Origin of the sequence: Leptospira yasudae, from assembly GCF_003545925.1 — a bacterium.
GTDB lineage: Bacteria > Spirochaetota > Leptospiria > Leptospirales > Leptospiraceae > Leptospira > Leptospira yasudae.
The window spans coordinates 115,344-173,014 of the sequence record NZ_QHCU01000002.1; the positions used below are offsets into that span (position 1 = coordinate 115,344).

Below are 57,671 nucleotides of genomic sequence, written 5' to 3' on the forward strand. Positions count from 1 at the left end.
GATTTCGGAGAAGAATTCGGTCTTGTTCTATTTAGAAAACATCTCGTGAAATATTTATCCGGTCTTGAATTCGATCCGTCCTGGAAATCCGAATTACTGGAACTTAGGGAATGGAATCGTTTCGAAGACGTTCTACTTTCCGACAAAAGACGCAACGTTGTAGCCGCGATCTAACTTCTTCCATTATTTCTTGACTAAATTCTCCGCGAGCTTAAAAACTTCGAGAAACGGAGAAACACTGTATGAAACACATAAAGTTATTCTTAATTCTTTCTTTTGCTTTGCTGATCATGATCGGATGTAAAAAGGAAGAAAAGAAGCAGGAAGCGCAAATCTTAGGGACCCGATTTGCGAATTTCGATCAATGGATTTATAAAGTCCCTGGTTCGGATAAAAAAGAAGATCAAGTCAGTCTTGTTTACGGAATGGAAGAAGTAACCGGTTTGGAAACCGTCGATGCGGAAGTCGCAACGAAGAAAGGAACGTCCACCGTATCATTCATCAAAGTTAAAACCGTAGAAAACAAAGAAGGGTATGCGCCCGCTAAGAATTTCTCTGAAAACGTTTATTTCGTTTTGAACGACTCGGATGACGCATTCGTAAAACCGACCATCACGGCCAATACGAAAGGCAAGTTGAAACGGGGAATGTATTGTTTGGAACAGGAAGTCATCGGAGAATTCTCCAAAGTGACTTGTTACGATTCCATTTTAACGGAAGATAAGTTGAACAACTATTACGACGTTTGGATCAAAACGGTATCGGCTTCTTTAAGCAAGGACGCTCTTCTGGGAGAAACGGTTAAACTGTTGAAGAAATCCAGCCAAGAGCTTTCCAGATACAATTCGGTTTCAGACGAGGAAAAGAATAAGATCATTCAAGTTGCGACGGAATCTTTGAAAAAGGCGGCGTCTAAGCAGGATGAATTCAACGCGGACATAAATACTCTTGCCGCAAAGTTCGGCATCGTTCTTCAATAATCCAAAAGGAAATAAAAAACCCCGCTGTTGAAGGCGGGGTCTGTAAGCAAAATAAGCTTTTTATAACTCAGCTTATTATTGTTTGTTGGAAACCTCTTGAGCTTTCGCAACGAGAGCGTCTTTTCCACCAGGAAATTTTGCGTAAATTACGCACTGACATTCTTCCCAGTTGTCTTTAGAGATGTCTTTTGGATCGGAACCGGAACCGGTTGCTTTACACTCGTAAACCCCAACTCCTTTTACAACACCTTGAGATTGAGAAACGATTACGGATGCAGTTGCTTCACCGTCGGATACTCCGGATGCTGCTTCTACAGTTTCACCAACCATCTTTTTCACAACGTCAGACGCACCTTGAAGTCTAGAAGCTTCGCGGCAAGTCGATTGCATCATAGCTTGGCTTTTCTTAGCTACTGCTTTAGCGGATGCTCTGGAGGAAAATTTAATATAGTACCAGTCTTTTGGATTAGTATCTCTTGGTGTTTTTCCGTCGTTTCTTTGCTCTGGAGGTCCACCCCATCCTTCGAATGTCCAACCGCCATCACCTACAGATGTTGCGTCTTTTTGTCCGGTGTCAGTGCTGGAGCAAGCTGCAAAAATCATCGTTGCTACAGATAGAGCGATAAGTCTATTGATCATTATTTTCTCCTTGATCTACTAAATGAAAAAAACTAATACTTCACGGAGTTTATGCAACTCATTTTTTAATGAGTTGCTTTGAATCGAGGAATTCTCATATTAAATTATAAAACCGATTTGCGTCGCACTAAGTCATCCATGTTCAGAAATTTATTTTTTTTTCTATGTTTCGTGACTCATCCACTCTTCTCCACGAGTATAATTTTCCTTCCGGGTAAGGTGGATGGAAATCTGCCGGCGACTTTGGAAAGAATCGACGACAGATCGCAAGAAATTTCCAAATTTGGCGCGTTTTACGCAAACTTGCTTTTGAGAGCCAAGGTTGATACGACCGAAAGGATTCCCGACAAAGAAATTTTCAGCAAATTCCGAAACGCTCGTTTTGGAAAAGAGGACTTCTCCAGGGTTTGTTCCGAAATCCGCGCGGACTTTTTAGTTCGAGATGAAATTGGCTTCCAAAACAATGTATCTTTGGACCGCATCGTCTACAATTGCGCGCAAAAGCAATTGGATGAATTTCATCTTACGGAAAAAAACGATCTTTTCTATTTAATGCGATCCATGACGGAACGCTCCTTTCCCTGGATTCCCGCTAAAAAACGGCAAATTTCGAATTCTTCATCTAAACAAGTCCCGAAAGAATTTATTTTCGTAATTGATCTTTCCCCTTCGTTTCAAAGAGAAAGAGAGGAACTGATCCAGTTTATAAAAAACGCGTCTTGGGATTCTATGACAGGAATTCGGATCGTTACGTTCGGAGAAGGGAAGGTTTCGATTCTCCCTAAAGCGACATCGTTGAACGAACTTCGCTCTCAAATTGCGGGTTTAAAGTCATACGGAAAAACCAGTTTGGAAGACGTATCCGAAGCGCTTTTGAGTGTGCGAAGAACTTTAATGCAGTCGGGAAATAAATTCCAAGGCATTCACGACATAATCATTCTAACGAATGCAAAAGGAAAAATTCCGAATCCGACATTGTCGTCCGCAATGCAAGACTTACAATCCGCTGGTTATGGAATCAAAGTATTCACCTCCCCGTATTTTTCGGTTATGCAAACTCAGTTTTACAAAGGAATTCTTTCGAAAGGAAGTTTCTTTGATATTACGTACTTCCGACGCGTCAGCACCGCGAAGGATTCCAAAACCCTCTTGTTCCGAGGAAGACAAATCTACTTCACTTACGCAGACGTGACTCCGAGCCAAACGGTCGCAGAATCTTCTTTGAATAAGGTTTCGTATTCGGGCAAATATGCGGAATCCGAATCGATCAACCCTTTGAATTTTACCGAAATCTATTCCGATTTGACCGGAGACAAGATTCTCACGGCTGAACCGTTGCAGGACAATCTTTCCTTTTTACTTTCCCAAGCCGTGTTTAAGGATGAATTTAAGAGTGATGGCGGCGCCGAAGTTTTGGTAAAATCGGGGGAAAAAGCGTTTTGGATTTCGTTGCCGGTCGGGTTAAAGGCGCCGCAGGTCGACGAACAGATCGCTTATCTAACGACTTATGTTCCATCAGGAGGTTCCGTGGACGGAGTTTCGAACGTTGCGAATTTAACCGAAACGTATAAGACTTCTCCTTCTCAAATTCTGGAATGTACGCCGATTCAAGTAAGAAATTATTTTCAGAATACGAATAAAAGTTCTTTCGATTGTATTGTCCGAGGTAAAGTTCTCCAGGTCAAAGGATTATAAACTTTTTGTAGGGTCATGGATTCCGAAGAAAACATTTTTATCAGCAATGCTTCGAATTCGATTAAGATCTTGAATCGACTCAAGTCGTTGTCTCAGAATAAGATGCCCCTCTTTGTCACGGGAGGTCCGGGCAGCGGTAAAACGTTTGTTTCTTCTTTGATCGCGAATTTATCCGGTGAAAATCCCAAAGTCGTCGTATTAGATTACAATAGCGCGGAAACGGAAACGGCGTTGAATTCGATTCTTTCCGACGATCAAAACACCTACTTCGTTTTAAAAGACTTCCACGATTTCCCGAAAGAACTTCAGGCCTTTTTGTTAAAGCGACTTCGCGAAAACCGATCCAATTCGCGCTTCATCTTTCTCTCCGGTAAAGAATGGAAACAGAAACTGGATGCGGGACAAATCCTGGAATCCCTCTACTTTGAAATTTCCAATTTTCGTTTGGATCTTCCCGATCTTCGAGAGAGAAAAGAGGACATTCCCCTTTTGATTAAACACTTCCTCGAAACTCTTTCCGAAAAATACAAACGGAAGGAAGTTCGTCTCAGCGAAAAATTATATCAGCTTTTGCTAAACTACGATTTTCCGGGAAACGTTCGCCAGTTGAAGAATCTTCTGGAAAGTATGGTTTCCCTGTTTGCGGTCCGGGTTCTGGACGTAAAACATCTTCCGCCGCAAATGTTCGAAACGTCGTACGTTTATCCCGAATTTATCGAAGTGAAAACGGGAATTCCATTGAGGGATTACGAACGGGAAATCATCAAAAAGAACCTTATCCTTGTGAACGGAAACCGTGAAAAGGCCGCAAGAATTCTCGGGATTTCGGAAAGGACGATTTACAGAAAAATTATAGAATTCGGTCTTTCCGGCGAAGCTGAAGGAAAAAATCCTCCATCCGTCGATTGAAATAAAATTCCGCCCCTTCCTTTTCCGCACCGGTCTTGATTCGGATATTCATCTCTATCATAAAATCGTAAAGTTCTCCGATGATCTTATCGGAAAAGAAAGTCGCTTCTTTTCGAAGACGATTCCGCACGAAATTCTTTCTTGCGGGACTGTAGGATTGTATATCGAGGTATTCGTAAAATTCCTCGTCCGAAAGAGTCGCTTCGTACTTTTTCGAAATGATTTTGTATTTGCGGAGCTGATCGATTCTTTCCTTTAAGATCATAAAAAACAACAGCAGCGAATCTCTTCCGCTTTGATATTTTCTCAATTCTTTGAAAAAACGAATCCGATCGGATTCCATAAAAAAATCCACAAGACCGGAAGAATTGAATTCTCCGCTGAATAATAAAACGTCTTCCACGTCCTGTTTGGTGAACGTTTTTTTTACGAGATAGAGTTTGAGTTTGGAAAGTGATTGGAGATAGGCGCCCATGGAAGGAGGAATTTTATGAAGAAACTCGTCCATCGCGTCTTCGTCGAGTTGAACTCCGATTTCCTTACAGGCCTGTAATAGGCCGCCTCGCGTTTCGTTCGGATAAAAGTTTTTCGTTTTAATGAGGTTCGCTTTTCCGCCGAAAATCTGCAGAACCTTGCTCGGAACTTCCCAGTGATTGTAATGAACCAAAAGTTGGATCGAATCCGGAAAGTTCGAAAATTGTTTTTGAAGCGATTCGTTGTTCTTTCCCTTTCCGCCGGAGATCGGTTTAAAAAATTCCAATCCCGATTTGATGATGAATAATTTCCGGTTCGAAAACATATCCAAGTTGAACGCTTCGGACTGAAATCGTTCAAAGTCGCCCGGCTCGGATACGAAGATTACGATCTCGAACGGTTCGCCGGTTTTACGGATCGATTCCTTATATTTCTCCGCAAGAATTTCGAACTCATAGGATTCTTTGGCTGCAACGAAGACGATCTGCGGTAAATTCTTACTCCAATCGGCAAGGAATTCTATGGAATTTTTATATTCTTTGGTTTTGGTCGCCATTCTATGAAAGCCGTAAATCGGTTCGGTTCTCTAAAAAATCCGAAGAATCGATTAAGCTGTCGGATCGATTCTCCGAAGATTAGAATATGAATATCAGTTCCGGAGTCCAGAGGATTTCTTTTCCGAACGAGGCTTTGACGTATGTCAGCCCGGTCCGTATGGGCGGAAAAGTGCAAGCCGTGGAACCGGTGCGTCGAGAGGATTTCGTAGCGGACCGCAGTTTTCCGGGAAAGAATCTCGCTTCTCCTCCGAAAGGCGATTTGCCCACAACCCGCGGAAGTCTGATCGACTTTTACGCGTGATTTCCTTTTAAATACTTCTTCCAAAGTTCGTGGTATTGAAAGAACATCCGGATCGGAAATCCGAGGATGTTCGTATACGATCCTTCAAAACCGAAAACCGGTCCTTCCTTATCCTGAACCCCGTAACTACCGGCCTTATCAAACGGAGAATACGTTTCGATGTATTTTCGGATTTGATCGTTGTTCCAAGTATGAAACTGGACTCGGGAAGAATCGAATGCGAATTGTTCGAGTCCTTGATCGTAAATTCCTAAGCCGGAATAAACCAGATGTGATTTGCCGGAAAGTTTTCCGAGCATTTCCATCGCTTCGGAAACGGTTTCGGGTTTCTGTAGAATGCGATTGTCCAGAACGACGATCGTGTCGCAGGAAATCAAAAGCTCGTCTTTGGAACGAGTTCCTAACTTTGCCAATGAAATTCGTTTGAGATATTCGAGAGGACTTTCACCCGGAAACGCGGTTTCGTCCACCTCTTCCGGTTCGACCCTAAAATCGAGATCCAAAGATTCCATGACGTATTTTCTACGCGGGGACCTGGATCTGAGAACGATCATAGATCCACAGTTTGAGAAAAGCCTTGCTTTGCACCCGTTTTCCTGTCGATATTGGTAAGGATGAAAAAGAATCGGCTTATTTCCCGGATGAAACTCGGATTCGTAATTTTTCTAACCGTTCTTACCTGCAACGTTTCGATTTTTGCGCAAACCGCTTCGAATGAAACGAAAGATCCGAAAGACAAACAAAAGATTCAATCCGATCGTGAATTGATCGAAACGGGAAAACTCGAATCGATCCGTAAAAAAGCGTATCTCGGTTTGAAAGGAATCCGGGTTTCTCTTTTGAATTTCGGTAAGAAGCAGGATCTTGATAAACTCGCTTCCGACTACGGTCAGGCAGAAACTTTGTATATCAAAGCGGAATATGGAAATGCTAGCACAGCGTTTGAAAACATCTTTAAAACGATCGTTCCTTTGGAAGAAACCATTCGCAAGGATTACGAAAACAGAACGATTCAACTCGGTCAGGAGTTGGCCCCTCAAATCGTGGCGATCCGGTTGGACGGAAAAAACAAAAACCGTGCGATTCTTCCCGTATTAGAAAAATATTATGTACGTTTCGGGGAAACTTCCAAGACCTCTACAAAAGAGTTGGAAAAAGGAGAACGAACCTCCGCGCTTTATTATCAAAGACAATCGCTTCTGGCGTTATATCAGGCTAAGATTCTTTTGGGAAAGAGCGAGGATTCTACGCTTTCACTTTCCGATAAGATTTCCAAAAACAGGATTCTCGATACGGATTATCTCAAATCGGAAGAATTGATTTACTGGGACGACGTGGAAGGACGATTGAATTCCGAAGCGGAAGAAGAAAGAAAAAAAGACAGAGTAAAAACCCTTAAATCCTACGAATGGAGATTGGGTATTTCCGCCGGAAAACTGCAAAAGGACGGAGAATCGAAAAATCCCGATTCTTCTCAAACCCCTGCGGCACCGAACAAAACAAAACCTTAATATTGAAACGGCCATGATGATTCTTTCCCGCTCTAATAAAATTCCGATCCTTCTTTTGATTCTTTTTACGTTCTCTTCCTGCAGAAGAGGAAGTTTTGATCGAGTCAAAGAATCCACGTTTCAATATTTCTGTAAGGAATATCTAATGTTCTGCGATAAGATCGTAACGAAGATCGACATGTTCGACTGCGATCCTTTGCACAACACGTATGAAAGCGACGGAGCGCATTATATCAACCGGGACGTTCTTGTGGATGACCTTACGATTGAAAAAGAGGAAAAAGGAACGGAAATCTTCGATCCTTATTCCGAAAAAAAACCTAAAAAAGAAAAAACAAAGGACACAAGTTCGGACTTCGGAAAAAACATTCGAATCGATTCGCGTAAACTCATCCGTACGTTCGATACGGAACGAGGAAAAAAACCATCGATTGAAAACGGCGGCGAATCCATCGAAGAAATCCGGCCTTGTTATCCGGTAAAACCAAACTACAATCAGGAGTGATCCATTGAGTGATTTATTCAACGTTAAAGGCAAAACGGTTCTCGTAACCGGATCCACTCGCGGGATCGGAAGACATTTCGCGGAAGGTTTTAAAAATGCGGGAGCGATCGTTTACGGAACCGGTTCTTCGGAAGAATCCATCAAAAAATTCGAAGGATCTGGAATCAAAGGGTTTGCGGCCGACATTCGTCAACCGGATGTGATGGCTCCGATCATCGAATCGATCGTAAAAGAACACGGTAAACTCGACGTGTTGGTGAACAACGCAGGAATCGCATCCAATAAACCCGCAGCTTTTTTAAAAGAAGACGAGATCGAATCCATCATTCAAACCAACTTTACCGGCGTATTCCGAGCTTGTGCGGCCTATTACAAAATTCATAAAAAGAAAGGCGGGAATATTATCAATATTGCATCTATTCTCGGGATGAGAGGGACCAAATTCGCTTCGGTGTATTCCGGAACGAAAGGCGCCGTGATCAATATGACTCGCGCGCTTGCGGTCGAGTGGATCGGCTCCGGTTATCGTGTGAACGCGATTTGTCCGGGTTTTATCGACACGGATATGACCGAGATGATTAAAGAAAAGCCCGATGTGATGGAACAAATGCTGAACGCGATTCCGATGGGAAGGCTCGGAAAACCGGAGGATTTGGTCGGAGCTGCGATTTATTTCGCGAGCGACGCTTCCGCGTATGTTACCGGACAAACGATCGTCGTCGACGGAGGAATCACCGCCGGGCTCTGAAGCAGTCTAATATTCATGATTCTTTCCCTGCACCCGATCAATCCGGAAAAAAGAAAACTCCAACAGATTTCAGACAAATTGTTGGAGGGAAAGGTTTATATCTTCCCGACCGATACGGTTTACGCGCTCGTCGCAGATTCCCAATCCAAAACGGGCGTCGAAAAATTATACGATCTGAAGAATATTCCGAAAAACCAACCCCTCTCTTTGATTTGTCCGAACATTTCCGTAGCTTCGAATTACATCGAATATTTGCCGAATGACGCTTTCCGTTTGATGAAAAAAATCACGCCCGGTCCGTTTACGTTTATCACGCGCGCAAACAAACATCTTCCCCGTGTTTCCTTTTCCAATCAGAAGGAAAAACAAATCGGAATTCGGATTCCGGATGCGATCTATTTGCAAGAATTGATGAAGATTCATCCGAATCCTTTGACTTCAACGTCCGTTTTCGCAAATGACGAGTTTATCATCGAAGTGGAATCGCTCGAGGAGATTTACGGGTCCCGCGTGGAAGGGATTATCGACGGTGGAATCGTGGAAGTAGAATTATCGACGATCTTGGACGTCACCGGAGACGAAATGACGATCGTCCGCGAAGGCAAAGGCGCCGAACTTCTGTAATCCGGTTTGCCTCGCCGACAAACCCATCCTTCATACAACCCCGTTCTACGAAAAAAATTCTTTCTGAAATAATTTTCCTAAAAATCGAAAAGTGAAAAAAGTATAGAAAGTCGGAAGAGTTTCGTCTGTTTTTAATACGACATCCGATACTATGGATGAATCAATTTTGATGGGCGCATTTTTATGAACCGATTTTTTTACCTTCTCTGCGCCCTTCCGTTTTTCTATCACTGCGCCGTAAAATCCATGGAGAACGTATGCGATATCAGCGGTTCTCTCTTTTATAAAACCTTGTTTTTGAATGCGGTCGTTTCCGGGAACGCAAACGTATGCGGAGCCCAGATCGGTTTGCCTCAACCGAAAATTTTGAACCTAAGTTCCAAAGCTCTTTTGAACACGGGATTCTTGGTCGGAGAAATGGATGCGAGTATGTCCGGTGTGCAGGTTTCTTTGGACGGCGGTCCGTTTTTAGACGCGCAGATTTCCGGAACGCAATGGAAATTTCAACTGCCCGCGGCCGGAGTTCCGTCCACCATTCCTTCTACGGGAGTTTGGAAAGATTGGAGTTTGCATACGATCTCTGCTCGTTCGGTTTTAGGTTCGAACACTTCTTTGCCGGTTTCCATTTCGGTTCAAAAAGGAAACAATAAAGATATCGATGGGGATGGTTATCCGGACGCGTTGATCGGTTCGCAGGCTGCAAACAGAGTACGGGCTTATCTTTCGCTCGGAAAAAGCCGCGGTTTAAGTTCCGCAGTTACTACCATCAACGGCGCGAGCGGTCTCGGTTATTCCGTCGCGCTCGGTGATTTTGACGGAGACGGATATGCGGATGCCGCAGCTGCAGGCGCCGGTTCGAACTTTGCATTGTATCTTTCTAAAGGCGCATCCGCCCCGGGTCTTTCGACTACAACCACCAGTCCAACGACGGTTGGAAACGGAATTCTTAATTTAACGGTCGGCGATATCAATGGAGACGGCTTTTCCGATTTGGTTGTCGGTTCACCGTATAACGCGGGAAATATCGGAAACGTTTATACTTTCTTATCCAACGGGATCATCGGACAAGGGGTTTCCTTTCAACAGCAATTGAACAATCCGGCCGTTGCAGGAAGCACGCAATTTTACGGTTATGCGGTCGCGCTCGGCGATGTGGACGGTGATGGTCGATCGGATGCGATGATCGCTGCAGTCGGCTCGTCGCAGCTTGGGGCCAGCTTCGTATATCTTTCCCAAGGGAATAATTATACAACGTACTCTCAAACATTTCCGGGAACCACATCGAATCAGTGGTACGCGAATTCCATCTTTGCAACGGATATCAATCGAGACGGTCTTTCCGATATGATTGTCGGTGCCTATCAAGAACCGAGTTTTGCGGGTTCGCCGGGGAGGATTTATGTTTATAGCTCCACTGCAGGAATTCTCTCCAACGTGGTAAACAGCCCCGTTGTCGGAGTTGCCGCTTCCGCAACGGGAACATCGGTAGGGACCGGTGACATCAACGGCGATGGATTCTTGGATCTCTTCGGAGGCGGTTATACATATACAGGCGCTTTTCCCAATCAAGGGGTTGTTTTGACTTTTTTATCTATGAGCAGCGGCGGAATCAGTTCGACTTCCCTAAATCTTTTAACGAATCCCGTGAACATGGGCGAAATGGGAATGTCTATTGGATCGGCGGACATAGACGGGGACGGTTTTAGCGATGCCTTGCTCGGTGCGCCGAGTTCCGTTGGAGGAACGAACATCGGAAACGTATATCTCTATTTTTCCGAGGGTGCGACCGGATATACGAGCGTTCCTCAAACGATGACCGATCCGGATGGCACGGGAACATTCGGAAGTTCGGTGGACTTATAACTATTTAATTTGTTTTTTCCATTCTTCTTCTTTAAAACCCACAAAACCGAAACCGTCTCCAAGCACGAAAGGACGTTTTACTAAGTTTCCATTTTTGGAAAGAAGTTCCAATTGTTCATCGACGGACATGGACCCGAGTTTGTCTTTGAGTCCCATTTCTTTGTAATCTCCGCCGGAAGTGTTGAAGAGTTTTTTCGATTCGTTTCCTACGTACTTCAACATCGTTTTGAGTTCGGTTTTTTTCGGAGGGGTTTCGCGAATCGGAAGAACTTCCAATTCCACTTTTTTCCCGGAAAGAAATTTGAGAGCGTTGCGGCAAGTGCTGCAGTTCTGATACTGATAAACTTTGAGTTTCAAGATGTTTCTCCGTAATCGAGCCTCTTCGATCGCATGCGGAGGTCAAGTTTTCCCGAGGATTTTTATGGGAAAGGGAGAATCTCGTTTTGCCGTAAAGCACGGGTTTGTCCGAAAGCGATTTCCGACCGAAGTGATCTCCTTCTTTAATGGAACGGATTCGGCTTTTTAACGCGTAAAATTCTTCCTTTCGTCGAAAAATCTTTTCGTTGAAATGCTCGATTTTAACCGATAGGATTCTTACAGGTAGACTCGGGCGTGCTGAATAAAAAGACAAACCTTACCGGAAGACAAAAGGCGGCGATCTTTTTGATCGCGGTCGGAAGCGAAGTATCTTCCGAGATTTTCAAACACCTCCGAGAAGACGAAATCGAACAGATCACGTTCGAAATCGCGCGACTTGATAAGATCACTCCGGAAGACAAAGAAAAGGTCTTAGTAGAATTCAACGAGCTGATGATGGCTCAGGAATTCATCTCGAACGGAGGTATCGACTTTGCGAGAGGTCTTTTGGAAAAGGCCCTTGGAAATCAGAAAGCGATCGATATCATCAACCGACTTACTTCTTCCCTGCAAGTAAGACCGTTCGACTTTATTCGTAGAACGGACCCACAGCACTTATTAAACTTTATCCAGAATGAACACCCTCAGACGATCGCCTTGATTCTTTCCTATTTGGACCCGCAAAAGGCATCGAACATTCTTTCGAATCTGCCGCACACGATTCAGGCAGAAGTCGCAAAACGGATCGCGACGATGGACCGGGTCAGTCCGGACGTACTTCGAGAAGTGGAACGGGTTCTTGAAAGAAAACTTTCCACTTTGGCTTCCGAAGATTATACCTCCGCCGGTGGTATCGATTCAGTCGTCGAGATTTTGAACCTGGTCGACCGGGGAACGGAAAAGACGATCATAGAAGCTTTGGAAGAAGAAGATCCCGAACTTGCGGAAGAGATCAAGAAACGGATGTTCGTATTCGAAGATATCGTTCTTTTGGATGACCGAGCGATTCAGAAAGTCATGCGGGAAGTGGACAACTCCGATCTTGCAAAAGCGTTGAAATCGGTCGATACCGAAGTTCAGGAAAAAATCTTCAAGAACATGTCCAAACGTGCGGCCAACTTGCTTCGAGAGGATATGGACTTTATGGGTCCAATTCGTATCAAAGACGTGGAAGACGCGCAGCAGAAGATCGTAAACATCATCCGTAAACTGGAAGATGCGGGTGAAATCGTCGTCGCTCGTGCCGGTGAAGACGAACTCGTCATGTGATCTAATTTTCCGTTTTGGAAAGAAATTTCCTTCTCTTCTGAATCTTTTGGATGGAATTTTGATTGCATGATCCGGATCCTAAAACTCATTTTAACTACATCGATTATATCGATTTGTATTTCCTGCGCGACCGATCCTGATCCGGAGATTTTGGATCTCACGCAAGCGGAATGGAAAGCGAGCCTCGGCAATCATCTCAAAACTAAATTAGAAAAATCGAATTTTTCCGGTTCCAATTCCCAAACGAAACGAAAGAACAAAGAACGTGAGTTAAGCGCCTCCGAGGATTGGAAAACGATTTCCGGTTTTCCGGCCGGTTTAAATTCCCTGTTTGGAATTCCAGAACAATCCGGTTTTCACGATGCAACCGTTACGATCGACTTTTCCATTCGTCCCGGATCGCAGTATTTAAAACTTCCGGCTGCGATTTATTTTCCCGATATCGGAGAAAATTGGGAGTTATATTTGAACGGAGTTTTGATCCGAAAGGAACGATTTCCGGAAGCCCCTGAACAAACGGCGGATTTGACGCCGGTAATTCGAAGATCCTTAAAATCGGTGACTTTGCCGATTCCATCCGGAACCTTGAAGGAAGGAAAGAATACGATTCTCATCTATCTCATCGGGGAATCGAATCTCACGCCTTACATTCAAAACGACCATTTCGGTTTTTATCATGCGAGCGGATATCGAATTTCCTCGTTTCAGCAAATCTACGAATCCACTTCCGAATATTTCGAAGTGTTTTTATACGGAATCTATTTTATATTCGGAATATATCATATACTCTTCTATATAACCCGAAGACAGGATTTGTATTATCTGTATTTCGGATTGTTTTCGTTCGCTTCCTCCGTGTATTTCTTTTCTTCCTCGAACTTGATCTTTCAAAAATTCGTAAATTCGAATTCCAATATAGACAGTTCGTTGTTCTTTCGGGCGGAATACTCTTCTTTGACGTTGATTCTTCCCTCTTTTTATTACTTTCTAAAGGAATATTTTTATCCGAAAGAAAAGGCCGGGATCGTTCCTCTTACGTTCGTGGGACTTTCCATCGGATTGTTTTTAGGAGTTTTGGCTTCTCCGTTTTCGTGGACTCATATCGCGTTGAAGGTCTGTCAGGTTTCGATGATCTTCTTTTTGTTTTATATTCTCTACTTTTCGATTCAAACCGTAAGAAGAAAGAAACAGGACGCGAAGAAGATGTTGGCGGGAATTGCAGCTTGTATCGTTTTTGCGGTTTGGGATTTGCTCGATTCGATCTTTAAGATCATAGGGCTTCATTATCCTTTCTTTAAGATCGCCTACTCCCTTTTTATCATCACGATCATCAGCATTCTTGTTTCGCGATACATTCAGCTGTATAAGGACGCGCAGCTTCTCAACAAAGAGTTATCGAATCAAAAGGATGCGTTCTATCGATTCGTTCCAGCTGATTTCATCCGTATTCTCGATAAGGAATCGCCCGTCTCGATTGCGATTGGAGACAACAAAGAAAAGTCGATGACCGTTTTGTTTTCGGATATTCGAAATTTTACGAGCATCTCCGAAGCGATTCAACCAAGTCAAACAATCGCATTCTTAAATTCGTATCTTTCCGAAATGGAAGATCTAGTTTATCAAACCGCCGGCTTTGTGGACAAATATGTGGGCGACGCAGTTCTCGCGCTCTTTGCAGATTACAACGAACGAGTGGAAAAGGAGAATTTCAATTCCGCGGACAACGCGGTCGAGTCAGCGATCAAGATGGTCAATGCGGTTCAATCGGGAAGAATGCAGGAAATTTTTTCGATTCCTTCTCCTTGGAATTTGGAAATCGGAGTCGGTATCAATACCGGTTCTTTGATTTTAGGAACGGTGGGAAGCGAACGTAGAATCGATACGACCGTGATCGGGGACGCGGTTAATCTTGCGTCCAGACTTCAATCTCTTACGTCCTTATATCAAAGCAGAATTCTCATTTCTCATCACACGTATTTGCAGCTTCACCGGATGAGCGAGGTCGGAATTCGGATGATCGACACGGTTTTTGTAAAGGGAAGAAATCAGCCCGTCGATATTTACGAAGTATTTGAATCCGACCCCGATGATATCAAGAAATTCAAACTGAAAACGTCCGAACTTTTATCACAGGGAATTTCGGAATACAAGTCCGGTAACTTCGACGACGCTTCGAAAATATTTAAACAACTCTATCGAGAAGAAGCAAGAGACAATCTTTCTAAGATTTATCTAAAACGTTGTAAGCTGTATTCTTCCAAACCGCCGGAAGAAAATTGGGATGGAATCTTTCGATTTCAGACAAAGTGATTTTTGATCCGTAATGCGTTCCGCCGGTTTCATTCTTATTTTGCTTTTCAATCTGTGGAGTTTGAACGCTTCGGATCTCCCCGAATTTCGACTTAGGGATCAAAAAGGCGAAGTTCTGGAATCCAAAAAGCTCAAAGGAAAAATCGTTTTCCTTTTGGGCTGTTCCTATACGGATATCGTCCTTTGCAGAAAACATGGTCGAAAGATTTACTGGAGAATGCAAAACCTCATCGATGAAAGCAAGGATCGAGTCGAGTTTATAGCATTCATCGATCTTCAAAACGCACCGAACGAAGTGCAAACTTATATCGATCAAAATAAGTCGAAGAATTACGAATCGATCTTTTTGGATGAAAAAGGAGCGATTTCCTCCGGAATTCGCCGTAATTTTTCGTGGTTACGCATTTTTTCGGGGAACAAGAAATTAATTTTTGAATCTTATTACAAAGATGTGGATGATCGTACCGTAGACTCGCTTTATGAAATCATTCGAAAATAAAGGAAATAGACTCGGCTTTCTGGTTTGTATCGTTCTCTTTATTTCCGTTTCGAATTGTATTCAAAAAAAGCCTCAACAAGCGGCATACTGGACGGAATATCTCGCGTATCAAAAGAACATCTTGAAGGAATATCCAACGGGCGGAATTCGAAACGCCCTTTTCGGAAATTTAACTTCCGCGGACGAATCGATTCTTCAGGAAAAAAACGGATCTCTTTCGATCGATTTTTACATCCGTAAAACGGACCGTGGATTGCAAAATATTTTGACCACGGAAAAAATTCCGGATCACGTTCCGTATCAAATTCATGCGGAATATTTTCCCACTTCCTTTAAAGATCAAAAGACGTATCGAATGAAACGGAGAACTGTTTCGATTCTTCCCGCATACAGCTATCATGATTTCTTTCAACACGTGGATCAGCTCCAGCATTTTCTTCGAAATCCGTCCAATGATTCGTCAAAGTTCTCTTCGATTTCAAAAGCGCATCGGTTTCTTTGCGGGGTCTCTCATTGCGATACGGGTAGAGCAGAGAATTCTTCCTGGCTTTTGTACGAGTTGAACGACGCCACGGAGAATACGTATCCGCAATTTTATAAACGGTTTCATAAAATCTTAAACCAAGTTTCCTATCGAATTACGATTTTCAAGTCCGGAGAATTTTTAAACGGAATCGAACTCTACAACGATGGAACGAAAACCTTCTTGAAAGTCCCCGATACGGAAAACGGCTATTGGAAAAACCCGGAAGCGCTTCACGTACGGGTTTCGGTATTCATACAAGTTTACGGACTCAAAATCGATATTAGAAGTTTAGGATATAAGCTTCGTTTTTTCTCATCCAAGAATTACGAAAAAATCACCGGGGAATTTTCAAAACTTCCGGAAAAGAAAATCAGCGGACGGTTTCTTCAGATTTTTCCGCCGGGCGTCGTGAATTGGTTCATTCCCGGAGATATGGAAGAATATTTCGATCAGCTCTTTCTTCTTCTTGTACAAGGAAGCGAAGGCAACGGTGGAAACAAGTTCGAATCCGAATCCTTTCGAAGCGGTAACACGATGAAGGTGATCCTAAAATCGCAAGCCGAGATTTTTAGGGATCGTTTTTCTCCCTTTCGTTCTTCGAATGAAAAAGACGATGAACCTTCCTTCTGGGAAACACTTCAGAAAATTTTAATCGAAGATCTAACTTAAAGTGCACTTGAAGTTTGTCCTTAAGAAGTGTATTTTATTCTCTCTAAAGAATTAGAATATTTCTAAAGTGCTTGACTGAGAGTCTAAATTCCAGGATTTATTTTTAGTTCTGGCGCTCGGTCTTTTTAAAGCGCACAATCATATTTCATTCGATGAATTGGAGGTATTATGGAAGGGATTGCTCTTTTTACAAGCCAAGGCTTGTATTTCCTCTTTAAGTGGGTGCATTTCCTCGCAGGCGTCGCCTGGATCGGACTACTCTGGTACATTAACTTTGTACAAGGAGCTTTCTTTGCTGAAACGGACGCTGATACAAAAAAGAAAGCGACGCAGCAATTGGTTCCAAGAGTTCTCTGGTGGTTCCGTTGGGGAGCGATGTTTACGTTCTTGAGCGGTTGGGCGATGATCATCTACGCTATTTACAACGGCACTACTCTTTCCACAGGTCAGTGGCTTGCAGTGATTCTCGGTGGAGGATTACTCGGTTCCTTGATGTGGTTCAACGTATGGTTCGTAATTTGGCCGGCCCAAAAAGTCGTGATCGCTGCCGCAAAAGGTGAAACGGCGGAAAACCCTGCTCCTCGCGCAGCAAGAGGACTTCTGGCTTCCAGAACCAACACTCTTCTTTCGATTCCGATGTTGTTCTTGATGGGAGCGGCGAGAAATCTTCCGATCTCCTTCGACGTTACCGGAGCGGAATCTCACACGTTTTTAGGTGTGATTCTCGCGATCATCGCGTTGGTTGAAACGAATGCGTTAACCGCAACACCCGAAAGCGCGACCTTCAAGCCGATCAAAACCGTGAAAGGAGTCATCACTTCCGGGTTTATTCTTTCCCTGATCATCTACATCCTTCTTGAGGTTCTCCTTTAATTGATGTCGATCCGTGAAACTCGAGGCGGGATGACCCGCCTCTTACTCGTTTGTATTTCCGTGATTCTTTTATTTGCGAACTGCAAAGAAGAAGAGAATCAGACTCCCGAACAAAAATTGCTGACTCAAGGAAAGGGATTGTATGTGACCAATTGCTCCGCGTGTCACAATCAAAATCCCGCAGTAGATGGTGCGGTAGGACCGGCGGTTAAAGGATCGAATTTCGAATTGTTAAAGGCGAGAATCGTAAGCGGAACGTATCCACCCGGATATACTCCGAAACGCACGAGCCAAATTATGACCCGCCTTCCTTTAAACGACGATCAGATCCGAAGCATCGAAGCGTTTCTCAACGCTCCTTGATTCAACGAAAACATTAGGGATTTTGAATGTCCCTAATGTTCTTCTTTCTTTAAATTAATTTTTCAGAAACGTCGCAAATAGAAAGGCGACGTCCTTATCGAGGTAGGAAATGATTTAGTTTCTTCCGATGGAATCGCGGACGTTTCTCATAATATCCACGATTTGTGAATGGACTTTTCCGTTGGAAACGACGACTTCCGAGTTTCCGGAAAGAAACCGTTTTCCGTTAAAGTCGGTCAGTTTTCCTCCCGCTTCGGTAAGAATTACGGAACTCGCAGCCGTATCCCAAAGTTTAACGCCCTTCTCCCAGATTCCGTCGAGCAGACCTTCCGCGACCCAGCAAGCATCGAGAACAAAGGAGCCTGTTCTTCTCATCGAGCGTCCGCAACTGATAAACGCGGTGATATCGGAAATGACTTCGTTTAATATTTCTTTTCTATTCGTTGGAAAGCTCGGCACAAGCATTGCGCGCGCGAGGGATTCCGTATTGGAAACGTCGATGCGAAGTCCGTTTTTAAAAGCGCCTTGAGAAAGAATGGCGGAATATTTCGTGTTTAAACCGGGAACGAACACGACTCCCGCAACCGGAGATTCTCTGTGCTCGAGTCCGATCGCAACGCAATAAAGAGGAATTCCCCGGACGAAATTCATGGAACCGTCGATCGGATCCAAAACCCAGCGAAAAGAATTATTGCCTTCGTATTTGTAATTGTCTTCGGAAAGAATGGAGTCGGAAGGAAAGTTTTGTCTGAGATATTCCACGATGAACTTTCCCATCATCTCGTCGGCCTTGTGGATCTGATCTTTTTCTTCCGCCTCGGTCGAAAACGCGAACGTCTTCAAATCTTTCTGAAGCTTCAGAGCCGATTCGATAAAAATACCGGATACGGATTGAACGGATTTGATCCTGCGTTTGACTTCCTCTAAAGGAAAATCAATGGGAGGGGCAAGTGGTTGGTCCATGGGTTTCTCTTCAAAAAAGATTACTTTCGTTTTAGGATTTTCCAGAGCATATTACCGGAGGGAGTTACGTCCCTTTCCGTTCCGAAAGAACGGAGCCAGTTGTGCAAAGGTTCCTGTTTTACTGAATCTATAGTCATGCTTTCCGGCGACAATAAAAGATCAATCAAATGCCGGAAGCTTTCAAATTGGCTGAAGATTCTTTCTTGAGAGCTTTCCAAAAAACGAGTGCTGATCGTATGAAGTTCCACGTCGATCGGTTCAAAAACTTTTCCCGGTTTCCAGATTTCCTTATCGATGCCGAGAATCGAATGAATCGTAGAAATCTGTTTCGAGTAATCCACGTCGTCGAAAAGCTCCGAATACGTGTGCTGAATTTTGTTAAACGACGGAATCGTATCCACGTCCACCATGAATTCTGTCTCTTTATATTTGCGCGTCACGAAATCGACGATGATCCCGTTCTTCATTTCGAACGATTCTAAGGGAAGAATTCTCGCGGAAAAATAAATTCTCCGTGTTCGAACCGAAGCCGTCTTTCCTTGCGCTGCAGGTTTCACGATCATCGGAGTCGGAGCGCCGCCCAAATAAGAGAGAATGAAACTGACGACGAAAACGAACTTCTTCTCATTGTCGACTTCCGATGAAGGAACCTCTTTCACTAAGAAGAGTTGATTGGAATTCTTTTTAGGCTTTGCGATCGGAAGAACGTGACATGTACGGATCAACTCCGGAATCAGTTGTTCCGCCTGCAGAAGGAATTCTTTAGCCGCCGCAAAGTCCACTCCGTAAACGGATGTCGAAGGAAGAATGAAACTGTCTTCAAATTCGAAAAAGGAAGTATGAAGGTTATCCACGAAAATTTCGTTCGGACGGTTTTGTCCGGAAGCGGACGAAAGGATTCGATTCAACTCTTCGATTTGATTGAGTTCCAAATATTCTTACCGTTTCAATTTTGTTAAACGACATCGGAAAATCGCGTTTCGATTTCCCGCTTCGTGGTTAATCGTTCTATTTCTTTTTAGAAAGAATTCGGACTTCATAAGGATTTAAAAGCCTTAAACCGGCTAAACTTTTTTTACCGGAATGATTGATAAAGATTTCGTAATCTTGGTTTCTGCCTTTTCTGAAAACCTTTTCCACGTTCGGTCCGTAAAACGTAAAAGGAATCTTCGCTTCCTTCAAAATACGACGATATAGAAGCACGAAACTCAAAGGCTCCAACGAAGAACCCACGTAAATTACCCTTCCCTTATGATAAGAATTCGCGGTAATTACGGGAGCGCCCTTGTAGAATTTTTTCGGATCGGTGTACCGAGCCCAAACTTCTGCGGTCGTAGGTTCCAAAATTTCACAGATCTTGGAGCAAGTTCCCGGAAAAAAACGGAATCGAAATTTGACCTTTTGGTTTCCCACCGCCTCGAACTTGCGAACCTTAACTCCTGCCATTTCCGCGAACGGTCCTGGAATTTGAGAATCATACATCCATCCGTTTAAATCCTTGGCTCCGGTCCGAAATCCCAAAATCAAGGTTCCGCCTTCACGGACGAATTCTTCCAAACTTTGAAATACCTTGTCCGTCACCATCGTGTACATCGGAAGGACAATGACTTTATAATCTTTGAAATCGATTTTAGACGCGGGACGAAAGTGAGTGTTTACGTTGAGGACGTTCATTCCCGAAAACCAAGTCGCCATTTCGATATCGTATCCTACCTGCGACCAAGGTACCGGTGAATATTTTAAACCCGTGGAAATCGGCTGATGTTTCCAGTTGCGTGCGTTCTCGATGTCATGAACGACCGCGACTTGCGCGGGAAACAATTCTTCCGTAAAATCTTCCGCGTATTCTTCTATCTCTTGAATCCCTTTTTGAAGTTCGTAATAACGTTCGGTCTTTTCCTTATCGTGATCTAAAATTCCGTAACAAAGTTGTTCTTGCCCGTAACGTGCGGTTCTGTATCTGAAAAAATAAATCGCGTTCGAACCGTGAACAATGGAATGTTTCATCCATAGTTTTGTTTGACCTGGGGCTGGAAGGTAACCGAGAAGATCGTGTCCTTGAAATCCCGAGATTTGTTCCATCACTGTAAACGGAAGATTCTTCAGGCCGCGATTGTATTGCTGCATCGCGGAGATGAACGGATGAGGAAAGGGCTCTTCTTGTTCTCCCCAAGTCGGATAGTTATCCCAAGAAATATAATCCAAATACGTTGCGAGTTCCGCCATGTCTATGATCGGTAAAAACGGAGAAGGATATAAGTTCGTAGTCAAAGGTCTTCCCACGGAAAACTTACGCAGAATCTGGGCTTGCAGTTTTACGAAGTCGATGATCGTGTCCGAATGAAAACGATAAAAGTCTTGGATCATCGAAGGATGAAAGTTGCTCGCAACATGCGGCCCCGGAATCGGGATCTCATCGAAAGAATTATAGAGCGCTCCCCAGAAAACGTTTCCCCAAGTTTCGTTTAACGTTTGAATCGTTTTGTATTTGTTCTTCAGCCAAACTCGAAACGCCTTCAAAGAAGATTGAGAATGATCGATGTCCGATCCTTCGTGACCGATCTCATTGTCGATCTGCCAACCGATCACCGCAGGATGATTTCCGAAATGTTTCGCCATCGCCGTAACGATCTTCACAACGGCTCTTTTATAATTGGGGGAAGAAAAACAAGCCTGTCTTCTGGTTCCGATCGTTCTTTGAATTCCGTCTCGTTCTTGGATTATGTCAGGAAATTTCTTGGCAAGCCAAGGAGGAAAGGTCGCGGTCGGCGTTCCTAAAATCGCCGTCATACCGTTCTTTTGAATCAACTTGAGGATATGATCGAAGAAAGAAAATTCGTATTTCCCTTCTTTGGGTTCCATCATCGCCCAAGCGAACTCCGCAAGCCGAACGGAACTCAAACCCATTTCTTTCATAATGGAAATGTCTTCTTCCCAATCCTTTTTGGTCCATTGTTCCGGGTAATAATCGGCTCCGAATATCATTCCATTCTCCCTTGCGTTTCGGAAAGAGATTTCATGCGAGCCGCAATCTGAAAAGAAAGAAAACCTCGATTCTAGTAAGTCTAAAAGAAAAAATACTGTCTTTTCTAGGAATGTTTGAGAGGATACGAATGACGTAGATCGTTACGATGTACGCAACCTCGACTCTCATTTCCCATTCGCAAAGGATTCCATGCAGAACCAAGACTCATTGATATACGGAATTTTACCGGATACGCATTTCCGATATTCCGTAGCCGAAATTTCGTATTCCGTAACGGCCGCTTCTAATTTACACAACTTGGACGACGCCAACACGGAACTTTTAGCGAGAACGATGATGGGGGCATTTTTTTTGGCGGATCAAGTCAAAGAGGATACGAAGGTAAGTTTACAGATTCAGTTCAACGAGGATTCCCCGACCCACTCTGTTCTGGCTTACAGCGATCGTAAAGGGAGAATGAAGGCGGTTCTCCGCGAAAGACCGGAAGAGGACGTGGAACCGAACAAAGCAATGGAAGAATATTCCGGAGTTCTCAAAGTCTTTCGCTGGAAAAACGGAGTTTGCATCTATCAATCCGTCGTTCCGTATCTCAATAAAAGTTTTGAGGATAATTTTCAGAATTACCTGAACAGCTCCGAACAGATCACTTGTTTTATTACTCTTTATATCAAAAAGAACGGGTTCCATTGGGATGTAAGAGGAATTCTTCTGCAATCGTTGCCGGAAGCAAAAGAGGAACACATTCAAAAAATTGCAAGTCTTTCCGAACAAATCAATCAGAACTCAGCTGAGTTCCTGGGAAAAGACGTTTACAATTGTTTGAATAAGATCGGAGAGGTTAGTCGCTCCGCGGTTCAGATTTTAGAGGAAGGCCAGCCTGAATTCCGCTGCGATTGTTCCGAAAATAAAATCAAGGAATTGATTCAAACATTGGGAAAAGAAGAAGCGATGCAGATCGTGGATGAAATCGGAATGATCGAAGTTACCTGCGAATTCTGCACTTCCATATATCGTTTTGAAAAAGAAAAGGTAAGCGAATTGTTTTGAGGATGAATTGGAACTCGAATTTCGAAATCTGAAACTGGAAGACTTAGACAAACCCGCAAACTTTCTCGTGCCGATTATTCTTTCCGCTTTGGAGCAAAAGCTTCATCCCATTTTTTTATTTACGGGCCAAATGGGTGCGGGTAAGACAACATTCACTTCCAAGCTGGTAAAAAAGATTTCCCCGAACGCAAACGTAAATTCTCCCACATACACTCTTGTGAACGAATATCCGATTCCGAACGGATCGCAACCCGGAGAAGAACCGAAATTTTTTCACTTCGATTTGCATCGTTTGAAATCCCCAGGGGAACTGGAAGACCTCGGATTCGAGGAAATCTGGAAACGGCCCGGAGTTTCCATCGTAGAATGGTGGCAAATCGCAAACGAAGATTTGGACACGTTTCCGTTGAAAATCGAAGTGGAATTCAAAACCGTTTCAGAAGAGGAAAGAAATATTACATTCAAAAGTTCTGATATACAAAGATTTCCAAATCTAAAAAATCTTTGGAAAGAATCGAAAGGGAATCCGGTATGAAAAAGATTCTTTTTTTCGATGCGACAAACCAATGGATTCTTGTGGAATCGTTTACCCTTGATTCGAATGGAGATCTGACTCCGGTTTCTTCGTATTCCGGAATCCATCCGCGGGAATCTTCTAAACTTTTGATCCAAGAATTACGAAATGTTCTAAAGAACTCGAATTGGCAATCCCCCGATTTGATCGTTAGTGCGCTGGGACCCGGTTCATTTACCGGGCTTAGAATCGCGGTCGCAACGGCGCGCAATCTTGCGCAGCTTTGGAAAATTCCCGCAATCGGATTTGATAGTTTAAACGTTTATACTTCGTTTTATCACGAAGAAGCCGGAGATCCGGTGATCGTCGGAATCGAGGCGAAACAGAAAAAAATTTATTTCGGAATGGAAGATACGAGAGGATTTTTCGGTTCCATAGACGTCAAGCCGGACGATATACTGGATAAAATACCGGAAGATCGATTACAGGCTTTTTTAACCTCGCAGAAGTACTCGGATCATCCCGAATTCTTTGCGGGAAATCCCATCTTAGAAAATCTTCCGTCCGCATCCGCGATCTTAAATCGCAACTTGGAATTACTTCAAGAAGCGATCGCATTTCCGGATCGGTTTCCGTATTGGAAACTCGTTCCGAATTACGTGCGCGGAACTTACGTCGACGATAAGTCGACGGCTTAGCAATTATGAATCAAAAGAAAAAACAAACAAAACAAAAGAGGACGACCCAACCTCAAACCAAAAAGAAAACCTTCAGTAAATCCGATCGAACCAAACGAGAGAGACCTTCGGGAAGAACCGAAGGCTTTCGAGAAAACGAAATCGGAAAAAAAATTCTCAAGTATCTTCAATCCAGAGCAGGATCGGTGATCCAACTTAAGGATCTCAGCGCGAAACTTCTCCGAGAAGAGAATCAAAATTCTTACGGTAAAAAAAGGGAGAAGTGGCAGTTTCAAGAACGCGAACGGGAAATTTCCGAAACGCTTCGGATTCTCGAAACCGAAGGATTGATTGAATTAGAAAAAAAGAATATAATAGTCAATCCGAATCAAAAATTGCAAGGAACGATTTCCATCAGCAAACGGGGGGACGGTTTCGTAAAACTTCCTTCCGGTATGGAAGTGTTCGTACCGGGTCAATATGCACAATCCGCGATTCAAGGCGATCTCGTAGAAATTCATCCGTATGGAATCGGAAAAAAAGGAAGACTCGAAGGAGAAGTAACCGAGATTCTTAGGAGAGGACGCGATCTGTACCGAATGATCGTGACCGAAAAAGATCCGAAGTTCATCTTCGGAAAACTTTTGGATATAGACGGAGAGGAAAAGGAAGGTTATCTCCTCCGCAAAACGATTCTTACCGACCTACAGGATGAAATCAAATCCGGCGACGTTTTAGTCGTGCGGCTGAAAGAAGATACGGAGCATGAAAGAAATCTCTACGAGGTTCAGTTCTTGCGGTTCGAATCCGACACGAAAGAAGATTTGGATCTGATGAGAATGCTGATGAAATACAATTACAGCATTTTGTATCCCGAGAATATCACCTTGGATCTTCCCGAAGAAGTCGAGGAAAGTACCGTCGACGACTGGGGTTCCAGAGTGGATCTGCGTAATCTGAAATGTATCACCATCGACGGCGAATATTCAAAGGACTTCGACGATGCGATCAGCTTTGTGGAAGAGAAGAATCGAATTCGATTCTACGTTCATATCGCCGATGTTTCCCACTATGTCCGTCCCGGGACCGACTTGGACGAAGAAGCGTACAATCGAGCGACTTCCGTTTATCTCGGAAGTCGGGTCGTTCCGATGCTGCCTCCCGAGTTGTCCGAAAATCTTTGTTCTCTCGTTGCGGGAAAGAATCGTCTTGCCTTTACGGTGGAAATGGAAGCCGATTGGAAAGGAAAGATCACTCACGCGAAGTATTATAAAAGTATAATTAAGGTAGCGGAACGATATACGTACAATCGGGCCGAATCCGAAATTCTTGCGGGCGATCGCCAAAATTGGATCTTTCGGATGAACGAATTTGCAAAAGTTCTTCGCGCAAAACGGGTCGAAAATGGAAGGGTCGATCTGAATCTAAAAGAAAACAAGGTCGTAACGGATTCCGAACACAACGTCGTCGAGATCGCCGTTCAGGATCGTTTGCAGGCGCATATTCTTATCGAAGAGTTTATGCTCTCCGCGAACATCAAGGTCGCCGAATATATCCGAAAGAAAAAACACCCGACCTTATATCGAGTTCACGAACCGATGAACGAAGAAAAACTCGAATCGTTGAACGCGTTTTTACAGTTAAACGGAATCAAAACCTTACTCAAGGATTCAAGTTACGAAGCGATCCGAGTCGTCTTGAAAGAATTGGAAGGAAAGCCTGCGGAAAGATTGTTCAACATGTTTCTACTGAGAACTTTTATGCAGGCTTATTATTCGGGAGAACATCTCGGACATTGGGGTCTTGGATTCGAGGACTACTGCCACTTTACTTCCCCGATTCGAAGATACCCCGACCTTGTTTGTCACAGGGTTTTGCAGCAGATTCTTCTGAGCAAAAAGCCGGTTTATACGCCGGAGGAAATGGTGACGTCCGGTCTACATTGTTCTCATCAAGAACGAAAAGCGACCGATGCGGAAAGAGATTATTACAAACTCAAGGCTTGTCGTTATCTCGAAAAAACCGGAATCAAGGAATTCTCCGCAACGATCACAGGATGCAAACCGTTCCTGATCTTTGTGGATCTGGAAAATCCGATGGTGGACGCATGTCTTCTTTCTTCCGAATTTACGGATGAAGGCGAAGTTCGGTTGGAAACCGATTTCTCCTTTTATTCGAAAAAGTTTACGAAGATTTACACACTCGGCGATAAAATCGAAGTCGAACTCGATCGCATCGATTACGAGGAGATCAAGATCTTCGTGAAAATGAAAAAATTCCAGAAGAAAGTATAGACAAAGAAATTCCTTTCCTATATTCCTGCAGAACAGTTGTTATATATAAAACCGGAGTCGTATTAACGGCAAACGGGAGGTGAACTTGGAGCTGTTTCTGCAAGAGTCGATTCCTCGGAGTCGATTTCTAAAACTAAGTTTAAAATTTTTAGCCGTGACCGCGTTCGTTCTTCCGGGAATGACCGCGTGTACCAGCGGTTCGATTCCCAGATTGCGAGGATTGAAAGACGATGCCTATCTTGCTTTCAAGTCTTTGGGAGAAGTTTTTCTCAAAGGAAATCCGATCCCCGATTTCGATCTGGGTGTTGCCGTGGATGATTACGTCTACGGGCATCCGACTCCGATCGATACGGAAAGCGTGATTCTTCTTTTGGGAATGATTCCTTCTTCCACGCTTGCCGCGCTCGCATTGGATTTTTCCTTCAAACCCATGACTTCTCTGAGCGTGGAAGAACGAGAAAAACGTCTGTTGTCTTGGAAAACTTCCTCACTCGGTTTAAAACGGGGAGCGTATTCGATCATGAGACAGATCGCATTCTTCCTCGTTTCAAAAGACAAAAGAATTCAAACATTAGCGGGATACGAGGGTTAATATGGGCGGAATTCCAGCGGCGAATGATAAAATCATCACTCCTAAAAAACACAAAGAGATCATTGAAAGAGAGAATATCAAAAACGGAACTTGGGAACTCACAGCGGATGCGGTTGTGATCGGTTCGGGTGCAGGCGGTGCGGTTGCGGCGGCCACTCTTGCTAAGAACGGTTGGAACACGGTTCTCATCGAAGAAGGATCTTATTTTACGCCGGCCCAGTTCAGCGGAGACGAGTTCTTATCTTCGGCTCGATTGTATCGCGACGCCGGTTTTATTATTTCGGAAGAACAGACATTGAGCATTCTTCAGGGAAGAACCGTCGGGGGGTCCACAACCGTAAACTGGCAGACATCCTTATATCCTCCCGACTACGTGACCGCGGAATGGGACAAACGATTCGGTTTGAAAGGATATTCGAGACAGGATATGGATCCGTTCGTTTCTTCCGTGCATGAAAGACTCGGGGTTCATCCCGTTCCTCAAAATCTCATCAATGCGAATAACAATACGTTGATGAAGGGTGGAAAGGCGTTGGGCCTTCATCCCGAAGTCTTGAACAACAACAACCGAGGTTGTATCGGTCTGGGTCGTTGCGGATTGGGTTGTCCGATCAACGCGAAACAATCCATGTTCCTAACCTACATTCCCGATGCGATCGAAGCCGGTGCGACCGTGATCGCGAACATGAAAGCGCAGGTCATTCACGACGGAACAACAAAAGTTGTGGTCGCCGAGTTCACTCCCGATCCGTACGAAAAGGCGCCTGATGCGGTGATTAAAAAAATAAAAGTTACCGCGAAGGTCGTCGTAGTCAGCGCGGGTGCGATCGAAGGTCCGGCTCTTTTGCAAAGATCCGGTTTAGGAAACGATTGGGTGGGAAGAAATTTGAAAGTCCATCCAACCAGCACCATCTTCGCGGTGTTTGACGAGAAGATCAATATGTTCTCCGGTCCTCCACAATCCGCCGTTATCAAAGACGGTCACAACCAAGACAATACGGGATACGGATTTTGGCTGGAAGTTGCCCCATTCCGACCTACGTTAGCCGCTTCTTTGATACCCTATTACGGAAAACAGCAATTCGATCAGATTCAAAGATATTCGAACATGAGCGCGGGAATCGTTCTCGTTCGCGACGGATCGGATGGAGAAGCGAACGCTTCCGTAAAATGGTCCTTAGGTTCTAGAAAGGTTTACTTTGAACTTACGCCTGGCGACGGGAAGAATATGCTCCGCGGTTTGAAGATGTTGGCGGAAGTACAAGCCGCTGCGGGTGCAAAAGAATTGATCTTCCCGTTTCCCGATATGGAAGCTCCGGTTCCTGTGGATAAAAACACGAAGTTCGATTGGATTCTTGAAAAGAAATTCAATCCGGGAAGTTTGCTCGTAGGCTCTGCGCATCCTCATGGTTCGATTCAAGCTGCGGATTCTCCTGAAAAGGGAGCCGTGGATCCGAACCTGGAATTGTACGGTCATAAAAATATTTTTGTGATTGATGCTTCCGTATATCCTACCGGTCTTTCGGTCAATCCTCAGATTACTACGATGAGTTTGGCTCTCAGGGCATCCGAGTTACTCGCGTCGAAAAGACAGGAAAAATTAGGAAATTTATTATAAACCAGTCCGGAGAGGGGTTACAAATTCACTTTTAAAAAAGACTTCCTCTCCGAAACTGGTCCTATGATGGGCTTGCGGATTTTTCTTTTTTCGGTTCTTTTGTATTCTATTTCAACTTCGCTGTACGCGGATTTGAAAGAAGGAAAGAGGGCGTATGCGAGAAAGGACTTTTCCAAGGCCATGGATGAGTTCCAAAAGTTCAACGATGCAAACCCTTCTTCGGGAGAAGCGTGGATGTACATGGGCTACATCTACGAATACAGAAGGGATTATCCGAAGTCCATTCAGGCGTTCAAAAAAGCGGTCGGTCTTAACTTACCGAAAAAAGATTTAGTCAACTGCTATCAAAAGATCATTCTTTATTTCAATTATCAAAGGGATTATCACGAAGTCATCGCGTATTCCAATCGCTTGCTGAGAATCGATCCGGATCTCACTCACATTCAAAAAATAAGATCCACTGCGGAAGAAAGACTTTCATCCGGTCATGTAGTTCATCATCGTCCCAAAAAACAAACCACGGAAGAACCGGAAACCAGCGGCCCGAGCACGGAAGAAGAATATCTTAAAATTCTAAAGAAAGAACCCGGAGACGAATCGGCGCGTTGGAATCTCTCCCTCATCTACGCGAATCACAAAGAGTTTCAAAAAGCGGAAACTTTGTTGGAAGGGCTTGTCAAAGACTTCCCCGAAAAACATGATTATCTGTATAAATACGGTGTGACTCTCATCCGTTTGGAGAAGTATCAAGAAGCGCTTCGCATATTGGATAAGCTCGAAGATAAAATCGGAAGCGGCAGTCCGAAAATGTTGTATTATGCGAATCTAAATCAAGCCGTTGCGTATCACAAAATGAAACGATACGAAGAAGCCGCAAAGTATTACAGAAAATCCTATGCGGCGAACACAACGGTTCAGCCGTTGATCGGTTTGACCAAACTCAAATACGAAGTCAAAGATTGCGAGAACGCGATCAAAACGGCCGAAAAAGCTCTCGAATTCGGAGAAAGAACGCATGAGATTCGGATGTATCTCGCGCTTTGCAAAATCCAAAATAAAGAAGAAACCGAAGGTTATACGATCCTAAAGGAGATCGCCTCTAAACTCGAGAAGGAAAACCCCGAATTTAAGAATCTTCCCGACGTTTACAACGACGGAATTTTGAAACTCGCTCGGTATTATACGAATCACGGTGAATACGAAAAAGCTCTTCGTTATTTTCACTCCGTTCAATCTTCGGAGGAAGAAGAGCGCGAATACCGTTTTTATCTCGGAAAGGCATACTACTACACCGGAAAGATCGATCAGGCGATTCTTATGTTGGAAAAGGTCGGCGGTTCTTCGGGAGCATATTATCTGTTGGCAAAATGTTATGCGAACAAGGACGACCTTGAAAAAACGATGGAATACATCCGTAAAGCCGCGAATATGAAACCGGCGATTTGGGCCGCCGCCGCGGAAGAAAAAGAATTCGATCGTTTTAAGGAAAAGTCTTCATTTAAATCCTTTTTGGAATCCAAAGGCGGCGATAAAGAGAAGACCCAGGATTCCCAGGCACTCGATAAAACCTGACTTTACGGAACACGAATCGGTTTAAACGTTCGACGCGAATCGATTCGAACGTCCAGCTGCAAACCGTATTGACTTCTCTGCTATCGAAAGAGTTCAATTTTCCTAAAGTGATTCAGTAAAAATCACTTTGAGTTTCTTAGTCGAAGTAAAGAATCCAAATCAACCTGACCGGGAGCCTTCGGTTCTGTCAAACAGCAATACGTAAAAATCGAACCGAAGGAATCGGGGAAAACCCTCGAAATTACTCCCATCGGCCCCATACAAATTCCCGTTAAAAACACATTCAAGTTTTTGTATTCGTTTGCGAGAGAGCGAAAGGAAGTTAGAAACTTGGTGAGTTCGCTGACCGAATTCGGGAAGACCGCGAATTTATAAACTAACGGTAGAACTCCCTCGTACTTTCTCTTTCCGTCCAAATAAGGATCCTTCCGGACCCAATCCCGCAACTCCTGTTCGGATAAAATACCGTTGAATTTGTGAACCGAACGAACCAACCCGAAACCTCGGTCCGCGTGCGATCCGAAAACTTCGTTAGAACGATTCAATTCCAAATCAAGATAGTGCTCTTTCGGATCGATCGAGTTTATCACATTCTGAAAATCTAATTCATTCTCTTTGGAAGCGGTTGTTTGATCCGTGTCTCCGGCTTGTCTGTATGTAAAAACGCACTTGGCATTCAATGCTTTGATTTTTTCGCCGAGCCTTGTTCGAATGCTTTCGGATGAAAATAAATCCAGACGAATCTCGATCCAATCACACGCGGGATGTTCTTTGAGAGAAAAAAATTCATTCTCACTGACGGTAAGAACGATTTTAAATTCCCGCGGATTCATACTTAGAGACCTTTTTGCAAAAGATCGTGTATGGATACGATTCCGATCAATTTCTGTGCTTTGTCTACGATCGGAGCGACTGAAATCGGACTTGGTCTAGATTCCATTTGTTTCAGTACGTCGTACGCATTTGAGCCGGATTGAAACGTTGTCGGTTTGGAATTCATCAGTTGTTCGGCCGTAATCGAAGAATCCAATTTCCCTTCCTTCAATTTTTTACGGATATCAAAATCGGTAATGATTCCCAGAAGTTTTCCGGAAGAATCCGTAACTCCGGTAGCGCCTTGTCTTTTAACGGTGATTTCGGTTAGAATTTCATCCAGCAAAGTGCTCGGAGAAACTTTTGCGAGATCCTTTTCTTTACGCATAACATCGTCGATTTTCAAACTGAGACGTTTGCCGAGTCTTCCCGCGGGATGGTAAAGTGCGAAATCTTCTTTTTTGAAATCCTTCAACTCCATCAAACACATTGCGATCGCATCGCCTAAAATCAAAGCGATCGTCGTGCTGGAAGTCGGAGCGAGTTCCAGCGGACAAGCTTCCTTCAAAACGGGAGTGATGAGAACGACATCGGATTCCTTTGCAAGGCGCGATTCTGCGTTAGCCGTCATCGAAATCAATTTTGCGCCTATGTTTTTGATCGTAGGAATGAGATTTAATAGTTCTTCGCTTTCGCCGGATTTTCCGATTGCAACGATTACGTCTTCGGTGGAGATAATTCCCGCGTCACCGTGCGCGGCGTCGGCGGGATGTAAAAAAACGGATGGAGTTCCGGTGGAAGAAAGAGTGGATGAAATTTTTTTACCCACGTCCCCGGATTTGCCGACTCCGGTTACGATCAATTTTCCCTTGGACTGAAGTATCAACTCGATTGCAGTCTTAATCGACGGGTCCAAGTTTTTTCTAAAATGGAGAATCGATTCTATCTCCGTATCGATCGCTTTTTCTATCTTCTCAAAAATTGGATCCAAGGTTTTCCTCCAGTTTTAACGTTTTTACATCGAGAGTCACCGACGTCATCAAATTCATTCCCGGAAATTTAACGAGGATCTGTTCCTCATTCTTTCGCGATATGACTTCGGCCTTGTATCCGGCAAACGGTCCTTCTTGAATAAGAACTTTTTTTCCGGGAGAAAGCTTTTCCTGAATTTCGATTTGAATCTTATCCGGATACGTTTCCAGAAATGACTTCACTAAATTGAGATCCTCGTCCGGAATCGCATACGGTTTTCCATCGTAAAATACGAAATGATGCGCGCCGGGTAGCTGGAGAACTTTGACTTTGTCTTGATAAAACGAAATCTTTACGAAGATATAAGAAGGATACATCGGCTCTTCAACGACTTTCCAGCGATCGGACCACTTTTTCTTTTTAGAAAGAAGCGGAAGAAAGCATTCGATCTTTCTTTCTTGAAATAATCGTTTGAGCTTTTTTTCGGCTCTAGGATTGGTATAGAGAACATACCACTCGTTGACTTCAGAATTCTCTTTCATCTACTTTAAAGGAAACCGGAATGATTAGGTTCGTTCCTTCTTTGAGGTTGAACTTCCAGGTCTTCAGCGCCCTTTGAAACTCGACATCGAATAACGAATATCGACAGGGTTGGATGGTCCTGAGAATTTCTCCCTTTCCGTCAGATTTTATTTTCACTTCCCAAGAACAATCCGATTCCAGTCTTTGTTCCAATGCGCCTTGTGGAAAGTGGATTTCGTTCTTAAATTCTTCGATTTCCTTTTGTAAAGTTCCTTCCGCGCTCGAATTTTCGGACGGGATCGTTTCCGATTTTTCGCCGGAGCCTTCATTGGAAAGGCTGAGTGTAACGTTTGGGGTTGCACCCCTTCTTAAAAAAATCGGAAAGTCGGCGATCGATTCGGATTTAAAGAGCGGTATAAAGAAAAACAAAAATATTAGAATATGAAAGAAGCCGGAAACGAGAAAAGAAAGGTGAATGCTCACAAGTCCATCCTTTCGAATTTGTTCTCCAAGTGCAATCGATACCCGAGAAAAGCGGGAGGGGAATTGATTGTCATTTATAAAAATCTTTCCAAAATTACGACTTAGACAGGAAAAGAGTCCGTGTTCCACTTTAAGTTACTTAACGGGTTCGGTACCGTCCCAAATCATGATTCCAGGAAAGAAACATAAGTCTTTCGGGCTACATTCAATTTTTATTGAATTCTTTGCTTAGGTTTCCTTTTTCGCTCGTTTAACATTAGACACTTACTCTTTTTAAATACGATCTAAAATTCTTCTTTAAGCCGATCCGTGCGTATTTTGCGATGGAAATGGAGGAGCTTTGAATGAGAAAAAATCTCCCTGTTACGAATAAAGAATTAGAGATTCCCACAACTGCGGTATTGATTTCGCGTACCGATACGAAAGGAAGAATTTCTTACGTTAGTCAGGATTTTGCGGATATAAGCGGTTTTAGCGAGAAGGAAATGTTAGGCGAACCGCACAACTTGATCCGTCATCCGGATGTTCCTGCGGAAGTCTATCGGGAAATGTGGGAAACGATTCAAAGCGGCAATCCATGGAGCGGCGTAGTGAAGAACCGGGCTAAATCCGGAGATCATTATTGGGTAGACGCGACCATTACTCCGGTAATGAGCGAAGGAATCGTCTCTGGCTTTATGTCCGTTCGAAAAAAAGCGACTCGGAAACAGATCGCTAAGGCGGAAGTTCTCTTTAAAGAACTCAATGATACGAATTCAGTTTCTTTAAAGATCAAAACGAGATTTCATACCTTATCCAAAAAATTGGGATTAGCCGGAAAAATTTTCACCTATGCTCTGCTTGTTTTTGTTCCGCTGTTATTTGCGAATATAGAATGGATTCATAGCGGAATGATGTTGCTTCCTTTGATCGGAATTCTTTGCGGAACGTTGGGAATCGTTTTTCTGATCGGAACGATTTTAGGTTATCGAAAAGAGATTCGGGAAATCATTGCGATTCAAAAAGACATCGTATCGGGGAATTTTCTTTTAGAGATTCCCGCTCGGAAACAAAATTCGGAAATTGCCGAAGTGTATTCTTCGTTGAGAGTTCTTGTAATCAGCGTTTGGGGATTGTTGGTTCAGATCAAAGAAAACTTCGAAAAGAATCAAGAGCTCTATCAATACCTTTCTCAATCCACCGAACAATTCCAATCCAAGACGCATACGCAGGCGGCATCCGTAGAAGAAACTGCATCGGCTTCTCAGGAATTGTCGTCCACAATGGATGAGATCGTTAAATCGATTCATCTCCAGTCATCCGGCTTGAACGCGATCAACGAAGGAATCGGAAAGGTGAACGAATCGATTCAGAAAGTTTCCAAATCGATGGATGATCTTTCCTTTCAAACTTCTTCGGTAAAACAAAAAGCTTCTCAGAGTGAAGAGACGTTCGGAAGAGCGATCTTAGCGATGGATGAAATCAAGGAATACTCGAACGGAATTTCTAAAATCATCAGCATCATCACTTCCATTTCGGAAAAGACGAATCTTCTTGCATTGAACGCTTCTATCGAATCTGCAAGAGCGGGCGAAGCGGGAAAAGGTTTCAGCGTGGTCGCGGAAGAAATTTCAAAACTCGCCGATCAAACACGAAACTCAATTAAAGATATCGTGAGCCTGATCGGAAACACAACCAAAGCCGTTGACTTTGGCGCGGAAAAATTTCAAGAGTCGCTATCGATCGTAAAAGAACTTACGGATTACATCGGTGAAGTGAATTCTTCCGCTACGATCGTTACCGCATCCTTAGCGGCGCAAGCGGAGAAGTTAAACGAAATACGAAAGAACACCGATCAAGTGGATCGACTCGGCGCTACGGTAAACGAATCTTCCGGTTTTCAAAAAGCGGCTTCCAATGAAATTTCTTTATCGATGCAGACGATCTCTGATAGTTCAGAATCGATTGCGAGAACTTCCGAAGAAATTAAACATACCGTAGACGAATCTGTTGTAAAAGCGACAAAGCTGCAGGAGATCTTAAAACATTTCAGAACTTAACTTCGCGATCCATAGAGAGCGAAGTTTGAGTCGTGCCGATTTATCTTTTCGATAGAGTAAAACTAAGTTTTACCACCCGTGTAAATTCTATCGAAAATGGAAAAATCTGCCGATAATGAGATCGATGGAGAATCGATTTCTCAGGCTGACGATTTTTATTTCGATCGCGATTACTCTTTTTTCGTTTTGGGATCATCACCTTGTCAGTTATCTGAAAGACTTTATCGTTTTCATTCATGAGATCGGTCACGCGATCGCGGCGCTTTTAACGGGCGGCTCCGTTCATGCGATCGAATTGCACGGAAACGAATCCGGAGAAACGATCGCGATTCCAAGTTCCGGAAAAGGGGCGTTTATCTTTGTCGTGTCCGCCGGTTATCTCGGTTCTTGTTTGATCGGCGGTTTTTTATTGAACCGCGGATTTTCCGGAAAGATGGTCCGCCCGACTTTGATTTCGTTCGGAGCGATCCTTTTGCTCATGACCATTTCTTATTCAAAGCCGGGTAACTTGGCGCAATATACGGGAATTCTTTGGGGGTTGGGTTTCGTGCTGCTCGGTCTCTTCAATCTAAGATTGAATCAATTCGTTCTTGTGTTTATCGGAACGAGCATCACTCTATATAGCCTATACGATCTTCTGGATTTTACAGGGAATATCGCTTACACGGACGCAGGAATTATGGCGACGTGGATTACGGGCGCAAATCCCGCGAACGGGGTTCCCAAATCGGTAATTGTTCTGGGATATTTGATTGCCCTCCTCTGGTCTTTTTTTAGCTTATCCATCATATTCGTATCGGTTAAAAGAGTTTTCCAATCGCAGGTTCCGAACCAGGATTTTCTGCAGGAAGAGGACTCGTTCCACTTTCCCGAGGACGGAAGTATGGAAACTCCATTCCCGGGAGAAATAACTCCGGAAGTTATGGAATGGTTTTTCAGCAAAGGCTTGGATTTAAACGGAAAACCTTTGCAGTCGGAATTTTTGGAAAAAGAAGAATCATGAGTAAAAAAAGAATTTTGATCACAGGCGGAGCCGGATTTATCGGATCGCATCTTTGTGCTAGGCTATTAAACGAAGGAAACGAAGTTATCTGTTTGGATAATCTTCACACGGGAAGAAAGAAGAATATCCAAGAGCTTTTCGATCATCCGAAGTTCGAATTTATCAGACATGACATAACCGATCCGATCAAACTCGAAGTGGATCAGATCTACAATATGGCTTGCCCCGCAAGCCCGGTTCACTATCAATCCAATGCAATCAAGACGATCAAAACAAACGTATTGGGAATGATGAATATGCTCGGTCTTGCCAAACGAGTAAAAGCGAGAATTCTCCAGGCGTCCACAAGCGAAGTTTACGGAAACCCTCTCGAACATCCTCAAAAAGAATCTTATTGGGGAAACGTAAATCCGATCGGAATCAGAAGCTGTTACGACGAAGGGAAACGCGTTGCGGAAACTCTCTGCTTCGATTATCAAAGAAATCATAAAGTGGACATTCGGGTCATTCGCATCTTCAACACTTACGGACCGAGAATGCTTCCCGACGACGGAAGAGTTGTCAGTAACTTCATCGTACAAGCCCTTAAAAAAGAAGACATAACACTTTACGGAGAAGGGGATCAAACTCGTTCCTTTTGTTATGTCGACGACTTGGTCGAAGGAATCATCCGAATGATGAACACCGAAACTTTCTCAGGTCCGGTCAACCTCGGAAACGACGGAGAATTTACGGTTCGCGAATTAGCAGAAATGGTTCTGAAGGAAACGGGCTCTTCGTCCAAGATCATTCATAAACCATTGCCGCAGGACGATCCGGCCCGTAGAAAACCGGACTTAACTCTCGCAAAAAAACATCTCGGATTCGAACCTAAGGTCCCTCTTATTGAAGGAATTCGGAAAACCATCGATTACTTTAAAAATAACTTGGATTAAATTTACGCGAAGAAAATCTGGACGTACTTTACCGAAACGCGTCCGGAAACGCTATTGAATCAATCACCGGGAATAAATTATGAATATTGGAATTCTAAAAGAAGCTAAAGAAGAAACAAGAGTATCCGTAACTCCTGATATCGTCGACGCATTGAAAAAGATCGGAGCAACCGTTCTCGTAGAAAAGGGCGCAGGAGAACAATCTTTCTATCATGACGAAGATTATAAGAAAGCCGGAGCGAGTCTTGTATCTCGTCAGGACGTTCTCAGTAAGTCCAATATCATCGTGAGCATTCACCTCGCAGATCCTGCGACTTTAGCAAAGATTAAATCGGGAACAATCTATCTCGGAATGTTCCAACCTGCGATGAACGCACAAACCATCCAAAAACTCGCGGCTAAAAAAGTCGAAGTTCTCAGCTTGGATGCGATCGCGAGAATCACCAGAGCACAGTCTATGGACGTGCTTTCTTCTCAAGCAACCGTTGCGGGTTACAAAGCGGTTCTTCTTGCCGCTTCTCACTTGGCTCGTTTTTTCCCGATGCTTACTACCGCAGCGGGAACTATTACTCCGGCTTCCGTTCTGATTATCGGAGCGGGGGTTGCAGGTTTACAAGCGATCGCTTCCAGCAGAAGATTAGGAGCGGTTGTGGACGTATTCGATACAAGACCGGAAGTAAAGGAACAAGTTCACTCTCTCGGCGCTAAGTTCGTGGAAGTGGAAGGCGCTTCTCACTCTGCGGCTGCCGGCGGATACGCGGTGGAACAAACCGAAGAATATAAAAAGCGTCAGCAAGAAGCCATCGATAAATATGCACAGAAAGCGGATGTAATCATCACTACCGCTTTGATTCCGGGTAGAAAAGCTCCGTTGCTCATTACGAAAAAAATCGTGGATAACATGAAATCCGGTTCCGTAGTCGTGGATCTCGCTTCTTCCATGGGCGGAAACTGCGAATATACGAAACACGGACAGAATGTCGTAACTCCGAAAGGTGTAACCGTGATCGGTCACAAAAACCTTGCGGGTTCCATTCCGAGCGACGCTTCTAAAATGTTCAGCAAGAACGTTTTAAACTTTCTCAAACTTTTGATTAAGGATAAGAAGATCAATCTCGATCTGAACGACGAGATTCTTTCTTCTACGACGATCACTCACGAAGGCGAGGTTCGTCATAAACTTACATTGGATGCATTGGGATCGAAAGCGGGTTCAGGAGCAGCAAAACCGAAGAAGAGCGCTTCCAAGAAATAAACCGGCGAAACCGAAAAACGTTCCGATAATCCAACCGCCGATCACATCGCTTACGAAGTGATGTAGAGAAAGCAACCTACCAACTCCGGCTAAGAAACTAATCAGAATCAAGGCCGGAGAAAACTGAAACAAAAGCACAAGAATCAAAACCGCAGTCATCGAATTCGCCGCGTGAGCCGACGGAAACGAATGTTTCATGTCCGGATTCGAATCCACTTTGCCGGCGACGGTAATCAACGGCCGTTTTCTCGCGATCAGGCGTTTGAGGAATAAAACAAAGCGGTCGTTTGCATAGGTCACAAGCCCGGTAAAAAGCAAAACCCAATACCAGGCAATCGGAAGATCGCTCTTTAAATAAAGAAACGGAAGAAGAATGATAAGAAAAACTTCTCCGCGATTGATTTTGGAAAGGACGTGACTCAACTTAGGATTGTGGAGATTGGTCCGAATCCAAGTAGAGAGTGAAAAATCGATTTGGTCTACGATTTGTATCAAAGTCGAAAGTCTTTTTTCAGAATATCGGCAAGCCCTTTTCTCGATAGGCTCTTTTGTTCTCCGGAAACAAGGTCCTTGATTTGAACCGTTTCCGAACGAATTTCCGATTCTCCAAGAAACAGTACGTAACGATAACCTTTTTTTTCCGCGACCTGAATTTGTTTTCCGATTTTTGCGGAATCTAACATCGTTTCGGTGAGGATTCCATTCTCGCGAAGTTCTTTGGAAAGTTTGAATGTTTCCACAAACAGCGCTTCGTCCATGATCGGAAGAAAAACCGTTTTTTCCCTGCTCAAGTCGGGAATTAGATTGTGGCCTTCTAAGAAGTTTTTTAAGGTCACATCGCCCAAGCCGAAACCGATTCCCGAAAGTTGTTCCTTGGAAAATAATCCGATGAGATTGTCGTATCTTCCTCCGCCGTACAAAGATCTTCTGTTTTCGGGATTCGTGTCGAATACCTCGAAAATACATCCGGTATAATAATCAAAACCGCGGATGATGGAAGGATCGAATACAAGTTGTTTGTCGACTCCGAGTTCTTTGAGTTCTTTGAATAAGTTTTGAATGAATGAAACGGAATCAGGATCGATTCCCGGTATTTTTGAAACGGTTTCTAAATTAGAAGCGAGATAGGTTTCGATCAAAGCGAGCTGCTCGTCGAAATTGCTTAGTAGAGGTTTAATCTCGGCTTGAAAGGCTTCGGGCGTAATTTTGGATTTTTTATCCAGAAGTTTGGAAACACCGTGAACTTGATTTTCATTGAGTTTCAGCGAATTCTTTAAAAAACTATCCAGAAGTTTTCTATGCGAAACTTTGATTTGATACGATCCGGTGGGCGCTCCGAATCTTTGTAAGATGGAATCCGCAATGAGAAGAATTTCGAGTTCCGCACGGTGTGTGTCCACGCCGAAAAGATCCACGTTCAACTGCCAGTGTTCGCGAAGTCTCCCTTTGCCCGGTTGTTCGTAACGCCATAGGTTTGGAATGGAAAACCAACGAACGGGACGGGGAAGATTTCTAAGATTTCCCGCGACCATTCTTGCAAGCGTCGGCGTCATTTCGGGACGAATCGCGACTCTGCGTTCTCCCTTATCGATAAAATCGTATAATTGTCGCTCAACGATCTCTTCTCCGCTTTTGGCTTTGTAAAGATCGAACGACTCGAGGATGGGTCCGTCATATTCTTGATACCCGAAAGACAAAACTGTCTCCCGCATAACGGAAAACATCCAATTCCGGAGGCGCATTTCCTCCGGATAAAAATCTCTGGTACCTTTGTAGGGCGCTGTGGTTAAAAAGTTCTTCTGATTTTCCAAGGCAAATTACTGAGTCTTAATGAAGTTCATATTTTTCTTCAATAGAGTCATATTTGCCTTAGCATCGTTGGAGCCAACTATTTCTGCACCCACGTGATAGATTTCTCCGACTTGAGAAATATGTCGGATATGAAACGCAAATCGCAGCGGGGCTTGCATCTTAAAGGTGATATCGGCCGTAAAAACCGGTTTGTGAAGAAAGGATTCGATCAGTTCGGATTCGGTAACCTCAAGAAGAATTCCACCTTCCGAAATGTTCAGGACGTTTTGTCTGATGTCTAACGATTTCGTGTTGGAATCTCCCATTCTCGAATTGAAAATCTCTTCCATCTCCTTATACAAAGGGATGACTTTATCTGAGATCGGACCTTCGCTCGATTCGATCACACCCATCGCAAAGATTTGAGCTTCACCTCCGTTTTGAAAGACGATCGGATAAATAAGAAGAGAACGGGTTTTGCTTCCTTTAAAGAAACGCATTCTTTCTTCGAGAATCAATTCTTCTTGAAGAACTTCTTTGATCGGAAGAAGATCCAGGTTTGCAAATTCGCCTTCTTTACCGGTGTCCAAAACCGACGTATCGGGGATGTAGATCGGCTTTTTGAATTTTTTTACGAGTTCTTCCTCGGGCGTGAGTTCTTTAGAAGAACTGAATACGAGTTTGGAATTCGGATACATCGCTTTTACCTTGCGATTCAAATCGTTGAGGATGATCTGACCGGAAGTTCCAAGTACTTTATTGATTTCTAATTCTTTTCTAGGAATCAAAAACTTATGCGAAATGACTTTGCCGATCAACCCTTCGATGCGAGGTGACATTCTTTGGGTTTTCGCGATTTTTGCGAAAACGGGTTTGCAAACGATCTGAGAATCGGTTTTTTCGATCACTTCGAATCCGATTTCTATATGTTTGGAAAGAGTTCTATATAGAACGAGTTCGTCGTCGACGTTCGTAAGAGTTGAGTCGATGGGAAATACGAACGATCCGTCTTCCCGGATTTCCATCGGCTTCAATTCCTGATGAAAAGGGGATTCTTTAACGAGCAAACCCTGAAAGTGAATGTATTCCTTGAGAATATATTTGATCTTATTCAGGTCTTGGATCGTTTCCCAAGACCTGGGAGCTTGCAGATATTTTTGATATTGTACCGTCATGAAAACTCCTTAGAGCTTTCTGAAACCCACTCTTCTGTTTTTTGCTCTGCCAGTTTCTGTCTCATTATCAGCTTCCGGTTGCGAATACCAATAGGCTCTGACTTTCATCCGTTTTTCCGAAATCCCCTTAGAAAGAAGATATTCATAAACGTTACGAGCCCTTTTAGCACTCAATCTCGTATTGTATTCTTTCGAGGCGACGTTATCCGTATGCCCCCCGATTTCAATTTTATCGGACGCATTTTTAACAAGATAGTCTACAAGAGGCGCTAGGAACTTTTTGTTCTCGTCCGTGATTTTTGTTTTATTAAATTCGAAGTAAAGTTGTAGATTATAGATCGGATCTACGTCCTTCTCCGCTTTAAGAAAAATCGTCACGGTTCCATTTTTGGAAATATTTTTTTGAACGATGTTCACACTTTCGGAAATATATTTCGGAGCGGTCGCAAATAATTCGAAATCGCTTTCCGGCAATTTATTGACTAAAAAGGATTTCTTATCCGTTTCCTGAATCAGAGATTCTCCTTTTCGATTGATCGGTGTAAAAAGTGTGACTTTTGCATCGGAAATAATTTGTTTCGTTGTGGCGTCCGCTACAACCACTTTCATCGCTGCGGAAGTCGGAGTTTGATTCTCAACGGATGGTTCGGCTTTCGTTTCTTCCGTTTTTCCTTCTCCGGTTTTGATGGGAAGAAGCACGTACGTTCTATAAATCTTTCGATTCTTTCCAATATTTCCTCTCAGATCGAGAACGTCTTCCTGAGGATGAAATCCGGGAGAACTGATCTCAACACGATAAACTCTTCCCGTTTGAAGATTTGCAGAGAAGTTCGACGGCTTTCCTTTTGTGAGATCGCCTCCGATCCGTTTGGAAGTGATTACGGTTGCAGGTTTGTTTCCGTCGTAAATCTTCAACGTTGAATCCAATCCGATCATCGTTTTTTCGGAACCGTCCAAAACCAAACCCTTGAAGTTGAGCGCGTAAGAATTGCGGAGAGATTCCGGGACCTGAAAGCGATAGATGTCGAACTGACCTTCTCCTCCCGTGCGGTTGGAAGAAATATAAGCCCAAATTCCATCTCGATCAAAGCTGATTCCTTCGTTGTCGAATCCTTCCCATTTGTCCGTGTTAAACGGTTTTGGAAGAAGCAACAAAGACGATTGATCCACTTTCGGAACGACGTTTTCATTTTGTTTCGCGGTCGGTGATTCTTCCGGTTCTTCTTCGTCTTCCAACATGCTGTCTAACGCGGTTTTATATCGGAGGAAGATCCGGTAGAGTTTGAACTTCTTTCTTTCGTCTTCGCGATTGGAGCTGAAATAGAGTTGTTCTCCATCTTGATGAATAAACGGAAGAATGTCGCTTTCGGAAGAATTGAGAGGCGCTCCTAAATTTTTCGGTTGAGACCAAGTTCCATTTTTCGTATTTCGAACCGAGATCCAAAGATCGAAATCTCCGTAACCGCCCGGACGATCCGATGAAAAGATCAGAAAGTTTCCATCGGGTGAAATCGCAGGCATCTTCTCGTTGAAGTTGGAATTGATTTCGTTGAGATGTTCGGGATCGGTCCATCTTCCGGTCTTCTTGTCTTTTACGGTTTTATAAATGTTCAAACCTTCAAAACCGGTACGGCCCACAGCCGTGTTGATCGTGGATGTGAAATAAATTTCGGAAGGTGCATGGTTTGCGTCGAATAAAATCGAAACGCCGCCTTCGAATGCGTTCGAGTTGAATAAGTTCGGTTTGCGAACGCCCGGAACGGAAGGACGTCTCAATTCTTCCCGAATGTTCTGATTCATGTTTACCGGCTTGGTCCATTCGGCGGGAATTTCTTTGTCCATGTAGCGGACGTTTTCGGAAATCCAAAGATCCATTCCGCCTTCGCCGCCGGGACGATTGGATTGAAACACGACGTATTTGCCGTCAGGGCTGATGATCGGATTGTACTCGTCGTTTTGTGTGTTGAGAGGTTGGCCGAATTGTTTTTCGGGAAGATCCGGCAAGGGCTGCGAAAAAACGGGCGCGAGTGTGCAGAAAAATAAAAAGAAAATCGATTTCAAAAAAGGACGCATGAATCACTCCAAAAAGAATGTAGAAGAGTTGCCGTTTTTAGTTTAAATTCAGGATCTCCCTTAAAGTATCGGTCTTGGTTCGGAGTTTTTAAAGATGGAAAGTAAGCTGGATACGAATTCTTCGGAGCATTCTCCCGTGATCTTCGGAGTTTTGAACATCACTGAAGATTCGTTTTCGGACGGTGGAAAATATCTGACTCATTCTGCTTCCTTGCAAAAGGCCGAATCCCTTGTGTCTCAAGGCGCAAACGTGATCGATATCGGTGCGCAATCTTCCAATATCCAAGCGGGTTTGGTCGGGCCCGAAATCGAATGGGTGAGAATGAAGAATTTGATCCCTGATCTGATCGCAAAGGGAGTTCGTGTTTCCGTCGATTCGTTTCAACCGGAAGTCATTGCTCGTTCCTTGGAAGCCGGAGCCGAATTTATCAATCATATCCGCGGTTTTGTGGATTCTGAATCCGTTCGTGAAATTTCAAAGTTTGCGGGCAGCGATCGAAAATTCATTCTCATGTATTCGCACAATCAATCCAATCGCGCGGAAAAGAATTCTCACCTTACGCAGGATAACGTGATTTCCGAAATCGTCGGATTTTTTCGGGAAAGAAAAAAGACTCTGATCGAAGCGGGAATTCCGCAGGAACAATTGATCTTTGATCCGGGAATGGGATTTTTTCTCAGCCCCGATTTTCAAGTCAGCTTTGAGGTTTTAAGAAGAATCCAAACTCTTCAAGAGGAATTCTCACCGATGATGGTTTCCGTTACGAAGAAATCGTTTTTAGGAAACGCACTCGGCGGTTTGGAAGTGAACGAACGCGAAATCGCGACCGTGATCGCTGAATTGTATCTTTCCATTCAAAAAGTGGAATATATCAGAACGCACGAACCGAAAAATCTGAGACAGGCTCTGCGTATTTGGAATCTTCTTCGTTGTTCGTGAACGAGTTCCGTTTTATTTTTGCAGAAGTTTACAAGAACTTTTTATATAGGGTTGTTTGTCGGAACAACTAGTACAGATGCATTCACGGATTAACGTCCGACTTTGATGTCTTCGATCGTTTTCTTGCCGGCAGGATTGAGCGTCGGTAAAATCTCTTCTTCCCGGATTTGTAAACCTTTTGCCTGCATTCGTTTGATATAAGGGAGAATCGGATGTAAGTCCGCGTTCGGATTTACGGACAAAAGAATCCGTTTCCAGAGTTCAATGAAGGGAACCGTTTCCTTTTCCGATTCGGGAGATTTTCGAATCCACTCCAGTGCCTCGGAGTAATTTCGTTTTTCGTAATATGCTTTCGCGATATAATAATTCAAATCGGGGATTTTGTCGTCCGTCGAATGAAGATTCATCGCGAACATCAAAAGGTCGTCCCACTTTTCCAAGTCGTGCGCGAGCAGGACCATCGATGCTCGTGCGTTTTTGTGATACGGATTGATCTGGAGAATTCTTTCCAAATAGTAATACGCTTTTTCGAAGTCCTGCTTTTCAAGAAAATAGGCGCTTAATTCTTCCCAAGAAACGACTTCCATTCCGGGAATCTTGGATTGAACGTCGAGCAACAAAACCGTTTCTTCTCTTCTGTTTTGCGTATTCAATAGTTTGCGAAATTGTTGAATCTGATCCTTCTTTGCGGATTTCAAATAAAGAGAGATTTCCTCTTTTGCAAGATCGTATTCATCGATCAGATAATGCATGCGGATCAAGTTGGAAAAACAGACCGGGTTGTGATCGGAAAGTTTCAGACATTCTTTCCAAGCGGCTTCCGCGTCGTCCAAAAGGGAATTCTTCGCTAAAAGAACGCCGATATTGTTTTTATCTTCCGCGGTGGTCCCCTTTCCGCGAAGACCTCTTACTTTCCAAACGGAAGAAATCGTTTCCAGTTCAGCTTGAGAAAATTCGGATGAATTCAAATATAAAAAGGAAGGATCGGTTTCCAATACTTCCGCTTCGCGGATCGGATAAATACAAAATTGAAAAAGAGACGCGAGTAATACGAGCGATAGAAGTTCGAACCGCAGAAACGGAAGACTTCTTTTTTGAAGCAGGACGTTTTGTTTTTGTTGAACCGTCGGATCAGCCTTCTTGGGCACCGGATTCTTCCAATTGTTTTTGAGCATAGAGCATGTACTTGAGAGCGCGTTCTTTATCGCCATGGAACAAATACATGAGTGAAAGATCAAGTGCATCCTGCGGGTTCGGAGGAGCGAAGTCTTCCGGATTTTCTTTGCTCATCTCGAATTTGGAACGGAATTCATCGAGTTTGTTTTTCGTAAGTTTTTCCAGAGAATCGAAAAAGGCGGCTTCTTCCGGATTCTTCTTCGCTTCTTCGATCGCGTCCGAAAATCGAGTAAATCCTTTCGACTGCGAAGTGGCTTGTTTGAGAATTTCAAAGGATTGTTTGAAGTTTCCCAAGCGGGTATGAACTTCCGAGATCAACACCTGTATTCTCGAATCGCCCGGATAAAGTTTGTTCACCTTTTCCGCCGTTTCCAAACATTCTTTCCAGCGTTCCTTTTCAAAGTATAACGTTGCGAGCGCGGTCAACGCCATTCGATTGTTTGCATCGAGTCGAATCGCGTTCGTAAGATAGAGTTCGGTTTTATCATCCTTTTCGAGTTGGCGATAACAATATGCGAGAAGGATATGCGACTTTAAAAATCTCTTTTCGATTTCGAGGGATTTCTTGAGGGATCTTACGGCGGTTTCTATTTCCCCGGTTCGATAAAGTTCCACTCCGATATTGTAATAGAGCTCGGGAGTTTTTCCGATATCGAGCGCCCTTTGATAGACTTCGATCGCTTTTTTGGAATTCCCTTGTTTGGAATAAAGGGCGCCGAGATTCAGATACGACTTTTGATACTTCGGCTGAGCCTGGATCAGACTTTCGTAAAGCTGAATCGCTTCCGGCTGTTTTCCCTGTTTTTCCAAGGCCAACGCCTGATTGAAGATTTTGCTGATATCTGTCCCGGTCATAGAACAACTATCGGCCGGATTTCGAACTGGGGCGACCGAAAAAGTTGTAATGGAATTTTTCGATTCGGCCGATTGGATAAAGGAATCACTAGGACCCGAGGGAAACATGAAACAAATAGCAATCTTAGTTGCCCTGATTATTTTTACGTCTTGCGCATCCGTTGAATCGAAACGAAGCGTCAGCGCTTCCGGAGATCCGTCCGAGATCTTTTTTGAAAAAGAGATCGCTCCCATGGATAGAGAATCCGGTTCATCCGCTTCCCAAAAACCCGGACGGAGATCGTTCGAGGAAGAGCTGAACGTTGAAAAATATGCAAAGGCTCAACCTCCTGAAAAATCCAACAATTCCGGCGGAGATTTCGACGAAATCGGAATGTCTTCTTGGTACGGAGCGAAATTTCACGGTAAACCGACCGCAAGCGGAGAAAAGTTCGACAAAACGAAACTTACCGCAGCGCATCCGACTCTTCCCTTGGGTTCGATCATCCGTGTTCAGAATTTGGAAAACCAGAAAGAAGTGCTGGTTCGCGTGAACGACAGAGGACCTTTCGTAAAAGATAGAATTATCGATCTTTCCGAAAAAGCGGCAGACACGCTGGAATTCAAAGACGTGGGACTCGCAAAAGTAGGAATCAAAGTCGTAAAGCGCGGAGGAGCCGCGGGTGATGAATCCGAAGACCTTGAAAACAACGACGACGAAGACGCTCTGTTAGGCGATGAAGGAAAACCGGAAAAACTTCAACCGCAAAAATCGGATTATCCGAACAAACCGATCGCGGGTGGAAAGTATATCAAAGGTTCTCCGAAAGGTTATACCGTTCAAGTGGGAGTTTTCCGCGATCAAACCAGAGCGGAAGCGTACAAAGCGAGTCTCGGACAAGAATACGGAGAAAAGACGTTCGTATTTACAAGAGACGGTTTGTTCGTAATTCAGTTGGGCGATTTCGGCAGCAGAACAGGAGCCGAATCTCTGAAATCGAAATTAAAAACGGACGGGATCGACTGCTTTATTCCAAAAAAGTAATCGTTTCTTTTCGATAAACGTTCCCTCGCAACGAAAAGCCCCGTTCAACGGGGCTTTTCGTTTTAACGATGCGCGCGACAACTATCCTGCTTCATTCTTCCTCTACAGATTTCTTTCGCCGTTTCCACAACGGCAAAACCGCAGGTGTTTAAACTCGGATCCACGCAACCAGGAATCGCTAAAAGCAGAACCGGAAAACATTTATCGAATTCTTCGATTTCCTTGGAACAGATTTGTTCGTTCGAAATCAGCAGATTGCAATTGAGAATTCCGATGACACCGAGCCATACGATCAAAATGGAAAGAATTCGTTTTTTCATCCCAATAGAAGAAAACGTTCTTTCGAAAAATCAATTCCGAAAAACGGAATCGATTCGATTTAGAATTCGGTTTTCGGAATTTTGCGATTCTGTTTTAAAATAAAGAAAAGAAGCCGGTCGTAGTTCCGACTCAAAAAGATCGGTTAAATTCCCCCGCCGTGGATGAACTCGTCCAGAATCTCTTCCAGATTGTCTTTTTCCTTTTTCAACGGAGTATGATGGCCACCGTCTTTGCCTAAATCGTGAATTTCTTTTTGAAGAGTTTCGATTCGTTCGAGCAGGATAGAGAATACTTTTGCGACCGGATCGGGAATTTCATTGTGATCCAGCATATGTTCGCCTTCTTCTCCGATCGGCATTTTGGAACGAACGACTTTTGCCGGAATTCCGACCACGGTCGTATCGTGCGGAACGTCTCGCATCACCACGGAACCGGCTCCGACTCTGACATTTTTACCGATGGTGATATTCCCGAGAATTTTCGCTCCCGCTCCGACGACCACGTTCTCCAGTAAGGAAGGGTGACGTTTACCGGATTCTTTTCCTGTTCCACCTAAAGTGACGCCTTGATAGATCAAACAACCTTTTGCTACGGTAGCGGTTTCTCCGATCACGACTCCGTGACCGTGATCGATCATAATTCCGTTCGCGATCTGAGCGCCTGGATGAATGTCGATTCCGGTGATGAATCTGGAAAAAGTATTGATCATCCTTGGAATTAAGGGAAGTTTTATCCGATAAAGAAAATGAGCGAGCTTATGAAACCAAAGCGCGTGCAAACCAGGATAACAGAGTATAATTTCCAAATACGACTTAGCGGCTGGATCATACTTCTTGATAAATTTAATGTTCTCGAACAACTGTCAATCTCCGGTCTTCGCCAAACTAATATAAAAGGCTAAAAATTCGCCGTACCATGTAAAGAGGATTCTTTCCGAAAAGAATAGAATAACGATTGAAACAATCTCGATTTTCAACACACGTCATCTTGTTCATCCTTACCTTTCTGACTCTCACGTTTCAAAGTGAATTTTTCGAAATTCCTTTCCTATCGGTTCAGTATTTAAAAGAATTATTTTTTCTTAGACTTCCGTATTCGCTTTCTTTGATTATAATTCTTTTAGCGCATGAGATGGGACATTTTTTGGCGGCGCGATATTACGGTGTTAAAGCGACTTGGCCGTATTTTATTCCGGTTCCTTTCGCGCCGATTGGAACGATGGGAGCGGTGATTCGAATCCTCGAGCCGATTCGAAATAAAAAACAACTTTTCGACATCGGAATCTGGGGACCGTTGATGAGCTTGATTCTTTCGGTTCCTTGTTACGTTTTAGGAATCTACTGGTCTTCTCTGGTTCCGATGGACACTGTCCGAGGGAATCCGGGAATCATTTCCTTCGGAGAATCTCTTTTCACGATTTTTATCAATCAGTGGATCTTAGGACCGTTTGATCCCGCGGTTCAAGACGTTTGGATTCATCCGTTGGCGCAGGCGGGTTGGGTCGGATTACTGGTGACTGCGATCAACCTTCTTCCCTTCGGTCAACTCGACGGCGGCCACGTTATTTATTCCATTTTTGGTGAAAAATATCGGAATTGGATTTATTATCTTTTTACGGGGTTTTTGCTTTTATGTCTTTGGAATTTTTCCTGGTTACTGTGGGGTTTCCTGATTTATTTCATCATAAAAGTAGAACACCCTTTTGTCCCTGACCCGGTGGTTCCCTTGGATCGAGTTCGAAAGATCGGCGGCCTTTTGATTTTGTTCGCGCTGATTTTCATTTTTGTGCCTTCTCCCATCCAACTCGGAACTGATATAAACAGACCCGGTCTTGCAGAGGAGCTATGGATTTCACTCAAGTCAGTTTTTTCAGGTATTTAGTTGCGTTCGTATTTTTCATTTCGACTCCGATTTTTTCCCAAGATCAGGAAATCAAACTTACAGAGAACGCGTACGGTTTCACATACGACGGAACGAATTTTTGGTACATCGATTCTACGCATCGATCCTTGTATCGAGTAGACCCATCGGGAAGGCAAGAATCGTTTTCGCTGAACATTCCGTTTTTGACCGGGATCAATTTTGATCCGCGTGAAGGGAGAATTTTCGTCGGAGCGAGAAAGCTCGTTTTAAAAGTGGAACCGAACACAGGCGGAGTTACGGAAAGAATTCCGGTTCCGATCGAAAAGATCGGAGGAATAGCCAGCCAAGATTCACTGTTATACATTCTCGATCAGGAGAATGGAAAGATTTCCATCTTAGATAAAGCCACGGGTAAGTTGATCGGAGGTTTTTTAACGGACCGCGCTCAACCGAGGGATTTGGTTTTTGCAAGAGATTCGATTTGGGTCTCCGATTCTTCCGATGGAAACATCTATCGATATAATCCGAACAACGGCTCCATTACAGGGTCGATCAAAACTCCTTCCAAGGAAATCCGCGGAATGGTTTTTTTGGGCAGCAGAATCTTCGTGGTCGATCGCGCCGGAAAAGAAGTGAGAAAAGTTTCGTTCGTCGAAACCGATCGATTTATCGCTTCGGGTGAAGCGACCCATCTGATGAAAGTTCGCATAACGTTTTCATTAAACGAACTTTCGATCGCCGGAGGTTCTCTCGGAATTTTTCAACCCCCGACTACGGAACATCAGAGAATCCGGAATCTCAAAATTGCCGCGCCCGGATTCAAACAGGATTTTATCGGAAACGGAAGAGCGTTCGTAAAGGTTTTGGGCGTGGACGACGTCAAAGGAAAACAAACCTTAGAATATTCTTTCGAAGCTAGAACGCAGAACATTCGTTATTACGTGACGGACGACTTCTTGGAAAAGAAGGAAAGAATCGGAGACGATCTAAAACCTTTCTTGAAGGGCGAACCTCTCGACGTTCAAAAGAATTCGTATTACGTGGATAAGATCTTCGACGCGCGATTATTCCGCAGCACGATGCCTTCTTTGAAAAAGAGTCTTTTGGATTCCGGAGTTCCGGTTCGTTCCCAATATACCGCAACAATCGCCGGACCAAATTCGGTTTCCTTTAAGGATACGATGGACGTTTACATTCCGGGTTTCGGTTGGGCTCCGGTGCAAGCTGTAAAACCCGCATCGGACGAATCTTCCCGTGTGTTTAAAAAAGGAGAAGAAAGTATCGATTTATTCCGCGCGGAAAACTGGGACGAAATTCAATCTCCGATTTTTTACAAGAGTCGAAATTCGGAAGAATGGAAAAACATACCCGCAGAAATTCAGGTGACCTTAGAATGATAAAAATCTGACTCGAAAAGATCCGAAGTCCGACGGTTTTGCGGATTCGTTTCAAAGTAATTCTGAAAAATCGAATTTGTGGGAACTCATACGAAAACGGAACGAATCGAATTTTACGGAAAGTCCAAAATCTCATCGAAGAGACTTAATTTGTAGGATCTCCCACTCTTTGAAAAAACTTTCTCGCTTGTAAGGAAAGGGTTACGGTTCGACCGATCATCAACAAAACGAGGGAAAGCCAAAGAAGATGATTGTCCTTCTGGATTTTCCCGAGATACGCCGCCGGAAAAAAAAATAAGGCCGTGCTGATCAACATGGAATTGCGGAGAATTCTCCCTTGCGTAAGTCCGATAAAAAAACCGTCTAGAATAAAAGCGATCGCTCCGATTTCCAAAACGGGCAACAACCAAATTCGGTATTCGTTTAACAAAACTCGGACCGATTCGCTTTTGGTGATCAAGCCGAACGTAAAATTCGGAAATATAAAAAGAACCGCGAGAAAGATCGAAGTAAACAGAATACTATTATAAAGCGCGAGAACCAAAAGTTCCTTCAACGATTTCCAATTCTTTTCTCCGTAGATATTTCCGGCGAGGCTTTCGGTCGCAAATGCGGCTCCGTCCACCAAATACGCGCTTACTAAAATCAACTGAAGAAGAATCGTATTAGCCGCTAAAATTTCGGTTCCTGCTTCCGAGCTGAAATTACGGAACAAACTAAACGTAAGAATCAGAAACAAGGTTCGTAAAAAAATGTCTTTGTTGAGATGGAGCAAGGAAAAAAAGCCGTGCATGGACAAGAGATGTTTGTCGCGTAACAAAGCGATTCTTAAATTCGGGAGAATTCTCAATTCTCTCAGAAATAAAACGATAAATACGGCCAACATACCGAATTGACTGATGCTCGTAGCGAGTCCCGCTCCGTATGCTTCCCAGCCTAAAAACAAAATAAACCAAACGTCGAGCGCAACATTGATTCCGTTTCCGATGATGGTAGCGATCAGAATATAAGAACTCTTTTCTCTTCCTAAAAACCACCCGGTAAAAACGTAATTGCAAAGTACGGCGATCGAACCCGGAATTCTCGAATCGAAATACGAAAGACCGGCCTCCTTTACGTTCGGACTTCCTTCTAAAATTCGAAATCCGAATTCCCGTATCCAAGGAGAAAACAAAAGGATCAAGGCCCCGAAAAAACAAGCCAATACGATCGAGCGCACGAGAATAAAAAGCGATTCTTTTTCATTCTTTTCTCCGGCTGCTTGCGCCGTTAAACCGGTGGTTCCCATTCTCAAAAAACCGAACATCCAAAAGATAAAATCAAACAGGATCCCCGAAAGCGCGGCTCCGGCCATAAAGATATGAGTATCAAGATTTCCTAATATAGCTGTGTCCGCTAAACCGGTAAGAGGAACGGTGATATTCGCAAGGATGTTGTAAAATGTAAGTCGATAAAATCTGGATTTCAATCAGCTCAGCCTGTCCATAACGCAAGACGCCGTAATATCGCCGGTGACGTTGATCGTAGTTCTGCACATATCCAGAAAACGATCCACGCCTAGGATGATCCCGATTCCTTCGGTCGGAATTCCCAACCCTGCAAGGATGGTGGCTAAGATTACGATTCCGATTCCGGGCGTACTCGGTGTTCCGATCGACGCGCCGACCGTTGCAAACAAAAGAAAGACCAATTGCGTGGGGGCCAAATCGATTCCATAATATTGAGCTAAAAAGATCGTCGCCACCGCTTGATAAAGGGCTGTCCCATCCATGTTGATCGTCGCTCCGACCGGTATGATGAATTCGGCGATGTTCTTTTTGACCTTTAAATTTTCAGTCGCGGTTCGGATCGAGACCGGCATTACTGCGGCGGAACTCGAAGTGGAAAACGCGAGAAGCTGCAATCCTGCGATTTTGGAAAAGAATTCGATCGGGTTTCTTCTCGCCACGAAGATGAGAATGATCGAGTAAACGCCGATCACACATAGAAGTCCGAGAAGAACCGTGCTCATATAAACGCCGAGCGTAATCAAAAGTTCCGCACCGATCGAAGAAATCGCTTTTGCCATTAATCCGAAAACCGCAAACGGAGTTAGAGTCATCGCCCAGTTGACGATTTTCATGCTGATCTGAAAAACCGAGTTCAAAAGTTCCAAGATCGGTTTCGAAAGTTCTTTCGAAACGGAAAGGATGGCGATTCCGATGAGAATGGAAAAGACGATGACGTTTAACATTTCTCCCTGAGTAATCGATAGAAACGGATTCTTCGGAAAAAAGGACATGAATAATTCCGGGTATTTGTCTAGGGCCGGTATATCCGTAGGTGAAGGAACTTTCGAGGTCAGAGCACTCTTAATTTGAATCGTTGATTTTCCCGGCTCCAACCAAAGCGCCAGTGCGATTCCGATGGCGACCGCAATGAAAGTTGTCAGAACGAAATAAATTAAGGTTCTAATTCCGAGTTTTTTAACGTTCTCGATGTTTTCAGCCGAACAAATTCCGAGAATAATAGAAGAGAAGATCAAAGGAATCATGATCATCTGTAAAAGACTGATGAAGATGAGTCCCGGTATAACAAGCCACGCAGTCGTAAGTTGAGCGACATCCCTTTCGACTAAGGATAAATCAGTTCCTAAGAGGATACCGGTTACGATTCCGGCAAACATCCCAACTAGGATTTTTAACCAGAGTTTTTCTTTCAGGAGCCCAAGAATCTTTCGATTGAGGGAATTTAGTTTCTCAAAAACCGGCATATTGGAAAACTCTTTTGATTCCTTATTTTTTCTATTGATTTTTAGTTTTGGTATGAATTATTGAAACCGTTTTCAAGATTTTTTGAACGATGCCGTGCTTTTTCGAACGATATAAAGAATTAGAAAGACGGACCTGGAGATTATGGGATTAGATTTTCTGAGATCAGATTTGATTCTGTTCAACTATTATTCTTTTGGCAGTCTTTTAGTAACGATTACCACCTTCTTCCTCGCCGTTTTTTTTATTAGCTTAAAAAGAAAGACGGTCGCGACGTATCATCTCGGAATCGCCTTTTTCGTGTTCGGTCTTTTCGAGATCGGATATTTTATGGCCGCGTTTTATTATCATCCGATCGCGGCATATCATAGATGGTTGACGGGATGTTTGATCCTTCCTGCGGTGACTCACTTTACTCAGTTTTTTATACGATATCCGAGCAACGCGAATAAGAAGTTCGGTTTCTGGATGATGATCTTTCAGCACATACTCGGATTCATCGTTGCCTGTATCTTTATCTACATGACCTACATCTCGGAGAAGATTTATCACTTCACCGCGCATCACTGGGACTTCAACGCGCTGATCTCCAGTAAATATCTTGCCTTCATGATCGCGTTTTACTGCGTCATTGCATTTATCATCGTCCCCGCTTGGAGGATCATCACCGATAAGGAAAAAAAGAGATTCGCCATCTTCCTATTCGCGATCGGGTTTATGATTGCGGCTTTTTATCCGAATATCGCTAACGTTTTGAGTCGAGACGGTTTGATGGAGCGATCCACTTACATGACCTCGAACGTCATCTTCTTTATCGCCGCGTTTTCGGTCGTCGTCATCGTTTTCATCAACAACAGTACGGAAAGAACGACCTTCATGGTTAAGATCGTGGGAATCACTTTGTTCACGATCTGTTTGATCATGCAGTCTCTCGTATTTATTTCCAACCAGGATAAGGAATCGGAATACGATAGTCTTCATATCGTCAACAGCGAACGCGTCTTGGAGAACGGTAAGGTTAATAACGAAGTCGAATACACGCTTCGATACGATGAAAAAACGGGAGAATTGATCACGACCGATTACAATTCAAAATACGGTTTGGATCTTACACTCGTAAAAGTGGATCTTCAGAATACTTTGATCTATGAGGAAATTGCGGCTCTCAAAGAGGACAATTTTCGAGAAAATCTTAAAGCGATTCTCGACGCTTCGCCCGAATACTTTGCCGGTTATAAGGATGCGATCTATAAGTTCGTTAAGGAGAATTCTTCCTTAAGTTCTAAGGATCTAAAAAAGGCGCTTCTAAAGTATGCAGAAAAATTAAACAAAGACGCCTTTGTTAATACGAACAAACTTCAGGGAATCAATCCGGATTCTTTCTGCGAACAAGGAAAATCCTATCTCGAAAAAAATAAGGATCTGGAATCCTTTAAGAACGGAATTCTGAAAAACTTAGAAGGATGTTCTTGGAAGGGAAAACAAGTTTCCGGTAAGGAATTGAAAGCGGAATTCTTAAAATACTTCAGTTTGTTCAAACCCGCAGAAACCAGGCACTATAGAAGAAGCGTTGATGGACTCGGACACCACGTCGCGTTTATGAAATACATCCCTTCAAAGAAGCAGGTTGTCGAACTTGGATTCTCTTATAAAAAATATCGCGAATTCATGCACCCGACCTCGGTGAAGCAGACGATCATTTTGTTCGCGGTGATTTTTGTCGTACTCGTCTTATTTCCGTTATTCTTTAAAAGCAGTCTCGTCGATCCGTTGAACAATTTGTTATCCGGGGTGGAAAAGGTAAACAAAGGGGATCTGGATGTGGAGGTTCCCGTGAAGGTCCGCGACGAAATCGGATTTTTGGCCGATTCGTTCAACTCGATGGTTTCTTCGATCAAACAGGCAAGAAGAGAACTTCAAGATTACGCCGAAAACCTAGAAGAAAAGGTAAAGGAAAGAACTCAGGAAGTTCAGGAGAAAATGGAAGAGGTCCAAAGGCTGAAGGTTCAGCAGGACGGGGATTACTTCCTTACTTCCCTTTTGGCAAAGCCGCTTTTTTACAACGCGAACAAATCGAAGCTCGTTCACACCGAATTCACGTTAAAGCAGAAGAAACAATTCGAGTTTCGCGGAAAACATTCCGATCTTGGCGGGGATATTTGTGTGACCGGAAATCTCCGTTTAGGAACCCAAGAAAGTTATAAGCGTTATACGATGGCGATGAACGGGGACGCGATGGGTAAATCCATGCAGGGCGCAGGCGGGGCTCTCGTTATGGGAGTCGTAATGAACTCCATCATGGCGCGTTCCGCGGCAAACAATAGGATTCTTAACAAAACACCCGCCGAATGGCTGAGCGAAGTTTACCAAGAGATTCATTCCGTATTCAAGTCGTTTAACGGAAGTATGGTGATTTCAGCGGTGGTGTTCCTGATCGAAGAGGAAACCGGAAAATGTTTTTATTTCAACGCCGAACACCCGTTTAGCGTCCTCTATCGCGACGGAAAAGCGAGCTTTTTGGAAGAAGGCTTACAACTGAGAAAACTCGGATTGGATTCCGAATTCGATTTTGAAGTGAAGAATTTCGAACTCAAAAAAGGGGACATACTGATTCTCGGATCGGACGGTCGCGACGATATCGATTTAACTCCAGAAGAAACAGTAAGAACGATCAACGAAGATGAAAACTTATTCTTAAGAAATGTGGAAAAAGCAAAAGGCGTCCTCGAAGACATCGAAACCGAAATCCGAAAATACGGAGAATTGACGGACGACCTTTCCTTATTGAAGATCGAATTCCAAGTAGAAAAGAAAAAAGACGAACTGGATGAAATGTTCACCGGCGGAGATCGTATCGAAGTCGCTCTCAATCCGGACGTGATCTACGAAGACGCGAAACAACTTTACAAAGCCGGTAAAGTGGAACAAGCTTTGGAACTTCTCAAGACCGGTTATACGCACGATACCGCAAATCAAAAGATAAACAAACTTCTCGGTCTTTTGAGTTTTAAAGGAAAAGATTATACGACCGCGATCGAAGTTTTAAGCAATTATCTGAAAACCGATCCGGGACTTCACGAGTATTGGTTCTATTTGTCGATCGCAAACAAGAAAGTCGGAAAATACGAACAGGCGTTGCAAGCGAGCTTGAAACTGAGAGATATTCAACCGGAGAATCTTTCCAACCTCGTTAATCTTTCCGATATTTATCGACTTACGGATCAATTCGATCTCGCGGAAGAAGTAGCTCGAAAGCTGATGCATCTTGATCCGGGCAATCAAAACGGGGAAAGACTTCTCAAACTCATCGAAAGAGATCGTGCGTAAGTTCTTAATCGGGTTTTTACTTCTTTTCTCGTTCAGTATCTATTCGGATAAAAGCGCTGCCGCGTGGGTTCGGAGAATTCCTCTGAACCGCGGGGAACTCGTTTTGGAAATTCGAAATTCTTCCCGGGATAAGGAATGGAACGAGTTTGCCTATCGAAAGACCGGCGATCTTTTTCGGGCGCTTGAATCGTATTCGGGAATTTCCTTTCACGAAGCGAGCGCTTCCGTGTTCGAAGGACAAAGGGCGTCCGAAAAATATAAGGTGCTTTTGGTCGTTCAGGATCAGGTCGTATTAAACGGAACCCGGGTCGGGGGTTACAACAACATCTCCGGCGATTTAGGACCTTCTCGCGGGATTTTTATGGAACCCGATCTTTCACCCGCCGGTTACCCCGCTTTGCTCTTTCACGAACTCGGCCATTTTTATTTTTCGAACATTCCTTGGTTGAGCGAGGGTTTGGTTTCCTTTTTACCTTTCGTTCTTTATAAAGAAAAGAAGATCAATCTTACCAAAGACGAGTTAATCTCGATTGCGGAAGAATGGAGTTCGGAAGAAGGGCTGCAAGGCGGAAAGGATTTCCCGTTGGACCCCGACTTTCGAGAAAAAAATCCGGCTGCGACCCCGACCTTTTACAATAAGGCCCTGAAGATTCAATATATTCTTTATAAGGAATTGGGTCCGACCGGTTACCGGGATTTTGTCAAAAAATTAGTGTTCGAGAATTCCCCCAAAACAACGGGAGAAGTGATCTTGATCCTAAAGTCGATCCGGGACAAAAATTGGTCCAGCCTGCTTCGAGGGTGGGTAACGCGCGGACCATACGAAGTTTATACTTGGAAAACCTTCCAAAAAGAATCGATCCTGGGCGCTTTCGTGCAACTCCCTTGAAAACGAACGCTTGTTCCATTTAATTTTCCCTTCTTTCTCGAAACGCTCGCAGAAAGCCGACGGATCATTCCGTTAAATCGAACTAATCCTATTTTATCATTGAAAAGAAGCTTCATACCAATAGAGTAACGTC

At 43.7% G+C, this 57,671-nt stretch carries 54 protein-coding genes (1 of these 54 only partly in view); 33 read left to right on the forward strand and 21 right to left on the reverse strand.

All coding sequences use genetic code 11. From position 1 onward, the window contains the following. Both dusB and lenA read left to right on the forward strand, forming a co-directional pair. On the forward strand, positions 1–174 hold the final stretch of the coding sequence (gene dusB, locus DLM76_RS05675) for a tRNA dihydrouridine synthase DusB (protein ID WP_118964633.1). 783 nt of this gene lie to the left of the window's left edge; the window shows 174 of its 957 coding nt (coding positions 784–957); the start codon falls outside the window, past its left edge; it ends in the stop codon at positions 172–174. Positions 175–242: 68 nt separating this feature from the next. Continuing rightward, positions 243–980, forward strand: coding sequence for a lipoprotein LenA (lenA, locus tag DLM76_RS05680; protein WP_118964634.1), 738 nt, complete (start codon positions 243–245; stop codon positions 978–980). A gap of 75 nt (positions 981–1,055) precedes the next feature. Here the strand turns inward: lenA and DLM76_RS05685 are convergent, their stop codons facing one another. Next, entirely contained in the window at positions 1,056–1,619 is a 564-nt protein-coding gene (locus DLM76_RS05685; RefSeq protein WP_118954498.1) for a lipoprotein LipL21, read from the reverse strand. Positions 1,620–1,757: 138 nt separating this feature from the next. On the opposite strand from DLM76_RS05685, the gene DLM76_RS05690 reads away from it, so the two are divergent. Both DLM76_RS05690 and DLM76_RS05695 read left to right on the forward strand, forming a co-directional pair. Beyond that, entirely contained in the window at positions 1,758–3,314 is a 1,557-nt protein-coding gene (locus DLM76_RS05690; RefSeq protein WP_118964635.1) for an LIC10012 family protein, read from the forward strand. A gap of 15 nt (positions 3,315–3,329) precedes the next feature. After that, positions 3,330–4,223 carry an AAA-type ATPase lid domain-containing protein gene (locus tag DLM76_RS05695; RefSeq protein ID WP_118964636.1) on the forward strand — a complete coding sequence of 298 codons (894 nt, stop codon included), beginning with the start codon at positions 3,330–3,332 and terminating at the stop codon, positions 4,221–4,223. Here DLM76_RS05695 and holA read toward each other — a convergent pair. Further along, positions 4,165–5,253, reverse strand: a complete 1,089-nt coding sequence (gene holA / locus DLM76_RS05700; protein ID WP_118964637.1) for a DNA polymerase III subunit delta — start codon at positions 5,251–5,253, stop codon at positions 4,165–4,167. The genes DLM76_RS05695 and holA overlap by 59 nt on opposite strands. An 86-nt stretch (positions 5,254–5,339) precedes the next feature. Between holA and DLM76_RS05705 the strand changes: the two genes are divergently transcribed. Continuing rightward, positions 5,340–5,555: a hypothetical protein gene (locus DLM76_RS05705; RefSeq protein WP_118954494.1), complete on the forward strand. Its 216-nt coding sequence runs from the start codon at positions 5,340–5,342 to the stop codon at positions 5,553–5,555. Here DLM76_RS05705 and DLM76_RS05710 read toward each other — a convergent pair. Then, positions 5,546–6,109, reverse strand: a complete 564-nt coding sequence (locus DLM76_RS05710; RefSeq protein WP_118964638.1) for a nucleoside triphosphate pyrophosphatase — start codon at positions 6,107–6,109, stop codon at positions 5,546–5,548. The two genes, DLM76_RS05705 and DLM76_RS05710, sit on opposite strands and share 10 nt — an antisense overlap. Before the next feature lie 60 nt (positions 6,110–6,169). Here DLM76_RS05710 and DLM76_RS05715 point away from each other — a divergent pair, with 60 nt between their 5' ends. From DLM76_RS05715 to DLM76_RS05735, 5 genes are all read left to right on the forward strand, one after another. Further along, complete coding sequence (locus tag DLM76_RS05715) at positions 6,170–7,066, forward strand: hypothetical protein (protein WP_118964639.1); 897 nt, start codon at positions 6,170–6,172, stop codon at positions 7,064–7,066. A gap of 13 nt (positions 7,067–7,079) precedes the next feature. Next, complete coding sequence (locus tag DLM76_RS05720) at positions 7,080–7,571, forward strand: hypothetical protein (protein WP_118964640.1); 492 nt, start codon at positions 7,080–7,082, stop codon at positions 7,569–7,571. A 4-nt stretch (positions 7,572–7,575) separates the two neighbouring features. Continuing rightward, entirely contained in the window at positions 7,576–8,319 is a 744-nt protein-coding gene (locus DLM76_RS05725; RefSeq protein WP_118954490.1) for an SDR family NAD(P)-dependent oxidoreductase, read from the forward strand. Positions 8,320–8,334: 15 nt separating this feature from the next. Further along, complete coding sequence (locus DLM76_RS05730) at positions 8,335–8,943, forward strand: L-threonylcarbamoyladenylate synthase (RefSeq protein WP_118964641.1); 609 nt, start codon at positions 8,335–8,337, stop codon at positions 8,941–8,943. A 183-nt stretch (positions 8,944–9,126) separates the two neighbouring features. Next, positions 9,127–10,806, forward strand: a complete 1,680-nt coding sequence (locus DLM76_RS05735; protein ID WP_118964642.1) for an FG-GAP and VCBS repeat-containing protein — start codon at positions 9,127–9,129, stop codon at positions 10,804–10,806. Here DLM76_RS05735 and DLM76_RS05740 read toward each other — a convergent pair whose 3' ends face one another. Beyond that, positions 10,807–11,163, reverse strand: coding sequence for an arsenate reductase family protein (locus tag DLM76_RS05740; protein WP_118964643.1), 357 nt, complete (start codon positions 11,161–11,163; stop codon positions 10,807–10,809). It lies immediately after the preceding gene. 255 nt (positions 11,164–11,418) lie between these two features. Between DLM76_RS05740 and fliG the strand changes: the two genes are divergently transcribed. From fliG to DLM76_RS05770, 6 genes are all read left to right on the forward strand, one after another. Continuing rightward, the gene (gene fliG / locus DLM76_RS05745; protein ID WP_069605674.1) at positions 11,419–12,432 is read left to right on the forward strand and encodes a flagellar motor switch protein FliG; all 1,014 of its coding nucleotides are present in this window, start codon (positions 11,419–11,421) and stop codon (positions 12,430–12,432) included. A 66-nt stretch (positions 12,433–12,498) separates the two neighbouring features. Then, a complete protein-coding gene (locus tag DLM76_RS05750) occupies positions 12,499–14,742 on the forward strand; it encodes an adenylate/guanylate cyclase domain-containing protein (RefSeq protein WP_118964644.1) in 2,244 nt (747 codons plus the stop codon). Positions 14,743–14,755: 13 nt separating this feature from the next. Further along, positions 14,756–15,241: a peroxiredoxin family protein gene (locus DLM76_RS05755; protein ID WP_118964645.1), complete on the forward strand. Its 486-nt coding sequence runs from the start codon at positions 14,756–14,758 to the stop codon at positions 15,239–15,241. Next, entirely contained in the window at positions 15,222–16,436 is a 1,215-nt protein-coding gene (locus DLM76_RS05760; RefSeq protein WP_118964646.1) for an LIC10025 family lipoprotein, read from the forward strand. Before DLM76_RS05755 ends, DLM76_RS05760 begins: the two co-directional genes overlap by 20 nt. Before the next feature lie 168 nt (positions 16,437–16,604). Beyond that, positions 16,605–17,309: a urate hydroxylase PuuD gene (locus DLM76_RS05765; RefSeq protein WP_118964647.1), complete on the forward strand. Its 705-nt coding sequence runs from the start codon at positions 16,605–16,607 to the stop codon at positions 17,307–17,309. Positions 17,310–17,312: 3 nt separating this feature from the next. Next, positions 17,313–17,672, forward strand: coding sequence for a c-type cytochrome (locus DLM76_RS05770; RefSeq protein WP_118964648.1), 360 nt, complete (start codon positions 17,313–17,315; stop codon positions 17,670–17,672). Positions 17,673–17,786: 114 nt separating this feature from the next. On the opposite strand, the gene DLM76_RS05775 is transcribed toward DLM76_RS05770, so the two are convergent. The 3 genes from DLM76_RS05775 to DLM76_RS05785 form a co-directional block, all read right to left on the reverse strand. Beyond that, complete coding sequence (locus DLM76_RS05775; protein ID WP_118954482.1) at positions 17,787–18,635, reverse strand: inositol monophosphatase family protein; 849 nt, start codon at positions 18,633–18,635, stop codon at positions 17,787–17,789. A gap of 20 nt (positions 18,636–18,655) precedes the next feature. Then, positions 18,656–19,567: an LIC_10030 family protein gene (locus tag DLM76_RS05780; protein ID WP_118964649.1), complete on the reverse strand. Its 912-nt coding sequence runs from the start codon at positions 19,565–19,567 to the stop codon at positions 18,656–18,658. Between the two features lie 76 nt (positions 19,568–19,643). Continuing rightward, positions 19,644–21,620: a beta-galactosidase gene (locus DLM76_RS05785; RefSeq protein WP_118964650.1), complete on the reverse strand. Its 1,977-nt coding sequence runs from the start codon at positions 21,618–21,620 to the stop codon at positions 19,644–19,646. A gap of 190 nt (positions 21,621–21,810) precedes the next feature. Here DLM76_RS05785 and DLM76_RS05790 point away from each other — a divergent pair, with 190 nt between their 5' ends. The 7 genes from DLM76_RS05790 (at position 21,811) to DLM76_RS05820 (ending at position 29,935) form a co-directional block, all read left to right on the forward strand. Beyond that, positions 21,811–22,668 carry an Hsp33 family molecular chaperone HslO gene (locus DLM76_RS05790; protein WP_118954479.1) on the forward strand — a complete coding sequence of 286 codons (858 nt, stop codon included), beginning with the start codon at positions 21,811–21,813 and terminating at the stop codon, positions 22,666–22,668. Between the two features lie 7 nt (positions 22,669–22,675). Next, the gene (tsaE, locus tag DLM76_RS05795) at positions 22,676–23,203 is read left to right on the forward strand and encodes a tRNA (adenosine(37)-N6)-threonylcarbamoyltransferase complex ATPase subunit type 1 TsaE (protein WP_118964651.1); all 528 of its coding nucleotides are present in this window, start codon (positions 22,676–22,678) and stop codon (positions 23,201–23,203) included. After that, positions 23,200–23,880 (forward strand): tRNA (adenosine(37)-N6)-threonylcarbamoyltransferase complex dimerization subunit type 1 TsaB, encoded by a 681-nt coding sequence (tsaB, locus tag DLM76_RS05800; protein ID WP_118954477.1) that lies wholly within the window; start codon positions 23,200–23,202, stop codon positions 23,878–23,880. Before tsaE ends, tsaB begins: the two co-directional genes overlap by 4 nt. Positions 23,881–23,885: 5 nt before the next feature. Continuing rightward, positions 23,886–26,153, forward strand: a complete 2,268-nt coding sequence (locus DLM76_RS05805) for a ribonuclease R family protein (RefSeq protein ID WP_118954476.1) — start codon at positions 23,886–23,888, stop codon at positions 26,151–26,153. A gap of 85 nt (positions 26,154–26,238) precedes the next feature. Next, positions 26,239–26,745 carry a hypothetical protein gene (locus DLM76_RS05810; protein WP_118954475.1) on the forward strand — a complete coding sequence of 169 codons (507 nt, stop codon included), beginning with the start codon at positions 26,239–26,241 and terminating at the stop codon, positions 26,743–26,745. Position 26,746: 1 nt separating this feature from the next. Beyond that, a complete protein-coding gene (locus tag DLM76_RS05815; RefSeq protein ID WP_118964652.1) occupies positions 26,747–28,363 on the forward strand; it encodes a GMC family oxidoreductase N-terminal domain-containing protein in 1,617 nt (538 codons plus the stop codon). 66 nt (positions 28,364–28,429) lie between these two features. Beyond that, a complete protein-coding gene (locus DLM76_RS05820; RefSeq protein WP_118954473.1) occupies positions 28,430–29,935 on the forward strand; it encodes a tetratricopeptide repeat protein in 1,506 nt (501 codons plus the stop codon). A gap of 122 nt (positions 29,936–30,057) precedes the next feature. Here DLM76_RS05820 and DLM76_RS05825 read toward each other — a convergent pair whose 3' ends face one another. Genes DLM76_RS05825 through DLM76_RS05840 form a run of 4 tightly spaced genes read right to left on the reverse strand, consistent with a single transcriptional unit; the run spans position 30,058 to position 32,725 of the window. Next, positions 30,058–30,768, reverse strand: a complete 711-nt coding sequence (locus DLM76_RS05825) for a type I 3-dehydroquinate dehydratase (protein ID WP_118964653.1) — start codon at positions 30,766–30,768, stop codon at positions 30,058–30,060. A gap of 2 nt (positions 30,769–30,770) precedes the next feature. Continuing rightward, on the reverse strand, positions 30,771–31,739 hold the full coding sequence (locus tag DLM76_RS05830; RefSeq protein ID WP_118964654.1) for a KpsF/GutQ family sugar-phosphate isomerase: 969 nt from the start codon (positions 31,737–31,739) through the stop codon (positions 30,771–30,773). After that, positions 31,723–32,262, reverse strand: coding sequence for a UpxY family transcription antiterminator (locus DLM76_RS05835; protein ID WP_118964655.1), 540 nt, complete (start codon positions 32,260–32,262; stop codon positions 31,723–31,725). The genes DLM76_RS05830 and DLM76_RS05835 overlap by 17 nt, the downstream gene beginning before the upstream one ends. Then, positions 32,246–32,725: an LIC_10042 family TonB-like protein gene (locus DLM76_RS05840; RefSeq protein WP_118964656.1), complete on the reverse strand. Its 480-nt coding sequence runs from the start codon at positions 32,723–32,725 to the stop codon at positions 32,246–32,248. The genes DLM76_RS05835 and DLM76_RS05840 overlap by 17 nt, the downstream gene beginning before the upstream one ends. Positions 32,726–33,069: 344 nt before the next feature. Between DLM76_RS05840 and DLM76_RS05845 the strand changes: the two genes are divergently transcribed. The 4 genes from DLM76_RS05845 (at position 33,070) to DLM76_RS05860 (ending at position 37,957) form a co-directional block, all read left to right on the forward strand. Continuing rightward, complete coding sequence (locus DLM76_RS05845) at positions 33,070–34,764, forward strand: methyl-accepting chemotaxis protein (protein WP_118964657.1); 1,695 nt, start codon at positions 33,070–33,072, stop codon at positions 34,762–34,764. A 124-nt stretch (positions 34,765–34,888) separates the two neighbouring features. Further along, positions 34,889–35,767: a M50 family metallopeptidase gene (locus DLM76_RS05850; RefSeq protein ID WP_118964942.1), complete on the forward strand. Its 879-nt coding sequence runs from the start codon at positions 34,889–34,891 to the stop codon at positions 35,765–35,767. Further along, complete coding sequence (locus DLM76_RS05855) at positions 35,764–36,702, forward strand: UDP-glucuronic acid decarboxylase family protein (protein WP_118954467.1); 939 nt, start codon at positions 35,764–35,766, stop codon at positions 36,700–36,702. The genes DLM76_RS05850 and DLM76_RS05855 overlap by 4 nt, the downstream gene beginning before the upstream one ends. 79 nt (positions 36,703–36,781) lie before the next feature. Then, positions 36,782–37,957, forward strand: coding sequence for a Re/Si-specific NAD(P)(+) transhydrogenase subunit alpha (locus DLM76_RS05860; protein ID WP_118964658.1), 1,176 nt, complete (start codon positions 36,782–36,784; stop codon positions 37,955–37,957). Here DLM76_RS05860 and DLM76_RS05865 read toward each other — a convergent pair. The 4 genes from DLM76_RS05865 to DLM76_RS05880 are packed head-to-tail and all read right to left on the reverse strand — an operon-like array spanning position 37,916 to position 42,996. Further along, complete coding sequence (locus tag DLM76_RS05865; RefSeq protein ID WP_118954465.1) at positions 37,916–38,452, reverse strand: phosphatase PAP2 family protein; 537 nt, start codon at positions 38,450–38,452, stop codon at positions 37,916–37,918. The two genes, DLM76_RS05860 and DLM76_RS05865, sit on opposite strands and share 42 nt — an antisense overlap. Next, positions 38,449–39,768 carry a histidine--tRNA ligase gene (gene hisS / locus DLM76_RS05870; protein ID WP_118954464.1) on the reverse strand — a complete coding sequence of 440 codons (1,320 nt, stop codon included), beginning with the start codon at positions 39,766–39,768 and terminating at the stop codon, positions 38,449–38,451. The genes DLM76_RS05865 and hisS overlap by 4 nt, the downstream gene beginning before the upstream one ends. 6 nt (positions 39,769–39,774) lie before the next feature. Then, positions 39,775–40,923 carry a DUF1577 domain-containing protein gene (locus DLM76_RS05875; protein ID WP_118954463.1) on the reverse strand — a complete coding sequence of 383 codons (1,149 nt, stop codon included), beginning with the start codon at positions 40,921–40,923 and terminating at the stop codon, positions 39,775–39,777. A gap of 9 nt (positions 40,924–40,932) precedes the next feature. Further along, positions 40,933–42,996, reverse strand: a complete 2,064-nt coding sequence (locus DLM76_RS05880) for an OmpA family protein (protein WP_118964659.1) — start codon at positions 42,994–42,996, stop codon at positions 40,933–40,935. A 94-nt stretch (positions 42,997–43,090) separates the two neighbouring features. On the opposite strand from DLM76_RS05880, the gene folP reads away from it, so the two are divergent. Further along, positions 43,091–43,936, forward strand: a complete 846-nt coding sequence (gene folP, locus DLM76_RS05885) for a dihydropteroate synthase (protein ID WP_118964660.1) — start codon at positions 43,091–43,093, stop codon at positions 43,934–43,936. Positions 43,937–44,025: 89 nt separating this feature from the next. On the opposite strand, the gene DLM76_RS05890 is transcribed toward folP, so the two are convergent. Both DLM76_RS05890 and DLM76_RS05895 read right to left on the reverse strand, forming a co-directional pair. Beyond that, a complete protein-coding gene (locus DLM76_RS05890; protein ID WP_118964943.1) occupies positions 44,026–45,012 on the reverse strand; it encodes a tetratricopeptide repeat protein in 987 nt (328 codons plus the stop codon). A gap of 55 nt (positions 45,013–45,067) precedes the next feature. Further along, a complete protein-coding gene (locus tag DLM76_RS05895; RefSeq protein WP_118964661.1) occupies positions 45,068–45,967 on the reverse strand; it encodes a tetratricopeptide repeat protein in 900 nt (299 codons plus the stop codon). A gap of 106 nt (positions 45,968–46,073) precedes the next feature. On the opposite strand from DLM76_RS05895, the gene mpl36 reads away from it, so the two are divergent. Next, entirely contained in the window at positions 46,074–46,991 is a 918-nt protein-coding gene (mpl36, locus tag DLM76_RS05900; protein WP_118954625.1) for an RlpA family plasminogen-binding lipoprotein MPL36, read from the forward strand. 62 nt (positions 46,992–47,053) lie between these two features. On the opposite strand, the gene DLM76_RS05905 is transcribed toward mpl36, so the two are convergent. Continuing rightward, positions 47,054–47,311: a hypothetical protein gene (locus tag DLM76_RS05905; protein WP_118954459.1), complete on the reverse strand. Its 258-nt coding sequence runs from the start codon at positions 47,309–47,311 to the stop codon at positions 47,054–47,056. A 143-nt stretch (positions 47,312–47,454) separates the two neighbouring features. Further along, on the reverse strand, positions 47,455–48,171 hold the full coding sequence (gene cysE, locus DLM76_RS05910) for a serine O-acetyltransferase (protein ID WP_118954458.1): 717 nt from the start codon (positions 48,169–48,171) through the stop codon (positions 47,455–47,457). A gap of 95 nt (positions 48,172–48,266) precedes the next feature. Between cysE and DLM76_RS05915 the strand changes: the two genes are divergently transcribed. Continuing rightward, entirely contained in the window at positions 48,267–49,193 is a 927-nt protein-coding gene (locus tag DLM76_RS05915; RefSeq protein ID WP_118954457.1) for a site-2 protease family protein, read from the forward strand. Further along, positions 49,157–50,572, forward strand: coding sequence for an NHL repeat-containing protein (locus DLM76_RS05920; RefSeq protein ID WP_118964662.1), 1,416 nt, complete (start codon positions 49,157–49,159; stop codon positions 50,570–50,572). Before DLM76_RS05915 ends, DLM76_RS05920 begins: the two co-directional genes overlap by 37 nt. Before the next feature lie 145 nt (positions 50,573–50,717). Here the strand turns inward: DLM76_RS05920 and DLM76_RS05925 are convergent, their stop codons facing one another. Continuing rightward, positions 50,718–52,040 (reverse strand): MATE family efflux transporter, encoded by a 1,323-nt coding sequence (locus DLM76_RS05925; protein ID WP_118964663.1) that lies wholly within the window; start codon positions 52,038–52,040, stop codon positions 50,718–50,720. Then, positions 52,041–53,324 (reverse strand): dicarboxylate/amino acid:cation symporter, encoded by a 1,284-nt coding sequence (locus DLM76_RS05930; protein WP_118964664.1) that lies wholly within the window; start codon positions 53,322–53,324, stop codon positions 52,041–52,043. A 142-nt stretch (positions 53,325–53,466) separates the two neighbouring features. Here DLM76_RS05930 and DLM76_RS05935 point away from each other — a divergent pair, with 142 nt between their 5' ends. Together DLM76_RS05935 and DLM76_RS05940 are read left to right on the forward strand one after the other, a co-directional pair. Beyond that, positions 53,467–56,649, forward strand: a complete 3,183-nt coding sequence (locus DLM76_RS05935; protein ID WP_118954453.1) for a SpoIIE family protein phosphatase — start codon at positions 53,467–53,469, stop codon at positions 56,647–56,649. Further along, positions 56,642–57,538, forward strand: a complete 897-nt coding sequence (locus DLM76_RS05940; RefSeq protein ID WP_118954452.1) for a gluzincin family metallopeptidase — start codon at positions 56,642–56,644, stop codon at positions 57,536–57,538. The genes DLM76_RS05935 and DLM76_RS05940 overlap by 8 nt, the downstream gene beginning before the upstream one ends. The last annotated feature ends 133 nt before the right edge of the window (positions 57,539–57,671 follow it).

Bases quoted from the DNA above. Each gene is read 5' to 3' on its own strand.
- DLM76_RS05730 (WP_118964641.1), top strand. From the start codon at position 8,335: ATGATTCTTTCCCTGCACCCGATCAATCCGGAAAAAAGAAAACTCCAA.
- DLM76_RS05815 (WP_118964652.1), top strand. From the start codon at position 26,747: ATGGGCGGAATTCCAGCGGCGAATGATAAAATCATCACTCCTAAAAAA.
- DLM76_RS05705 (WP_118954494.1), top strand. From the start codon at position 5,340: ATGAATATCAGTTCCGGAGTCCAGAGGATTTCTTTTCCGAACGAGGCT.
- DLM76_RS05880 (WP_118964659.1), bottom strand. From the start codon at position 42,996: ATGCGTCCTTTTTTGAAATCGATTTTCTTTTTATTTTTCTGCACACTC.
- mpl36 (WP_118954625.1), top strand. From the start codon at position 46,074: ATGAAACAAATAGCAATCTTAGTTGCCCTGATTATTTTTACGTCTTGC.
- DLM76_RS05750 (WP_118964644.1), top strand. From the start codon at position 12,499: ATGATCCGGATCCTAAAACTCATTTTAACTACATCGATTATATCGATT.
- DLM76_RS05850 (WP_118964942.1), top strand. From the start codon at position 34,889: ATGGAGAATCGATTTCTCAGGCTGACGATTTTTATTTCGATCGCGATT.
- DLM76_RS05760 (WP_118964646.1), top strand. From the start codon at position 15,222: ATGAAATCATTCGAAAATAAAGGAAATAGACTCGGCTTTCTGGTTTGT.
- DLM76_RS05930 (WP_118964664.1), bottom strand. From the start codon at position 53,324: ATGCCGGTTTTTGAGAAACTAAATTCCCTCAATCGAAAGATTCTTGGG.
- DLM76_RS05715 (WP_118964639.1), top strand. From the start codon at position 6,170: ATGAAAAAGAATCGGCTTATTTCCCGGATGAAACTCGGATTCGTAATT.
- DLM76_RS05825 (WP_118964653.1), bottom strand. From the start codon at position 30,768: ATGAATCCGCGGGAATTTAAAATCGTTCTTACCGTCAGTGAGAATGAA.
- DLM76_RS05775 (WP_118954482.1), bottom strand. From the start codon at position 18,635: ATGGACCAACCACTTGCCCCTCCCATTGATTTTCCTTTAGAGGAAGTC.
- DLM76_RS05805 (WP_118954476.1), top strand. From the start codon at position 23,886: ATGAATCAAAAGAAAAAACAAACAAAACAAAAGAGGACGACCCAACCT.
- DLM76_RS05875 (WP_118954463.1), bottom strand. From the start codon at position 40,923: ATGACGGTACAATATCAAAAATATCTGCAAGCTCCCAGGTCTTGGGAA.
- DLM76_RS05765 (WP_118964647.1), top strand. From the start codon at position 16,605: ATGGAAGGGATTGCTCTTTTTACAAGCCAAGGCTTGTATTTCCTCTTT.
- tsaB (WP_118954477.1), top strand. From the start codon at position 23,200: ATGAAAAAGATTCTTTTTTTCGATGCGACAAACCAATGGATTCTTGTG.
- DLM76_RS05755 (WP_118964645.1), top strand. From the start codon at position 14,756: ATGCGTTCCGCCGGTTTCATTCTTATTTTGCTTTTCAATCTGTGGAGT.
- DLM76_RS05845 (WP_118964657.1), top strand. From the start codon at position 33,070: ATGAGAAAAAATCTCCCTGTTACGAATAAAGAATTAGAGATTCCCACA.
- DLM76_RS05720 (WP_118964640.1), top strand. From the start codon at position 7,080: ATGATGATTCTTTCCCGCTCTAATAAAATTCCGATCCTTCTTTTGATT.
- DLM76_RS05860 (WP_118964658.1), top strand. From the start codon at position 36,782: ATGAATATTGGAATTCTAAAAGAAGCTAAAGAAGAAACAAGAGTATCC.
- DLM76_RS05735 (WP_118964642.1), top strand. From the start codon at position 9,127: ATGAACCGATTTTTTTACCTTCTCTGCGCCCTTCCGTTTTTCTATCAC.
- DLM76_RS05905 (WP_118954459.1), bottom strand. From the start codon at position 47,311: ATGAAAAAACGAATTCTTTCCATTTTGATCGTATGGCTCGGTGTCATC.
- DLM76_RS05920 (WP_118964662.1), top strand. From the start codon at position 49,157: ATGGATTTCACTCAAGTCAGTTTTTTCAGGTATTTAGTTGCGTTCGTA.
- DLM76_RS05785 (WP_118964650.1), bottom strand. From the start codon at position 21,620: ATGATATTCGGAGCCGATTATTACCCGGAACAATGGACCAAAAAGGAT.
- DLM76_RS05895 (WP_118964661.1), bottom strand. From the start codon at position 45,967: ATGACCGGGACAGATATCAGCAAAATCTTCAATCAGGCGTTGGCCTTG.
- folP (WP_118964660.1), top strand. From the start codon at position 43,091: ATGGAAAGTAAGCTGGATACGAATTCTTCGGAGCATTCTCCCGTGATC.
- DLM76_RS05935 (WP_118954453.1), top strand. From the start codon at position 53,467: ATGGGATTAGATTTTCTGAGATCAGATTTGATTCTGTTCAACTATTAT.
- DLM76_RS05770 (WP_118964648.1), top strand. From the start codon at position 17,313: ATGTCGATCCGTGAAACTCGAGGCGGGATGACCCGCCTCTTACTCGTT.
- DLM76_RS05835 (WP_118964655.1), bottom strand. From the start codon at position 32,262: ATGAAAGAGAATTCTGAAGTCAACGAGTGGTATGTTCTCTATACCAAT.
- DLM76_RS05790 (WP_118954479.1), top strand. From the start codon at position 21,811: ATGCAGAACCAAGACTCATTGATATACGGAATTTTACCGGATACGCAT.
- lenA (WP_118964634.1), top strand. From the start codon at position 243: ATGAAACACATAAAGTTATTCTTAATTCTTTCTTTTGCTTTGCTGATC.
- DLM76_RS05855 (WP_118954467.1), top strand. From the start codon at position 35,764: ATGAGTAAAAAAAGAATTTTGATCACAGGCGGAGCCGGATTTATCGGA.
- DLM76_RS05710 (WP_118964638.1), bottom strand. From the start codon at position 6,109: ATGATCGTTCTCAGATCCAGGTCCCCGCGTAGAAAATACGTCATGGAA.
- DLM76_RS05690 (WP_118964635.1), top strand. From the start codon at position 1,758: ATGTTCAGAAATTTATTTTTTTTTCTATGTTTCGTGACTCATCCACTC.
- DLM76_RS05820 (WP_118954473.1), top strand. From the start codon at position 28,430: ATGGGCTTGCGGATTTTTCTTTTTTCGGTTCTTTTGTATTCTATTTCA.
- DLM76_RS05695 (WP_118964636.1), top strand. From the start codon at position 3,330: ATGGATTCCGAAGAAAACATTTTTATCAGCAATGCTTCGAATTCGATT.
- DLM76_RS05685 (WP_118954498.1), bottom strand. From the start codon at position 1,619: ATGATCAATAGACTTATCGCTCTATCTGTAGCAACGATGATTTTTGCA.
- holA (WP_118964637.1), bottom strand. From the start codon at position 5,253: ATGGCGACCAAAACCAAAGAATATAAAAATTCCATAGAATTCCTTGCC.